Origin of the sequence: Paenibacillus plantarum, assembly GCF_013141695.1 — a bacterium.
Classification (GTDB): domain Bacteria; phylum Bacillota; class Bacilli; order Paenibacillales; family NBRC-103111; genus Paenibacillus_E; species Paenibacillus_E plantarum.
In genome coordinates this window covers 1-44,764 of record NZ_WHNY01000079.1, presented here as the reverse complement: position 1 = coordinate 44,764, position 44,764 = coordinate 1, and the positions used below count along the sequence as shown (strand labels likewise).

The following is a 44,764-nucleotide window of genomic DNA, read 5'->3' as shown; positions in this document are numbered from 1 at the left end:
TAAATACTTCAACAGAGGTGGCTGGAAATCCTTGTTAGCTGATTGGTCAGTCGTAGAAAAAAAAGGAGCTGCCTCGATGCAGTCTCCTCCGCTATAGTTCTCCGATAGCTTAACATAGTTTTCCAAAATAGCAATCATTTATAAATGGGTTGTTTTACTTAAATGTTATAATTTTATTATTCGCTTTCTTTGCACAATTGTTTGGCGGATTGTTTCAATAAATTTAAAACATATCCAAAGAAAAAGATTGTTATGTATGACAGCCATTTTATACGTGGGATACCTTCCATGAATCAATGATTTATGTAGTTCATCTATTTCTCCTTTATCATTCATTAATAAAATAGTATCTTGGTTTTCTTTCACAATCTCATAGATTTTATATGCAGTGAAAATATTTAAATCATTATAGTATACATCTTGCGCTGGTGTCACATAAGACAAGAATCTGCACATCCTTTCTTTTTTCTATTATGAATTATTCGCCTTTCTTAGACGAGCTTATTCGAATTGTAATATACACCTTACTAAAATAGCATGTTTATCTAAAAATGTGTATTAGTTTGAGGAAATAAAATAACATCGAACCCCTACGAGCTCTTGAGTGTCCCACCGCCACAGTTAACTGCCCGTTCGTATTAAGAGGTTAACCAGTTTTTACTGGTTGCCCTCTTTTGTATTTTAGAGGTTTAGTAACGGTAGCCGGGGTCCAACGTTACTGCCCGTGGGACCATGATCCCGTCAACTAAACTGTTCACCACCTGGGGAAAGTCTTTCAAGTTTACCTTCTCCCCAAAGAGCTGCAACATTGGTCATGTTTGCGGAGTAATGGGAATAGAATATCTAAAACGTTAAATGGTTTTCCGAGTAAGAATTGTTTTTCATTTTCGTTCATTTCTCGTTTTAAGACTTTTTGAATCCCGTAATTATAAGCTTCTGTACCCAGTCCTTCTCTCAACTCAACTTTTCCACAATCTAGTACATTTGTTTTCTCGCCATCAATGTTCCTTTAATAATATTAGTAGCGTTTCTTAATTTGAGATAATCCATTCTCCAGGATATTCTTAATAAACTGCAAGGCCTCTGCTCTTGTAAGATTCTCACTGCCGGCATAACCTTCAACCGTAGCGCTATTCTTGCCATTGGAATACCGTTTATCGAGCAAGTACTGAATTGCCTCATTTCCGGATTTGTTTATGCCATCAATACCGGAAATGATCTCCGCGACACTCGTACGATTAATGAATGAATCCCGGGCATCTTCTTTATTGGACGTAGCAAAATTATATTCTTTTGCAAAACTATAATACTTATCAGCCCAATGTGTGGATACAAGATCATCCTGAAGCGAGATTTTATATGCACGTAACAGCATGGTAATAAACTCAGCTTCGGATACTAAATTATTAGGTTTAAAAGAACCATCATCATATCCATCAATAACGCCTTCATTGGTTCCCCATTCAATTGCCAAACTAGCCCAATGATCTTTAATGTCATTAAATACAGGAAACTTATTAATCACCGGTTTATTGGGGCCAATTACTTTGATACTCATGGTGCTAGTTTTATTTTGATAAGTTGCTTTCACAACAATATTGTCATAAGCTAGTTTGCCTACCATGGAACCATTAGTCAGTTCAATCTTGCTTACTGGATCGATGACATACTGAGCTTTGGTCGTAATATCTTCATTCGTGCTGTCTGTGTAGTATGCTGTAAGTTTGAATCTCTTCTGTTCTCCTACAACGATATCAGCATTCTTAAATTCGAACTCTATATGTGACAACTGTGTAGGTTGTGTTGTAAAAGACCAATCATTTGTTACCTTCGTGCCGCCCCCCACTCCTTCGAAGTGAACTGTGTATGTAGTTCCCGACTTAAGTGGTTCTTTGGGAATCAGAATGACATCAGCAGATATACTTTGAGGCATTGTGGATCGATCTGCAAGATAATAAGGAACGTCATTGTTCTTATCATCTCTAATCGATGCGGAAGTGAATGTAAGCTCCCTCATATTACTGGTATGGATAGAGATAGGATACCCCACTTTCGCTCCTTCTTTGTGATATATGGATAATGGGTTTGGCGTTTCGTTTGCATACCAGAAGATGGGCACATCTTTTTGATTGTCATAAGGATAATTGACAGTATACGTATTCCTATAGCCTTCATCTACACCATAAAGGTTTTGGAAACCTAAATTTAATACCATATTGTCAAGTGTCCCGCTAGTGTTTAATCCCACCCCGACATCTTGTGAGTAAGGAGATATCATGATGGCACGATGCAGTGGAGCATTAATAAGCGATTGAATGCCTCGATTGTTCTCGTTATCCGTAGGGGAAATAACCTCGCCATAACCGTTTTTATAACCAAAAACATTAATCCGATTATTAATGCCGCCATTGTTTAGATCCTCATCATGTAGGCTCCCTCCTTTAGCATAAATCTGGTCAATATTCTGTTTGGCTAGATAATCACTGTGATGCTGCGCGGAGTTATTTAAGTACTCATTTTCAATTAGCGGCTTGAGTCCCATTTTCGCTCGAATGTCATTTAAATACTGAATTGCGTTGAGCTTATCTGGACTATGGAAACCTTGGTCTGCTGGTTTGCTCGGCACACCGCCAGAGAGTCCGGGTTTAACAGTGACCGTTATTGTGTCTGAACGTCCTTCAAAATTAGCTGTGATTGTAGTCGTCCCAGTACTCAAGGCGTTAATTTTACCTCCTGAAACGTTTGCGACACCTGGATTACTGCTGACGAAATTTGCTGTAGTACTTAGATCAATGAGATTAAACATATAGTAAGCGGTGATGGACGCAGGTGTATACTGACCCGCAAGCAGTTCAATTTCATCCTTCTCAAAGTTTATTGAACTTGGCCTAATTACGTTAATAGTCCTTGTGTGACTTTTGCCTTCATAGGTGACGGAAATGACCGTTGAACCGTAGGAATGGCCTTCTAGCGTTCCGTCTGTGCTAATTGTAGCGACAGCAGGATTTGATGAAACAGCGGTTCCTGGGAAAATGGAATTGAAACTTTTCTGAGTGAGACTCTCATCCACAATTTTCACTGTATACGGCAGCGGTACATTTGGCGGAATATCATACTGATACTTGTTCCCTTTTTCGTTGTTCGGTTCGAAGTCAACCGCTAACGTTCGAGCTTCTGCAACTGATGCAAGTGTGCAAATAAGAAAAAGCACTAACATGAGCACTATTGTTTTTTTCATTGTGGTTCTCCTTTTTTCGGTGATATACTTATGAGATTCTTAATACAAATTCAACAAAATCGATAAAACTCCTTCCATATTTCGACATTTTCTACGGAATCTAATGTTGTAGACTGACAACAGCGGCAGCCTTGAACTACAGAAAAAAACCACAACTCGAGGGTTAGTCTCATTGTGGTTGAAATTATTAGATATTTGCTACATTATCGTCATACCATACTTCGATTTCAGTGGCTGATACGTAGAATCGAAATCCAAATGGGAGTGCAAGGTACTTAAGCAAATCAGGACGATTGAACGCAACGTGATAGTAATGTACCACCATTAGTGATTGAACATTTCCATCATATAGATCAGTGGTTAAATACCAGCTGGTCATATACTCTTCGGAGGGGTATCTTACTGCATTGACAGCATAGCCGCCTTCATAAACACCTTGGGATATAGCAATCTTCTGACTAAATAAGGGATACCATGGTGTTCTACCCAAATTGTCACATACCTCGTCTTGTGATCGAATAATAGAGACCGCAATATCAAGTCCCTCTGTGTATCCATTCCCTGAATCTTCCGCTTCCCAAAGATCATAATATGGTTCTTGGCTTACAGTAAACTTAAGTATCCAGGAATGATAAGAAATTGTTTGTTCCGCCTTAATCGTAGGCTTCGTAGAATACTGTCCTGATCTCTTTGCCGAGGTATGTAGCAAGTCCCTTAGTATAAAGATGATTCACACCATGGACAAGATCAATATTTCTATGGACTCGTATCATTTCAACCCCCCATTTGTTTTAGGCAACTCTTATAAACCCACCTGGTGATAGCCCCTAGAATACTTTGAATTAACAATTCTTCTGGTAACAACGCACATAATCAATACTGAACTCGCTGGGGTATACTTGCGTTACCCTTGAAGTATTATCGTTTGAAGGAATTTCATAAATGTTAAGCATCAATTGCATGGGGTATCGTGGTGATTGACGAGATGTATGTATCAATTCGTTATCGATATAAAAATCAACGCCATTTTCAGTCCAATCGACAGCGTAAAGGTGAAACTGCGTAGGGTCGAGTTGAAATTCTGTTTCAAAAAATTCATCATGAATCTCCGGATCACCGAACGGATGAATGCCAAATCCAAGTGTACATGTATCGGAAGCCACATTCCACCCCTTCAATTCAAAAGGGCAAATTTCGGCTGATTTATGGGGTTGATCTTCAAAACCAATCATCCAAAATGCACAAACGTTATTGGGGTTTTTGATTCCCTTTGCCCGTATTTCAAAATAGCCATACTGCGGGGTAAACAGTCTTTCAAGCATTTGCTCTTCTCGGACAAGACAGTTATTTGAGAACTTGTGTTGACCAAATTGACTGCCAACGGGCCCAGAATATACCCCCGTCTGGAGATTGCTGACCTTCACATCATCATTGAACTCTTGACACCACGGCAGTTGGTCCTCTTTTATCTGTAAGACGAGAAAGCTATCTTCAATTCTGTACTTTGCTTTGGAGCTTTTACGACTGCTCCATTGAGGTAAATAGTAAGGAAGCCAATTCGCGAGGTTTAAGTCATCGAACTCAAAATCATCTTGGAATACTATTGTATAACCTGATTTTTCAATCTCATTTCTTGGAAAATCCCCATTTGACATTAACTAATCCTCCACTTTTGGTGTACTTTAGAGATGTTACGCGATCGTTTGTGCAGAAAACCAATTTGCCAAAAAGGAACATACGTTCTTTATCTTCAGTGTATCAATTTCCAAGTTGCGTTACTACAACAACTTTAATGGATCTATTTTCCACGCTCTAGCCCGATAGTTGAGAAGGCTGCCGAACATAAATCTTAGGCAGTCTTCTCTTGTTATGTCATTGAACTATAGTTTCCCATGGGTCTCATCATTTTCGCAGTTGGATGCCACTCCAGCCATTTACATCGCATTGGCCATATTCATTGTCACCTACAGCAACCACCGTGCCGTCCGATTTAAGACCGACGGTATGAGCGCAACCCGCCGCAACTGCCACAATATTGTACCAGTCGCTTACATCACATTGGCCATATCTATTATCCCCCATAGTCGCCACAGTACCGTCCGATTTAAGGCCGATGGTATGATGACTACCCGCCGCTATCGCCATAATACCACGCCAGCCGCTTACATCGCATTGGTCATGCTTATTCAAACCCACAGCAACCACCGTTCCGTCCGCTTTAAGTCCGACGGTATGAAGATAACCTGCCGCTACAGACACTATGTCGTGCCAGCCGTTTGCATTGGATTGGCCATACCGATTATTACCCACAATCGTCAACGTTCCGTCCGATTTAAGACCGACGGTATGCCAGTCACCAGCCGATATCGCCACAATATCACGCCAGCCACTTACATTGCATTGACCTTCATTATTTCGACCCACAGCAACCACGGTGCCATCCGATTTAAGCCCAACGGTACGACGCCAACCAGCCGCTACCGCTACAATCTCGCGCCAGCCGCTCACATCACATTGGTCATGCTTATTCCAACCTATAGCCACAACCGTTCCGTCTGATTTAAGACCGATAGTATGAGCATTACCTGTGTTCGTCGCCATATGAACATTACTAGCAGCAACCGCCACAATATTGCGCCAGTCGCTTACATCACATTGGCCATATTTATTATCACCAGTGGCCGTCACCGTGCCGTCCGATTTAAGACCGACTGTATGACGACGACCCGTCGCGATGGAAGGCAGGGGTTTCACAATGTTCAAGAATCTCGCTCCTTAGTTGATGATAGATATTTCCGATTTTAGGTTTCATCTCTATTCCTTTTACAGTTGATTAGTAATTCTAGTTCCATATCACTTTTCCCTTGTCAATAAACTATACTACTGGTTCGTCGTCTGATGATGCCAGGAAAATAGGAGTTATGCTTTGTATTGAATTCTGATGTCCCACAATCAATGGACGTGGTTCAATGGTTGCATTTTGAAATTTATCAATTGGTTCCAACTCTATATCAATGTCAAACCTAGTATTGGGACAATAAAAAGTCATTGAAGGTGTTAAAGGAGTTATTCGCATCTGAGAACCGGCAGCCTGTTTAAACTAGGGAGAGAGTTCAGAGCCACCTGTGGCTCTTTTCGAATTGTGCACAAATGCCTACTCCATTGCATATGGTGGAAGCAATGTATGATCAGTTCACTCTGAGGAGTATAGTCCCAACTTTAATTTCTAACATTTAACAATGTATGAATAAATGGGTGACCATCCAATTAGACGATCGGACTAATTTGCAAGTCAACGTGACCTCTGCCGACTTCAACTATGCAACAGGATTTTTAAGCCGCCAATCTTATAACTCATTAGTTTGCAACGGGACTGCCATTCAAAATTCACAACAGGCAGAGGCTTGCAAGGGTCAATGGATCCAGCTTGTTCTTCCCAATCAAATTTCGCTCTCGTTTTATTTGACACATTATGATGATCAAATGGTCGGGGGCAGTCTCCAATCGACTCAGCTTCTCGGATTATCAAACCGTGTCACTTCAGTTCAATGTTGAATAGAAGCAGGTCTCGCGAGATGAACTGGACCCCAATCAATAGATGGTGTCTAACAATTGGGGTCCAGTTCACAAATACACGGTAGCCTTCATGCTGAATTGATTGAACTCTTGGTTGCAATAGGTAAGCATTTGAAGTGATCTCCAGCTTTTCCCCTGCTCCACACGGAGCGTACGAGTTTCCCAGTACTCCGCGTTCCCTCTAACTGAATTTACTAAATCATTAGTTCCTCGTTACTCATTGATTTGGAATATGTTAAACTGGTTCTAATGCATATTTTTCACGGTATTTGTTGATCTGAACCATCATCAATTCCGTTAAACCAAGTTTAGTCGTGAGTACGTCAATCGTCTCTTTTTGTGTTTGAAGGATTAGTTGCCCGACGTAGCTTCTCAATAGCTGGAAATAGTCGCTGGGCAAGCATGGTTTGATTCATAACCGTTCCTTCTTTCTCCTCGAGATTGTAGACAGAAACTCTCAGACAATAAAAAAAGCCCTTCATCCTCATTCAACAAGGACGTAAGGCATCGCTTCCGTGGTACCACCTTGATTGGGTCAACGGACCCGCTCATAGATGCAGCATTTAACTGCGACATCTCTTCTATAACGGGAAGACCCGCCAGACTTACTCCCTCTTTCAGTCTGATGCTCCGAGGCTTCTTTCTACAAGCTCGAATACCCTCTTACACTACCATGCAGGGCTCTCTGCAATTCGAATACTTGTTTACTCTTCATCATCAATCGCGTTTCTCGAATATATGGTTATCAGTTACAGTAGCATCAAGGCTAATACAGCGTCAAGGTGTGAACGCCCGAATCAGATTTTATATGCAAAGAATGAATGCAATATCATTTGTGTATAATCGATTACAAGGATTAAAATTTGATGGCGATCAGCTTTCATATTTTTATAAGTTCTTGGTCCACAGATCCGTTCTGTATTCATGACCGCGATCTTCTAGGATAAACTCATGCTAAATGTTGATGCCTTTACTCGCAGATTTTGGAACCTTCCCCGTCTCAAATTAATTCTTTCTATAATACGGCAATCTTCCAAGTGGGACTTCAATGTTTACCTTTTGCGGACCCGATACAATTAAACCATCATCCCCAACCCAAGTACCTGCAGGAATTACAACGTCTCTAGCTCTCGCACCTTTGACAACTACAGGAGCGATTAGCAAAGTACTCCCCAACATAAACTGATCTGTAATCGTTTCCATACCATCTTCTGGAAATTCGTAAGCCATATGACGTAAAATGGGTTCTCCAGTAACAGCTGACTCTTTCGCGAGCTTAAGAATTTCCTCCCCAAAGGCAGCATGTAACTGAGCAGCCTCAACACAATAACGCAGATGCTTCTCATCTAGAATTCGCCACGGTGCTGCTGAGAATTGCATCATGGGGAACAATGCGGAGCATTGTGCTGAACGTACAATAAGCTCAGGATCCAACTTCTCCGAGGAAAGGAAACTCTTAAATTCCCCTCCCCCAATCATATCGGGGCATGAATATGCATATCCAAGTAGACCTTGTGCAAGGCCATCGGGAATTAAACAATCAAGTCCATTGCCAGTCCACACATGCTGCTTGTCCTTCAATCTTTGAACCAATGGCTGTCCTGCAAGCTTCCAGCAGGCTCGGTATTCATTTAGTGGATACTTGAGTCCTACTTTGGCCCAAGCCTCACTTTGACCATTTGGCGTTGTCTTCACAAAACTTAAATCATCACCTTCATAGAACTCCAGGTCGCCAGCATCTAACTTAAAGCCATCAATCCCATACTCGTCTTGAAGTACATCAAGTTGATGATGAATCCATTCGACGGCTGTCGGATTGGTACAATCTAGAACTGCGCTATATCCATTCCACCATTTACGAATAGCCGTCTTGCCATGTCGATCCCTCAATAGAATGCCTGTCGTTTCCAGTTTCCGAAATGTAATCGAGTCTGGGCTGATAAACGGACATACCCATACCATTACCTTAAAGCCAAGTGCATGCAGTTCATCTACCATACCTTTTGGATCAGGGAACCTTCCAGTATGAAATGTCCATGTTCCGTATGGCTCGTGCCAATTATCATCAATCATTATGACACCAGGCGGCATACCGCATGCCAATACATCTTTCGCATATTGCATTACTTTTTCTTGCGTCGGTTCATATAACAACTCAATCCACAAATTATACTGAGGGGCTGTAAACAGTAATTCCTCCGGAATTATTGGAACTGGCGGAAAGAAAGTGCGTGAGGCATGCTTGTATGCGCCTTGTAAGTTTCCATGTCCTTCCCCTACGGTTATTCGCGAAGCCCCACGATGAATAGCTAATTGCTCCTGATTTATCTCAAAAGCAAATGGCTCTTCACTCCAAATGTAACGACCTTTATTTGAAACTAGTAGTGGAGCCGCTTGGTTTGCACCACTTGCTTTTGCTAAGTCAGCACTGAACTGTGATCTGCCGAACGGCATGCTTGTTCCATCTGATACCCTTCCGCCCCACCAATATTCATCTGGCAATAGATCAAGTACTATCTCATAATTGGTCATATAACAATCACTCCTTCTTTACAAATGATTGTACATTCAAGAGAATATAGGGACAATCTTAAAGTATTGATTTATAATATAACAAAATTGACTTTAATGAGGTTCAGCTATGCTAAAACAATCTTCTTACGGATTTCGAAATGATGATACATCGATCCTCACCTTAGATTCGATTGGATGGCAGACAATTAACAGCTCTTCTTACTCATTTTCAGGAGAAGATCGTCCTGATTGTGGACATGTCATTTTCCAATACACGCTTAGCGGACAAGGTTATTTTGAGTATGAGCAGCAGATCTATCCTTTGCCGAAAGGCACTGGATTTCTTGCCAAAGTACCTAGTAATCATAAATACTTTTATCGAACTAGCAAAGAACCTTGGGAAGTCATTTGGTTGAATTTACGTGGGAATGAAGCCAATCGAATTTGGGATATGATCATCGACCAAGAAGGGTCAGTCCTAAGAAGAGACTTACAATCACCCCTTATACAGGAATTCTGGAAATTGCTTAACTTAGTAGCCGAAGAAATGGTAACTGATAAGTATCAGCTATCTCTAAGTGTTTATGAATGGCTGCTTTCCCTTATCCAGACAAGTGGCGAGATAACAAAAGAAATTAGCGAAAACTCGAGCAGTTTGATTCAAAAAGCTAAAAGATTTATGAGAGAGCACTACGCTGAACCCATCACCCTAGACATGATTGCTGCTCACTGTGAACTTAATAAATATTACTTTTGCAGGCTTTTTCAACGTTCCGAACAAAGCACACCTCTTAAATATCTACGCGATCGACGAATGGAAGCAGCGATTTCCTTTCTTCGAACTACAGAACTATCCGTTAATGAGATCGGTAAGGTTTGTGGTTTTGAAAGTCCAAGTTACTTCGGTAAAATTTTTCGGCAATATATGAATATGACACCTAAAGAGTATAGAATGAAGAAGTTAGAATTTCCTTACGATGCCATTTATTACGAATGACCTGCTTGTAAATCACCAAGTATATTATACGGTTATGAAACATTTACTATGAAGGGACTGTTGATGAAATGGAACTATATGCAATTAAATTTGGCGAGTCCTCCTTTCGTTTAAGACATATATACCGAGATATGCCTAATTCGGAAGAAACAACGAAAATTGCATGGTCTTATTATATTGCTAAGTTTAACGACATAACGATTGCCATTGACACGGGATTTCGAGATGAAAATGTAGCGAAAAAATGGGGAATTACATTTACTGGGGTTGAGCAAGAGTTATCAAGTATCATAGACAACTTAGCCGTAGTTGATATGGTTATTATTACTCACAGTCACTTTGACCACATTGAAAATCTTGATTTGTATGGTAAGCCGGAAATTATTATTTCAAAAACCGATTACGAGAATGCTCTACAACAATGCTCACATTCCATTATTGATAAACTGAATCAATGCCATGTAGTGACTGTTGAGAATGAATACATATACAACGACTTACTCAGATTCAGAGTCATCGGCGGTCACAGCAAGGGCTCCTCTGTCGTTTATTTCGAAGCAGACAATAAGCACTATGTAATAACTGGCGATGAATGTTACTGGTGCGACAACTTGATTAGCAATCGCCCCATAGGGGTATATGCGAGTACACAAAATAATGAAAGGTTCATTATCGAATCTCAGCGAGATAAATTAATACCCCTTCCATTTCATGATTTGAATATATTTGAACAATACTCGAATATCACAAATAATATAGTTAGAATTCTTTAATTATTTTATTAATTTTCCTGCTTTCCTTTATTCGCTATCGTTCTAAATTCAAATAAACCTTTTCGTCTTACAACATCTAATAAAATCCCGATGTATCCAGGCTTTGAGCCGCATCGGTATTCAATAAGTTGTACCTAGCTTGGCTAGGCGCGCCATGTCAAAAAAGGCTGCCCACAAGATGAACTTATGAGCAGCCTTTTTTATTACACTTTGAATCGGGCAAGCAAATCTAACAGTTCTTGTACTAGTTGGCCTAACGCCTCCGATGAAGCACTGATTTCTTCCATTGTGGCCAATTGTTCTTCGGACGCTGCAGCAACATTATGCGCATTGTGGCTGGAACTTCTTGCAATGCTTGCTAGCTGTTCCACGGTCGCCAAAACCTGCTCGGTGCTTGCCGACATTTGCTCGGATGCCGCTGAAACTTCTTGAATTTGATGATGAACCTGTGCCATATCCTGAGTAATGGATGCGAAAATGGTACCGCTATCGGTTACAACTTGAACCCCCTTGGTTACTTCGGTTGTACCTTGATCCATACTTTTCACGGCCAGCTTCGTATCCTCACTGATTTCACTAATAAGCTCGACGATTTGAAGCGAAGCGGTGTTAGACTGCTCGGCAAGCTTGCGAACTTCCGCCGCTACGACTGCAAAGCCTTTGCCATGCTCACCTGCTCTTGAAGCTTCGATAGCTGCATTTAGGGCCAATAAGTTCGTCTGCTTGCTTAACCCGGAAATCACGCCAATGATACTCCCGATAGCTTCAGAACGCTCTCCAAGACGACGAATGACAATAGAAGTATCTTCAACTTTCTCTTTCAAGAGGCCCATTTGGCGAACAGCCATTTGGATGTTCTCATTTCCTGCCGTTGTTTTGGCTCTTACATCCTCAGTGGAGTCTGTCACAATGGCGGTAGATTCAGCAATTTTCTGTACACCGATAGCCATTTCGGTCATCGCTCGCGCCGTTTCCTGCGCGTCGATTAATTGCGTCTCGGAGCCGCTGGCCATCTCCTGAATAGAAATCGCAATCGTTTCGGCAGCCCGACTTGTTTGTTCTGCGCTTGCATTCAGTTGCTCGGACGTTGCGCCAACCGACATCGCATGCTCCGTCACTGTGTGAATCATCATTCGCAGCTTCTCTACCATGGTATTAAACTGTTCCGACATTAATCCGAACTCATCTCGGCCTTTGACTGTCAACTGCTCGGTAAATTCGCCTTGGGCCAGCTTCGCGGAAAGTCGGCTTACGGATTGAATAGGACTCAGAACGAATCTTCGAATAATAAGGAACAAGATGACAGCCAGAACAATTAAGGATACGATCGCAATGGTCAGAGAGGTTGTCAGTCCTTCAAAATAGGCCATTAAGATCGTTTGCTTGGAAATGACAGATTCCATGTACCAAGCATGATCGGAACCCTCAAGTTGAATGGGCGTAAATAAGTGAAGATCATCTCCGCTGCTTCCCTTCATGTAAGCGGAGCGTTCACCTTTATGAACACCCTCCCACACGGTTGCCGTTTCCGGAGTGTCACTATAAGACTTGCCTACTTTCTCCGGCGATGCTCCATGCGCTACATAGCTTCCGGCTGCAGAGATCATCGATGCGTATCCGCCAAGTGGCTTTAGTTGCTCGATTTGCTTTTGCAAGTCGCTAAGCGCCATATCTGCCCCTACGATGCCAAGGAAGTTGCCCTGTTTATCCACAATCGGCATAACTAATGAAGTGATTAAGACATCTTTGCCGCTGATCGGATAGTAATACGGCTCAATCCACGTATTTTTTTTCGTCTTTTTGGGAATGAGGTAGTAATCCCCTGCGCCTTCTTTTTCATAATCCACTAAGGGCTGGACATCGATTTTATCACCTACTCTTACCACGTAGGGAATAAAGCGCCCCGTGCTGTCGTCATACGGCATTTTTTTACTATTCGCCGCATCTTTCTTATCGAATGCATTAGGTTCCCACAGCGTATAGAAAGCCAATACTTTTTCATGATCAACCAATGTGTTATTTAAAATTCGGACAACTTCCTCGCGCGTCAGTGACTTGGAAGTACTTGCGTCCAGTACCACAGTTCGGAGCGTCGACAAAGCAGTGAGCGTCTCATTCACCTGATCGTGAAAACCATTGGATACGACAGAGGAAGCTTCATTTGCCTTCGATTCTCCTTGACTTAAACTGCTGCTGTAAATTTGTTTGAGATTGACGCCAATCAAGCTTCCAAAAGCTAAGAGAAGCACTAACCCAATGGCGACTCCTAATTTAAAAGATAATCTCTGGTTACGCAGCCACATAATACTTATTAGCTCCCCTTTCTATCCCTTTCTAATAAGTATTTATCGACAATTCGACATTTTTTTTGAATAGCTTGTGCACAAAATAAAATTTCATTTTCAATGTCGAAGCATGAATGATAATTCTATGAAGTAGAGTAGGCATCCAGCGAGTACAATATAGCCTGAGTTAAATCGTCCGAGGAAAACTTATCATCAAATTCATAAACATCTACTAGGCAGTTGTCCCCTCCACTTCCATCAAATCTATAAATAATGATACGGCCCCGCACCCCAAATCAGCACATGCAGGACATATATATTGAGTTCTTCCCATTTGGAAAATCTGGCTTACTCATTAAAATTAACCTTAAGATTTGTTCATTTTGAAACTCCTCAATGCCCCACCCTAAACAAGATACAAAATCGAATTCCTCAGCATATATATCGTATAAAGATTGTCCGTCTACTATAAAATCTGCAAAAGTAATAGGTCCCGGATAACCGTCTCTTAAACGCCTTTTGAATTCTATTTTTGATTTTATCATTTATGAAATTCTCGTTCTTTATATAAGTGGTCATGGTCAATGTGTATTAAAACTAATTATTGAAGAATCCTGCCCGTCCCTCAGTATTTGGGTCTGTGCCCTTATGGATAACGAACTCGGTCCTCCGTGCTTTCTTTGTTTAAAGTCCTGCGAATGAATCAATTCACGTGATTTCGACGATTAGGCAGCCTGATTGTACTGAATGATCGTTTTTTCAGGAGTAAAAGACTCCTCGGAATGCACCATGCCGACTAGGATTCGCGCCAGTTTTCCAAGCAATTTAAATATCGACTTCTGCGTACTCATATGTTTAACTTGCACATTATTCTTATGTAATTGCTTAAATAAAGGGTTTGTTCCCACTAATGTTAAGGTAGCCAGATACATATATTTTCGGAGTTTTGAATCTCCACGTTTGGAAAGTACAATCTGGCCCTTGCGCTTTCCAGACATGCTCTCTGCCAGGTTTAAACCGGCTTTCCGTAGCAGCTGACGACCGTGAGCGAATTGCTTCAGATCACCCGCACAAGCCAGAATTGCTGCGATATAGATAGTGCTTAGACCTTTAATAGTACGAAGTTGGCTAGAAATTGGGATCTCACCAAGTAAAACTGCTATTACTTGTGCTATTTGGTTCAATATACCCTCAATGCCGCTCGTACTCATCAATTCAGCGATGCAGATCCTGTTTAGCCTCATTCAGCGCTACAGTTTCCCTACGTTCTGAACCGCTTTAGAGAGTAGTTCAGCTGCCTTCTGAATACCCATGGAGCCGCCAGCTCGTTTCATATATTTCCGCCAACCAGTAATAACTTCTGATGTAGATTGACCTTTTTAATCCAGCGGGGACGGGAACTCTTTGAGCGTTACTATGGATCGTGGACAGGTCCAATCTTTAAACACAGAAGCGTACTCAGGGAAGCGTATATCCAGCCAGCGGTTGATCCGATTCTGCATCCTAACACTATCCAACGAAGTAATTTCTCAAACCCCTGGATAGTGTTCTTGAATGAAAGATGCTGGTTTGTAAGCACAATTCCACGATAATTTGTTGCTTGAGCTACTTGAGTTTCCTTTGCCATATCAATGCCCACAACAAGATGTGGAGTGGTAATTCGTTCAATACGTTGATTTTGTCCGTCAGATTGCTTAAACTTCATAATAAGAGCGCCTCCTTGATGGTGTTGGGTATCTACCCGTCGACAAACCCATCATACCGAGGCGCTCCTTTTTTGACAAAGCCCATTTCTTAGGCTAGACAGGAATGTTTAGACGAGCGATAATCCTAGTTTTTCAAATGGATGTTCAAATACATCTAGCTCGGTTTCTTTTACTTTTAAAAATGAAGCTACAATGATATATCGAATACCTTTTGAAACAATTATGGTTATCTCTTGATCATTTGATGGTTCACCTATTTTGTTATTTACATAAATGATTTCATCATTAGTTGCATCATCGAGTATAATTTCATCTAGAAAACGTGGTAATTCAATGTAGCTAATATCAAAAAACAAGATATCTATATTTTGGAGGTTTTCCTTACTTTTGGGACTACGAATAAGAAGTTCTCCATGACTCACCCTGTAAAACCAAAATTGAAATTTTCTGTTTTCAAACCAATTTGGTAGCCCAAGCATTGTCCCATCACCCTAGAGCATATTCCCTTCTATTATAACAGATATTGGAAGTATTCTGCCCGTTAGTTGAGCGGCTCATTTTATCTTGTCGGCAATCGGACTATGTTCTTGACACATATCGGCAATCGGATCAAGTTCTTGACATTGCCAATTGACAAGAACTTGATTCGATTAATTAAAAAGTCCACGATTTACGCGGAATTGATTCGGACAATGTTCTTTTCATCCGACATTGAATTGCTATAATGATGATTGGAGCAATAACACAGATAGCGCAATGAACACTGCGTAGTCCGCACTCCAGCCGATTCCCAGCAGGAATATCCCCCCCTATTCCCGCAAGAATTACGAATAGCAGGCCGACAATTCTTCAGTTCGGGCCTTCTGTTTCATGTCTTTCCCTTCCGGTATCCATACCTATAACGTCATACTTTAGGGCTTCACCTCTTGAATCGGATGAATATTTTGCAGGAAATCAGCGATTTCATCCATGTACCCCTTCTCGGTAATGTTTCTCGGCGCAAACAAGCTAATCAATAACGCACGCGTCGGAGAATCGGCCGTCGAAGTGGAAAGCATGGAGTGCTCCGTGTCAGGAAGTACTTTGACTCTCAGCAGTTCGGATGGTGATACACGTTCCCTGTAAACCTTCTCTGTTTCTTTCACATCTACGTTAATATCATGATCACCGAGTAAAAGCAGAACTGGGGAGCTAAAATTTGCAATATCCTTCGTTGCATCGGCGGAGTAGTTCTGGCTTACGAACTTCCAACGTTCCCTAGACATGGCATCTTTTTGGCCCGCAACGCTCATATATTCATCATAAGAGCTGCCAGCCTTTAACAGATCCTTAATTCGGATATCGTCGTTCACCTGTTGCTCTATATCATTCACGGAGCGTCCTTCCTTTGCCATTTGACTACGCGTGTTGTACTCTCCCTGCGTCAGCCAGTTGATTGCCGGAGAGACAAGAATACTAAAGGCTAGCGACTCTTTACCGGCTAGTTTAGAAATAACCCACCCTGCCTGGCTTGCGCCCCATACGCCTATGCGATTCGCATCGATTGCTGGTTGCTGCCTCGCCCAAGCTAATGCCTGCTGCGCTTCCTCCACACGATCATCCATACTTTGGTCCAACCAGTTGCCTTCCGATCCACCGATGCCCCTCTTGTCCAGCGAAAGTGAAGCATAGCCAAGTGCAGCAAGCCGTTCCCAGAGCGGTTTATACCCGTCATCATGTGTCGAATCAATGGGGCCGTCTCCATGAATGAACAACACTAAACCAACCTTGTCGCTATATTTCTCGGGTAACGTTAGTACTCCCGTCAGTTTACCTTGAGGGGTATCGATTTCCACGGTTTGTTCGTCCATGTCGAAGCTGTTTTGTTGTAGAATATACGTCCCGGTCCCTCCCAACAATAGCAGAATAATCAGGACCGAAATTCCCCATTTCTTTTTCACGCTACCTCTACATTCCTTTCTTCGCAAGCATGCCTATCCTTCGTGTATCATGTAATTCCATTCCTGTTCACCAAACAACCACCCCATGAATGTGCTGCGCTGTACTTCTAACGTCCGGAATCCCATGCGTTCATACAGTCGTTTGGCTCCAACATTGCTGCCTGACACATACAAGCTTGCATATCGGATCCCCGGCCTTGTCACTGCTTCGCGGAGAACCCATTCCAGCATCGTTTTGCCCACGCCTGATCCCCGAAACCGTTCATGGACGGATACATCGGCAATGTACATTTCTCCACGTGCCGGACGATGGCTCAAACATGCCAATCGTACAGCGAACCCTAACGTTTTTCCCCACCCAACTCCTTGAATCCCTTTCCATAAGGGAAGCAGGTCCATTACCGTTGTACTTGGACGCGGGATGCCTGAATGAGCCCGAAACTGAAGAGATAGGCTGCCGATGACGGATTCTTCCTGCATGGCAACGATGCGCTGGCCTTCTCCCCGTTGTTCATCTAACACGAGCAACCTTTCTAATAACAATTGTAACTGTGCGTTATTCAGCCCTGTACCAAACTGGATTTTGTTGCAAAAACCTTGTAGCAGCAGTTGGCTGACTGAAGCTCTGTGCTCCTCTTTCATTCGCTCCATGTGAATGACGGGATGGGTGATCATTGATTCTCCTCCCGTTTCGTAGCATCGTTGCCGTTGCGATCAGCACGCTCAAGCAGTTCGTAATATATGCTTTCTTGGGTGAATAGAGACAGGTACGACTTTTCCACAAGAATTCGTGGTCCGGTTAGAATAAGAGAGCTGCGATCGGCGAAGGCCTGAAATTGATTGAAGTGTTGCTCTAAGCCTTCCTCGCCTTGTATCGAGAACCGATAAGATAAATACTCGCCAGCTGGCAAAACCATGTCTCCTTCCATATCATGCACTTCCGTGCAAAGCATTACACGGTGGCCTCCCTCATACACGTAATGAATGTCCGCTTCAATCAACTCTGGCAACGTATCACCCTGTTGAGCCAACATTCGAGCATCCAGTTGGCTCTCGATGTCCTTTTCAAACCATGAAGACAAGACAAGCTGATTGCGTTGAGTAACCTGGAAGGAAGCAGTCTCCTGCCCATAGCGCTCGTTCTCGTCCAGCACCTTACAGATAAAATCGCTTAACGTTCGCAGCCTAGCCATCTCGACTTCTATCTTGTAAACAGACTGTACAAGCAATCCCTTCATGTCGTCGGGTGTCCCTTCTTCGCTCCAATCTCGGACGGCTTGTACGGACAACCCGACTTTACGGAGGAGCAAAATATGTGCCAACCGGTAAATCTCGTTGATGCCATACATCCGATATTGATTTTCATCGATATAGGACGGGAACAATATGCCTTTTTCCTCGAAATAACGAATTTGATGGACCGACACGCCCATCAGTTTCGCAAACTCGCTAATCGTAATTTCCTTTTTCAGCTATTTTCCTCCCCCTATCTCCTTTAATATGAACTAAGTATATACCTTAGGTCTGACCTAAGGTCAAGTCATAAAGGAGAAAAATAGACCTAGTCACCCACATTGGGTAGCCCGACGTTTCGATGAGCTACAGTCGTATTGCCCCTCCTCTCTTACCATCATAGAGTTCTTGCAACTTCATAAAAAACTCCCACTTTTTTAGTTTTTTTGTTTATTAGCAATCATTATCGTGGTAGTATTTCACATAATACTAACGTTCACCGTTTGATTACTGGACTATTCGTCATTGATACGGAATCATAGAAGAATTAATTATAAAATAAAACCACCAAAATAATAGAAAGGGGATACAACAAGTAATTAATATTAATACGACAATAACTTTACTTTTTATTTGTCTCTTCATTTATAACCTCCGCGTTCACTCCGATCAACGGGCCCATTATACGAGCGAGCCCCACCTACCAGAAATTGTTGAAGAGCAAGGGCCTTGGGCAGTCGATGTCACGACGTGGCAACTGCTCTGGGACAACGCCCCGCAAAAGTCTTTCTTTGGACATATGAAAGATCATATTAAGAACCAACAATGTACAAATTTTACCGAGGTTCAACGGGAAATTAACCGCTACATTCGTTACTATAATCATTATCGATAACAGTGGGGATTAAAAAATATGACTCCTGTTCAGTTCAGGAATCATCTCTTAAGTGCAGCTTAACATTCTTTTTTTCAAAGTGTCCAGTACATGGGTACCAGTTTATTCTATTCCTTCTTTTGAAGGTAAAAGAATGGGTGCGGGAATTAGTATTAATGGATCAAATTCCCCCCCTCTTCCTAACGATCAAATTAATGAGTACACTGCCGTAAAGAGTGCGAAAATTAATATAAATCTGAGTGGAGAATGCGTATTATTTGACAGCTACACCATCTATTCACGAGATATTGCCGCTAAAAATATTCATGCTTATCTTTTACTTACACCGATGACTTAATCGTTGTAGACCAATACGGACATATTACAATCCTTTGCGTTGTACTTAAGTCACTTGGGCTTGAACAATAGAGTTAATCGAGTGTGTCCGCGGCAGGAGGAATATACTATGAAGGAATTAAGCGTAAATTACATCAGGGATCATCACGGGTTCGATATCGATACTGGTAAATACTTTAATGGATACTTTGAGTCAGAGGGACAAACATATATTTGGGTCAAACAAGGTAACGATAATTTACCAAGTTTCGTTGAAGGGCAAACCTATAGATTAAGATTCAAGATACTCCGAGAACATATTCCTCAGATTTAGTTATGCATTATTGCAGTTGGCGATTTTGAGCATTATTTCCGCCCGTATCAACTGGGTAGTGATTCGAACTTCACAAGAGACTTCGTGAAGACGGGTCAGAAGTTGAACCGCTGGTTGACCATAATAGTTGTGGGTTGCAGTTCAAATTCAAGGATTTAGACGGAAACAAGTTTAATATATGGCAAGACGTAGCTCAAAATTAAAGAAGCGCCAAGCTCTCCTTCTGTTATGAGAAGAACTTGGCGTTTTCAATTGTCTCGATGAAATTTTATAAGATAAAACTGCTTTCGTGCTTCATTGAATTTTATGATTGTACAATGTAAAATATGTGAAATAACTAAGGAAACGGGATGATTTGGGATGGAAAACAGAATAAAAATTGTAGCTATTTCGGGAAGTCTTCGCCAAAAATCTTCTAATACAGCCCTTATGCACGCCATCATAGCTTTAGCCCCAGATAATATGGATTTTACTGTGTACGGCGGGTTGGGCGATCTACCTCATTTTAACCCCGATATTGACGTCGACGATGGACCTGAATCGGTCACAGAACTGCGTACACAACTTAACGAATCGGATGCCGTTCTAATATGTACACCGGAGTATGGGAATGGAGTACCTGGGGTGTTGAAAAACGCCCTAGACTGGCTAGTATCTTCAGGTGAGTTTATGAATAAACCGACATCAGTAATCAGCGCGTCTCCCACACCTTTGGGAGGTGACAAGGCGCATGCTTCCATTCTGCTTACGCTGAACATGATCAATGCTAAAATTGTTGAGGGGGGAACGATGATGATTTCCCATATTAACTTAAAACTTAATAAAGATGGCAATATCACTGATTCTAGCACAGAGCAGGGTTTACGATCAGTGCTAGAAGGGCTTGCAGTGGCTTGTGCAAACTAAGGGTCACCTTCTTCTTTATCGCAAATCTGTAGCCGGTCTTATTAGACCGGCTGTTTGTTCAACTAGCGTTCTGCGTTTAGCGGAATGATAGTATCTTGGAGCATTATTTTAATGGGTATCTAACTTCCATATCCATTTCTTTTAATCCATCATGAAAGCAATAATTGTGATCTGCTCCTGCAATACATAAAATTCGTTTACCTTGATGTTTATTTATTGTATTTTTGATTCTTTGTACCATAATTTGATTTCTACAAATCCATCTGAAGTTTTGCGAAATTGGGTTCAGCTCGTACAACCATTGATACTTTTGTCTTGTAATTTCGTCATACTGTTTCGAATTAAATGGTATTGGTGTAACATTCCATACTATTTTTTGTTTATCAAACCATTGCTCTAATTCAGCCTGAAGTTCGACTCTATGTTCTCCCTCGAATTTAATAAATGGATCGAAATCATTCCATACATCTAACTCGAACCAATCGACTGGTGAAAATACTACTTTATTTTCTTCACAGTAAGTGAATATCCAATCATAATATATACTTTCTGCTTCGCCCCAAAACAGTCGTTTGAATCTGTCAGATAAATAAGTATTCCATGTGCTCGGATGCACTTCACCACAAATGACATCTGGCTGAAACTCTGTGATTAGATTAGCATAATGATCTAAGGTACAATTATATCCCTCTATCCCGTACATTGTGCCTAGTATACCAACTACTGTCATTTCAACTCTCCTTAAAGACTTATTTCCTTATGCAACAATAGTTCTAGAACTATAGACTTTATCCTTCCTACATTTTCCTAATAAGTAATAGTTGCTCAAAAGTTCTTCCCGTTAAGGTAATAACGGCTACTTCGTGGCAGCCGTTTCAAGTAACGTTATCCGTTAGTTGAGAACTTGGATTGGCTTTATTTGATTCTTGAACATAATTGAAAAACTTGTTAATATGCGTTCTGAGATGGATAAAAGGAGTAAGTTATACAAGATTAAATTAAAAATAGTCTTAATTTTATTATCCTTCGTTTTATTACTCGTTACATTTTATGAATACAGTAAATTTGATGCAAAAAGAGAGCAGTTGTCACGTGGAGATTTACTCCCGGGGTTTAATTAAACTAATCAATCAGACTTGTATATTCAATAACTTTTTTCAATTAGACCATTTTGACTAAACTTTCGTTTCTTGAATGAAAAAAGGAGTTGCTTTCTAATCAGGAATTTCAATTATTTGTTCCTGTTCTTCAGTATTTAACTTTCCATTTTTGAATCGAATTTGCCATTTATCCGCACTTTCATCATACTTAACTTCTTTGATTACAAATATCGTAATATCAGCGTAAGCCTGCGTATTTATTGCCTGTTCGACAACCTGCTCTTCCAATAATGTGGCATTTATAGGTTTTTCACTTGTTATGAAGGATATCTTAGCACTCCTAGCCTGACCAGGATATGAAGTAAGAACCCCACCTTGAAACCAAACTTGCACCTGTTGACCAACTTTAACTTCATTAGGTACATTTGAAACCCATACTGCATCGTAAAATTCTTTAACTCCACCAGTAGAACTATAATTTTTGGGTTTGGAACTTACAACAAGAATTCTATTGTTCTCTACTTTAGTAATGTATCCTTGAATACTAGGAATTCCAATGTCATGATTTTGATCAATAAAGATTGTTTTTGACTGTTCTTGATATCTCACTGTTGCATCCATATTTTCTGCTATAAATCGAACAGGTACATAAGCATGACCTTGGTGGTTCAACGCTGTGTATTCGCTATTGTCTATCTCTTTGTTAACTCCATTAAATACAAATTTAACAGGAAATAAATATGCCTGAATTGAATCGGAAGCATAAACACCAATTGTTGCGGTTAAACCTATACCAAAGATTAAACCAAGAATAAACTTCTTCAGAACTCTTCACTCCTTTTTTAAGTCTTAGTAATTTAGATGTAACAAATAGTGAAAATTTCCATTTTAATTCATACACACGTTTACCTTTCAAATAACAACTCTCTACTGCCCGTTAGCTCAGCGAACAAAAAACGGATGCATTGGCATCCGCTGTTCCACTTATCGTTACCTCATGTTAGTTAAATCTTTCTAGAAATAGCCTGCCTTGGTTGAAGACCATCCATCAAAGTAAAATCTTTGAAATACTTGTGAATATTTCCTTTTATAATAAGCAAAAAATTAAGATCCAAAGAATGCATCCAAGTATAATTTGAACTCCACTTTCTTGAATATGAATGCCATTCCCACTCATCAATATTCCCGTAAACCCAACATAAGACATACAAGTAGCTCAAGTAATTTTGCTGTCATAATTATGCGTTCCTCTTATTTCTCTACGCAACTATTACTTCCTTATTTTGTTGCTTAACTGCCCATTCAACATTCAAAGGGTTGCCACGCGGCATCCCTTTGAATGTTGAACTATCGTTCTGCGTTATCGTAATGAGCTCTTTCGAATCCCCGATGGATCGACAGACTGCTGGCAGCCGGAGATCCCTATTTTAGTATCGTTCGCGTTAGCTTAGTGAGCTACGCCATTAATTCCGATGAGCTTTTACGAAGCTTGTAATAATTGTACTTCTCGTTATCTTCCCAAAAAGCTTCCAAATCGATTGGTGCCGTTAACTCTGGCACATACTGTTTTAACGAATGAATCCGTGCTTCTATTCCGTTCATCCCTACACTCCTTGTTTGAAATTGTCCACTTACACATTTTGCTTATCCTGCGGCATTTGGATTCCCTTCTAAAATTACCTCTAAATTTAGCAATTACTTTCCCTTTTCCATGTTTCTTTTGTACAATTCCATGAATATATATACCATTATTTTACATTAACGATTTACGAACAAATCATGAGGAGGTTATTAGTTAAAACAGGATTATTCATAAATTACACGTTGAAAACTTAATCATATTGTTCATGTTTCTATGACATCATTCATTTAACGGCGAAAACTTTCGTCATATAATAGATCAGGAATGAACGATTTGTATGAAATGAGAGGTGTCTTTTCATGAAGAAAATGGGAATAGGTCTGCAATTGTACACACTTCGAGATGAAATGAACCAAGACGCCACAACGACTTTGCACAAAGTGGCCGAGATGGGTTATGAGGGCGTGGAGTTTGCAGGGTATTACGATTTTAGCCCTGAACAGTTAAAGAAGCTGCTGAACAATCTGTCACTACAAGCCATTGGCAGTCATGTAAACATGGAGCGGCTGCGAAACCATCTAGAAGAAGAGATTGCTATGAATGTCGCTATAGGGAGCCGTTATGTCGTCTGTCCAGGAATCAATCAAGAACAACGACAGGCACTTCCCGATACTGTTGCTTTTTTTAACAAGTGCAGCGAGCAGTTTAGAAGACATGGCATCGAATTTGGCTTTCATAATCACTATGTTGAATTCACCGAAGCTTATGGGGATCAGATTTGGTTTGATGCCTTTTTTGGAAGTACATCCCCAACGTATATAAAGAGTGAGCTCGACGTTTGTTGGGTACATAAAGCTGGCTGCGACCCTATTGCTTACCTCGAAAAATATGCCGGACGTGTACCATTAATTCATTTGAAGGACATTCGCAAGTTCGCCGATGGCACTTATCAAACGTTAGAACTGGGGCACGGCGAAATGAATTTACCCGCCATCATGATGGCGGCAGCAAAGGCGGGAACCGAATGGCTCATCGTCGAACAAGACGATTGTGACTTGCCTGCGTTAGAAAGTGTACAGATCAGTAGGAATTGGCTAAGCCAAAATGATAAGTTTATGGAGGTCACTTAAGATGGCGAAAAAACTTAAAGGGGCAATTATTGGTTGTGGGGGAATTGCGTTCGAGAAATACTTCCCTTCACTTTCCAAGCTGAAGGAACTGGAACTGGTCGCCTTCTGCGATATTATTGTTGAAAAAGCAGAAAAAGCAGCGGCAGCATACGGTTCAACTGATGCAAAGGCTTTTTACGATTATAGAGAAGCCCTTGCAAATGTCGACATCGATGTGGTCTATGTATGTACGCCGAACGACTCGCATGCGGAAATCTCGATTGCGGCCCTTGAGTCAGGCAAGCATGTCATGTGTGAGAAGCCGATGGCAAAAACAGCTGCCGAAGCACAAGCCATGGTGGATGCTGCCAAGCGCACCGGCAAAAAGCTCTCGATTGGCTATCAGAATAATTTTCGGCCAGACAGCCGGTATTTGCAGCAAATTTGCGATAACGGCGAGCTCGGCGAGATCTATTTTGCCAAGGCTCATGCGATTCGCAGACGCGCTGTTCCAACCTGGGGTGTCTTTCTGGATCAAGAGAAACAGGGGGGTGGCCCTCTCATTGATATCGGCAGCCATGCGTTGGATTTAACGCTTCGGATGATGAACAATTATGCACCGAAATGTGTTTTGGGCAAGGCCTACCACAAGCTTAGCCGTAAAGAAAACGCGGCAAATGTCTGGGGACCGTGGGATCCGGAAAAGTTTACGGTGGAGGATTCCGCTTTCGGCTTCATCACGATGCAGAACGGTGCGACCGTTATCCTCGAATCCAGCTGGGCGCTTAACTCACTTGACACGTTAGAGGCCAAAACGACGCTTTGCGGTACGGAAGGCGGTGCGGACATGCGTGACGGACTCCGCATTAACAGCGAAAAGCTGGGCAGAATGACTACGACCACCATCGATTTGAGCGCGGGAGGCGTCGCTTTTTTTGAAGGCAAAGAAGAGAGTTCAAGCGACTTGGAAGCGCGGTTGTGGCTCGAATGCATCCTTCATGATACCGAACCGTTGGTAAAACCGGAGCAAGCGTTGGTTGTCACGCAAATCTTAGAAGCCATCTATGCGTCTTCGCAGACTGGCAAAGCCATTTATTTCGAATAGCCTCATGAAGCGCTAAGCGCAAGCACTAGCCGCCCTGTTGTTCAAGGGCGGCCACAGTTGTTTAAAGAAATTTGTGCGTACAATTGTCAGGAAAGTTTGTATAATTATGAAATATACACAAAGCATGAACGATTTGCGCAGACAAAGGAGAAAGCTGATGATGCATGGGCGCGAGGAAAAATTGCGAACTGAATCGATTGATGTAGCCATGGCACACCATAAGAAGCGCCATAGGAATCCTTGTGAGTTTCTAAATACATACATCATTAGGTTGCAAACTAGCGGTTACTGTGAGGCGCTGATTGATAACGAATATGTTGTAATTGAGCCTGGAGATCTGCTTATGTTTCGTCCTGGTGATAAGTACGAGCTTATTCTGAAAAACAACAGCATCGATTACTATGTGATTTGCAATGGAACATGGATTGACCAATGGTGGGACAATTTCACCCCTCCTCAAAAGTCAACCATACCGCTTGACGATGATCTGCTGAAACTGTGGAAACAGTTGGCGAAGGAAACGTTACGGAGGAATGGCACCATCGATGAATTGACCGATTATTTAATGCGTGTCTTTTGCTTGACTTTACAGCGCTTGCATGAAACCGCTTGCATTGGAAAAACATTAAGTCCGTCCTACATCGCCTATCAAATAAAAAAATTCATCGATCAGCATGCGACAGAGGCTCTCACCTTGGAGCGAATCGCCAAGCATGCGGGAATTAGCGTCTCTAGAGCTGTAAATTTGTTCAAAATCAATTTTGGTCAATCCATTATGAGTTATGCCATTGAAGTCCGCCTTGCTGTTGCGTGCGAACGTATTCGCTTCAGCGCAATGTCGCTTGATTATGTCGCTAAGTCAAGCGGTTTTAATAGCTATACTTACTTCCACCGGCAATTTCGCATGCATTTTGGACTATCCCCCCGGCAATATCGAGAAGAACAACAGAAACGTTCGAACCTCAGCATAGAACAATAGAAAGATCGCTCTACACTTGCCGAAAAGCAACAAGTTAAGAAGCGATCTTTTAAATTTAACTATTTCGTCAAGTTTATTGTGTCAATGCTGTTCACCGTATAGCTTGAGACATCGGATACATTTCCTGCGACATCCGTTCCTCTTGCGTACACCGTTTCATTTACAGAAACTGTCACAGGAGCTACGTAAACAGTCCATGCACCGTTAGCGCCCACTTTGTATTCCTTCGCTTCTGCATCGGTTGGATAAATGATCGTAATTATCGTATTGTTTGGCAATGAAATATCAGCTTCAAACGTTGGAACTATAGGTGCGTAGCGGCTACAACAGACGTTCCCTTCGTTACACTCAAGTTTACTGTAGTGTTTTGATTGACCCAGCCCGCCGGTGCATCATCTGTTGTCGTTGGTGGGATTGGTCACTCCTTGACCGTGCCAGAAGTTGTTTTTAATAAAGCTGAGTGTTCTGGAACCGTCATCGTTAAATGTTCTTTCGAAATATCGGAGATTCGTGTTCGACGCATTGTTATCATTGTTATAAAAAATGTTGTTCTTAAAGAAATTGTTTTTGATCGTGAACACGCCATTTCCGCCAAACAAATAAACAAACATTTCGTTCTCTGCAAATATGTTATTATAAAAGACTGAATTTTGGAACGACATGTTAGCTGCATACGGAGCGCTGCCTAAAGTTCCTCCACTATAATTACGAATGAAACGATTGTAACGGAAAATTGCCCCATCGGCATGGATGGAGTCCCTGGATGATGCATTTCCAGACCCATACCTTTGTTCGGAAAACACATTGCCTTCCAGCAGAATTCTATTGTTGGGGAAGATTTCGAAATTTCGGCTCCACTGGCTGTTTAATACATTGTTTCGTACGACAACATCGCTTACCGTATTATAATTCGTGTCTGCGTAAGAGAAATTCAACACCGTATGCCTTGCTTTACTAAAGTTATTTCCCTCAATTAACAATTTGGAGCTATTGGAGAAGGTAATCAAGTCGTCACCTAAATAAGCTTCTGTAACTATGTTGAATCTCGTGTTAAGCCAAACAGGTCATACGGAAGCGGCTTACAAGCTTTTGTTTCAAACGGATTATCCGTCTTGGCTGTACCAGGTTACCAAAGGAGCTACCTCGATTTGGGAGCATTGGGACGGCATCAAGGAGGACGGAAGCTTCTGGAGCACGGATATGAATTCATTTAATCATTATGCTTATGGCGCTGTTGGCGAATGGTTGTATCGCTGTGTTGCCGGTATTAATGTTGATGAAGATGCGCCAGGGTACAAGCATTTTCACATTAAACCGCTGCCAGGCCAAGGACTGATCTGGGCGGAAGCCTTCCTGGAATGCATGTATGCTGACTTTAGGATCAGGAACATATCGTTTCACCTATTGAAGATAAGGGCACCCTAATTGGGTGCCCTTATTGCTTCTCATCCTTTCAAGTTAAACCGAAACATTTCTTCAAACAACACGAAGTGGCTATCCAAAATCTCATCTGCCGTCAATTTAATGCCAGGAGCATCCAGTCCCATATTGGATTCAAAGGTCATACTCATGCCTCCGCAAACATGGTGGATCGCAGAAGTGAGATTAATCGAAGGATAAGGAAATATCCCTTCATCCACGACCATTTGATTCCGTTCCGCAAACGGAAGCTCTTGCTTCGCATATGCACCAACAAGACTATGGTTGAACGCCTGCTGTTTTTGCATAACGACATAGGGGAGATAGTGAATTTCGTAAAAATGATTTTCATAATTAGCTCCACCATGAAGCAAAATTGTGAAATCAGCAGCCTCTTGGTCAGCCAGACCAAGCAGTGCACTCGTTTCTAGAGCCATAGGGACAAAAAAGTTGTCGTGCATCAGGTTGACACCATCATCATTAAAATAGGAACCCAGATAATCTGCATGATCCTTAATCGGATGAACCGCCTTACAGTCTGGCCACGCGCATAAGGTGCCGTCTTTCCACGTCCCCTGCATATAGTAAACGAATTTCTCATAACTTACATCGATCATCGTATCAACTGGCAGCCGTGCCCTTCCATCAGGATTCATGCAAGGGATGAGGAGAAGCCGGAATCGATGGGCATTTCCATAGATATAATCATGCCGTTTCCCCCGATAATCCGTACCGGTTTCCAGCAGATGAATCAAATTCATGACAGCGACAATACCTTCCAATTCCCCGCCGTGTATCCCTCCGACAAGGAGCAGCACAGGTTTGCTATCTTCACCTTTACGTGCATAATGCTCCGAATTCCCCGCACCAGTAGCTGAACTGTAATTAGCCCTCCGGCCAAAGTCTTCCTTCTCTCCATATTCCACCATATAAATGTCTCTTCCACCCGCCGAGGATGCAAGTACTCGGGTGTTACCCAAGGTGACATTCGTTAGGTATTCCTTGATCTCTGCCAACCTACTTTTCCAAAATGATGCAACCAACCTGAACCCACTCCTACCCTAAGTCTACTTAAATTCATGCTATAGCCAATATCAGACTAGCAACAGCTGCAAGGTCAGCAAAGTTGATGATGCCGTCATTGTTGATATCCGCTTGTTTGTATAGGTGCCAGTTAGGATCAGCAGCCGTGCTTCCATAATGTGCGGCAACGATACCTAGATCACCAATACTGACTTTACCATCGCCATTCAGGTCGCCTGTAATATCTACATTCACTGAAACTGTAAAAGTTTGTACCGCCGTCTGTAACTGCGTGAGGGCTTGATCGACTTGCAATTGGGTAGCTGCAGATTGATTGGCTACTGCTTGCGCGCTATCGATAGCCGCTTGTAGAATGGCTTTCGCACCAGCCGGATACTTGCCTACTCCCGCTCCCTCTACAGCCGAATTATGTAAAGCTTGGCTGCTCATAAGCAGCGCTTGTAAGGCCGCTTTCTCCACAAAGGTAATTTGAACCTGATGAGCGGCAGCGTTGTTCACAATCGTTTCGATACCTTTTCCATCCGAGACAACTACGTTGGTCAAGTAAACGGAGCCTGTCACGGTTTGCGTTACTTCTTTGGCCTTGAAGTGCAGCTTCAGCAGATCAGCCGTACCCATTACCGCATTTGCCGCCCCCGTACTTGCCGCAATGATTCTCACTTGGCCCGGTGTCTTAGTTTGCTCTACAATCGAAAGCCCGCTTTGGAGAGACTCCACGGAAAGGAATTCATATTGAGTGGCATCATACTGCAAGGTTACATCCTGTGCATATACGCTTTGTGTAACCTGGCTCAATCCATAGGTCACATCAAATGACTGACCAGACATGACACTAGTGACTCCGGTTAATGTGGCTGTAGGTGCAGGTACACCTGTACTACCCATATAAGTAAGTGTATAGGTTCCCACAGTTCCGTTAAAGTAGAGGACACCCCCCTCTTCACTTACTGTTCCAACGGTGTCAACGCCATTACGACTTATTTTCCACGTTCCAGACACAAGATCAGTGACCACATATTGCATAGTGGTTTCTGTTCCGTACACCGAAAGCGTTACGCTGCCGTCAAGGCGATTGCCGGTCTTGCTGAAGAATACCGCATTGTCTGCGACTTTCGCGCCAACCATCCGCTCCATATCAAGCTTCTGCGTAACGAGCGGCTGTGTGCCATTGTTGTCCATGACCTGCATAACATTGAGGAAATAATCTGTTTGTGTCGGTGCATTCGGTGAAATCTGTACGCGCCATGCGCCTGCTTCAATGGAATTAGTTGCTGCCGGTCCTGATCTTGATTCAGGATAGTTCGTGCCAAACACTTCAAATTCGTGCCCTGGGCCTCCGACCTTCTCGATGTTGGTATTACCTGCTATAGGCAGAAGTGTTTCATTAACTAATTTAGAGTTATATCCATTTTCACCGCGTATAATGGTTGTTGTATTACCGTTTACTACTGGCTCCTCCATACTGTGCAGCAACCAATATTTTTTGAAATTCGGATTAGAGGCGGCCACTTTGTCATACACGATCATCGCTGCTGGATGCTGACTATTTTTTAAATTCAGGAAAACGAAGGAACGCATAGATTGCTTTACTTTCGCCGTATAAGCAGCTGTTAAATCACCTTTGAGATAACTGAAATTCGGAGTAAGTACATCAGGACCAAATTCGTGACCAAGCACCTTACCCATATAAGCGTCTTTTCCAACTAGTTCCTCCAGCTTCAACGCATCATATCCATTGTTCGCTCTGCGTTGTCCTCCATCGTTAGCTACAACTGCTCCCATCCAAGTTTTTGTTTCATTCGGATCATAGACTAACATCGTATTATTAGCGATTGCTTGTTTATTGTAATTTCTGTCATAATATTTGCCGTAGCCGCTTTCGCTCCCGTTGGCATCCCCTTCGTAAATGCCGCTATGTAGCGCGAGACTACCCTTATAATAAATGTTGAAATTCCCCATATCCTGATGTTGATGATTATTAAACATGTACCCGCCGACCTTCATCTCCGCTATCACCGCAGGTGAAGTTTTATTGATGGTTGCTCCAGTGTCCCAACCTGTACGAGCCATCATAGTGCCAATGGGAAACCCAAAATACTTCGTGAGCGGTAACTGCTGATCAGACTGCGTAGGCAGATTCATATCAACAAATAAAATCTCACTAACAGGATCGATCGTGCCAGGTTGGTATTGACGCAAAAATTCGTTTTGCAGATAAGGATCTCTATAATAAGAGGCCCCCAGCATGATCGTAGGCGCATACTTCCAGTACGTATCTCTAGCTGTATAGGTCGCTGAGAAGGAATCCCCCGAACGCATTAATTGTCCATCTGGACGCCTTTCATAGAGGGCACGATAAAGTCTGGCTCCTCCTTGCTGCTCATTGTAAACATTCTCAATCCCCATTCCCTTGAAAATCGTACGTGCCCACAGCTCCGCTTCCATTCTGGTTTGACCGTAGGAATCACCTTGAGTGTTCATATCGGCCATGGAGATAAAATCATTCGCTGGCACATGCTCCTGGAAAAACCGAAGCGCGGAATGCTGATACATATTCGGTTTCTCATCATAGATGGCCACTCCACCTGCAAGCAAATATTTTAATAGTTGATTGCCGCTACCGTGACTAACAATCGCACCCTGGTTGAAAACTGGATATCCGAGTTCCGTTTGGGATGCAATAAATTCTATTCGGTTAATGATCGTGGTTTTCTCTGCTTCCGTTAACAAATCGAAGCACCAATCATACACCATAGCAGCTGCGTTAATCGTGTCGCCAATTTGTGTATACTGACCAGGATCCGTAAACTGAATTGAGTTCAAATTATTCAGAAGCATCGTGATGGCCCTTCTGCCCCGCTGCGGATCACCTTCCAATAAATAGATCAAGGCGTTCGCATCAATCGCTTTACGAACAGCAATGGAATAGTTCATCGATTTCGTCCCTAGAGGTTCGACTGTCCCCTCTGGTACGGTAAGACCCAATTCGATCTTTGTCCACGAGACATTATCAGAAGATACATAAATGTCAAAGTATGACTTTCTTGTATGACCTGAATACCATGCGAGCCCTACGGATCCAACAGGCTGAATGGAGCCAAGATCATATTTCAGCCACTCCCCTGATCCCTCCGCCGACCATCTCGACTCCGGAGCCATGTTGCCGTCGATCGTCTTATCAGCGTCACCGCTGCTAGCAACCACACTTTGTACGGCCAATTTATTATGTACGCTCCCAGAAACGGTAGGATATATTTCCGTTTCAACGATGGAATTCCAGAGGCTGCCCGAACTGCTGCCATACCCCACGATTTTGACATAGCGCGCATTGTTAACACTCGGGAAGCTGTATGACTCGATCTCATCTGTTGTACCGCTGGATGTGCCTAAATAGGAAGCACTTTCACTCGTCGCAATCACCTTATTCCATACAGCATTCATCGGTCCCCCAACGGCTATTTTCTGCTGCAGGGCAGGAATATCGCCCTGTCTGACATAAAGGCGCGGATGTTCAGGCGGTGGCGTCGGAATTGTCTGCGCTGTTGCTGTGACAGCAGCAGGCATACGAATATCGGCATTCACCGCGTCAGACTCGAACAAAGCCAAGGGGTAATTGGTTGTCATATATCCCCCTAATGTGGCTCGAACGATATATCGGTTACCTACCAAACGGTTATTAATGGTGAAGCTCCCATCCGCTGCCGTAACTGCTGTTCCGAGAGAAACAAGATAAGAGGTATCCCCTTCCGCATAGACATTCAGTACCGCACCAGGAAGAAACTTCACATCAATCTCTGCTGCTTTCACTTTCCCGCTTATTGCGTATAACGGATCTGAAGCATCCACTGCTAGATGAAAATCCGCGTTAGACACATCGTTGTCCGTAACCGTTATGGGTACTACTACGCTCAAGTAACCTGCTTTATTAGCCTTTACGACATAAGCGCCGCTGCTTGGTACAATAAGTGAATAAGTACCATCAGGTAAGGTTGACATGCTTGCAAGCGGCGTAGCAAATGTTGTATCAGCAGCCGCATACAAGCTCACTGGTGTCAAACCAAGTGCCTCACCCGCCGTATTCGTCACTTTGCCCTTCACGCTTAGTAAAGTCTTGACGGTGATATCATCGATATAATAGGAACCAGAATTAGCCCCTGTAGCGAACGAGAATTGATCAATACTCGAAATACCCGCTGTAATTAAACTTTTACCAAGCATCGCAACAGTATTAGGACCCTCTCTCGTAATTCCATTGCTTAAATAGGAAACATGAGTTACATCCAACTGATCACTTGTCATGTGAACGTCATAAGTGCCAGCATTCATATCCAGTACTACTTTCATCGTATACCAACTGTTATCCGTGATAGCTGCAGACGCACTAGGAATAAACTGTCCGACAAAAGGATCCGCTTGAATTGTGTACCGGGTAGCTCCATTGTTCAGTATCGAGAAAGAAACAACCGGCTTCGATGAAGTATTAGTCCCCACCTTTCCATTCAGATTGAAGTTCAACACATTAAATGTATTCGTTGCATCCTTTTTAAATTGATATTTGGTTTCAAATACGAGTTTCCCGCTTGATATGGGAGTGAACGATTTCGTAATCGTGACACCGGCACTGCCCGAATCGGCATCCTTGAGCTCGATGCTTTTGTTCCCATTTCCAGCTGGATCAACAATGAGAGCGCTGCCACTGGAACCAGAAACTAGATATCCTGCAGGTGCTGCACCTGTCTGTTCCGTGTCGAACATATCATTGATAGGTAGCGTGACTACCGCCGCCTCAGCCCGTTGGGGCATGAATCCGATAAGAAAACCGCCGAGCATAGTCAAGCATAATACCATCGAGATCCATCTTAGATTGTTTCTAGTCAAGCAGCTGACCATTCCACTCACCCTTTCTCTTGGAGCATGGCTTCTCTCTTCTTACCGACACAGGATCTAACAGTTATCCGTAGGATACCTCTCTAGGCATCCCAGGATAACCTTTCTTATCTAAATGATTACTTATTTGTAGCCAAATATTGCGCAACCTGTTTGGCCATTTCTTCACGAATTTTTTCCAAACCTGCTTCTTTTAATTTCTGGTTGAGCAACGGTAATGCCGTCTGTGGATCAACTAAACCAAAATTAATCGGTTCTCCATACTGTTTGACAACACTCTGTACAGCAGCCAACTCGGCTTTGAACGGTGAAGTATCAAGTATGAAATTGGTTAGCTTCGCATCGTATAATTTGCCTTCCAACTTCTTCTTGGTGTCGACATATTTGGGCCATACTTGATCGGCTTCTCTTACGAATTGCTTAACTCTCCATCCCCATCCACCCAATGCTTCTGGTGCAAGACCGTTATCCACAGCACTCAGCCCTGCAGGCAATGTTAATCTGCCCTCTGGCGTTAATTCATAGTTTTTACCTTTGATCCCGTACATCGTTAAGTCGTAATACTCCTGATTGTTACGCAGCAATTCAAGAAGCATGAGTGCGCGTTCAGGATTTGCCGCTTTGGCATTAATCGCCATCCCATCGACGATATAAGAGCTTCTTGCAATCGGTTTGTCCATACCTCCATAGATAATCCAATCTAGTTCCCAATCCGGATGCTTATCCATGATCTTCTTATATTCATCTTTCGCATTCATTAGGTTCATGTAGGCAACCACACTTTTACCATTGATGAAAGAGTCCTTTGCATTGGTCTGATTCGACAGCACACTCTTAGACCAATAGCCCTTGGATGACCAATCCTTCATTCGATCCGCAAACTTGTTAAATCCAGGAGTCTCATACAGGGTTAACAGCTTATCGGGATGGTCGTTATCATAGAAAAATGGAATAGTACCTGTTCCGCCGACACCCAGCCAATTCTCCTTGCTTTCCTTAAACGCCCAGTAGGTAATGTTATTTTTGTCGACGCCGCCTATGTTATATGGAATCATATCAGGCTCGTTTTTCTTAACCGCTTCGAGATAGACACCTAGATCGTCCAACGTTTTAATCGGTGGAACATTATACTTCTTTCGTAAGTCTTCACGGATCATAATCCCTTGTCCGCCTGGCACGCTGTCTGTTTGCGGGGTCATATAAATTTTCCCATTAACTTTCGATTGCTCCCACGCCACAGCTGGGGTTTCCTTCAGTGTTTTTGGCGCATACTTAGGTAATAAGTCATCAAGCGCCATAAACGCTCCTTTTGGTGCCTCTTGTTGGAAAAAGGCCCAATTCGACGTATAAATGAGATCAAACTTCTCACCAGAAGCAAGTAAGAGCGGATATTTCGTATTCTGGTCACCCCATGAAATATAGTTGATTTTCAGTGTAGCGTTAATATCGTTTTTTAGCTTTTTGTTCACTTCCTTCATGACCGGTTCTAGATCTTTTGGCGGATCACCAAGCAGGTACATCGTGAGTTCAACTTCCTTCTCAGGCTTTGTCACTACTGTCTCGGTGGCCTTCTGACCTTCCACTGGTTTTGGGCTTTCGGTCGTTTGTTTGCTTGTGGTTGTCGTCGAGCAACCTGTAAACACAGTGATGGCAAGTGTAAGGCTAAGCAGTACTGCGGCCGAGCTGAAGTGCTTTGTTCTTCTCATTGATTATGCCTCCCGTTTAAAATGAATTGAAACTATATGCCAACCGCTTTAGCGGATTTAGCCTTTGATCGCGCCAATCGTCAGCCCTTTTACAAAATATTTCTGAACGAATGGATAGAGGAATACAATGGGCCCTGTCGCCACAACCGCCATAGCCATTTTGAGCGACTCCGTTGGCACTTCTGGCAAGACGATGGACGCTTCGGAAACAACCGTTTCTGCAAACTTTGCTTTATTCAGCATGTTGTACAAGAAATATTGCAGCGGAAAGAGCTTCCGATCTTCGATATATAACATCGCGTGAAACCAATCGTTCCAATAATTAAGCGCAATGAACAGTCCAATTGTAGCTAGTCCCGGAGTTGCTAGCGGCAAAATAAGCCGGATGAATATCTTAAAATCGCCTGCCCCATCCATCTTGGCTGACTCGATAATTGCATCTGGAATCGTCTTTATAAAGTTCCTCATCAGGAAGATCAGCCAAGCGCTGAGCAGCCCCGGCAGTAATAAAGAAAGGAAGTGATCCTTCAACTGCAAATATCGGACGACCAGGATATAAGCTGGAATTAATCCCCCACTGAACAGTGTTGTAAAATAGAAGAAAAAGGCAAAGTGATTCCGATATTTGAAATCATACCGCTGAAGAACGTACGCCGTCATGGATGTGACGAATAAACCGGTAATCGTCCCAAGTAGTGTCAGTTGGATCGTTACGCTGTAAGCTCGAAGCATGTCCATTGGCGCTTTGAAAATGACTTGATACGCCTCCAATGAGAATTTGGATGGAATTAACCTGTAACCATCCTTGAAAATGGACTCATTCTCGGTAATCGAAGCGGATATCAGCAACAAGAAGGGAATCAGGCACAAGATGGCCACCACGCCGATAAACAAATACCCTATCGCTTGAAAAGCAATTCTGTCTTTAGTCATGCGTACTCCCTCCGTTAAAACAACGCATAATCGCTGTTGATTTTTTTAATGATGTAATTGACAGTGACAACGAGCAGGAGTCCGAATACCGACTGATAAAATCCGACTGCCGATCCCATGCCAATATCGAAGCTTCGTGTTAATGCCCGGAAGACGTAAGTGTCAATAATATCCGTAGCTTCAAACAAATTTCCGTTATCACCAATCAATTGATAAAAGAGATCAAATTGCCCTCGTAAAAGCGAACCGATGTTGAACAAGAACAGGATGACTACAGTAGGCATAATAAGTGGCAGCGTAATGTAGCGAATTTCTTGGAAGACTGTTGCTCCGTCCATACGCCCCGCTTCATAATACTCACTATTGATGCTCATGATTGCTGCTAGATATATGATAGATCCGTAGCCGATCCATTTCCATAAATAGAAACAGCTAATGATATATTTCCAAATCCAAGGCGTGCCATAAGCATCCATAGGCGCTAGGTTAAACGTTTTCAACAACGTATTTAGAGAGCCAAATTCGAAGTTGAATATATTGTACACGAAAGCGCCAAGCAATACATAGGAGATAAAGTAAGGCAGGAACATCAGCGATTGGCTCAATTTTTTAAAGTATTTCCCCGTCATTTCACTCAAAAAGACAGCTGCTGCAATCTGAGTTACCGTGCCTAACCCAATGAAAACAAAATTGTATACAATGGTGTTGGTTGTTATCCGATAAATCGCCCCAGAAACGAACAAAAACTTGAAATTATCAAACCCAACCCACGGGCTATTGAAAATACCGTCCGTGTAATTGTAGTTTTTGAAAGCTAGTACAAGTCCTGTCATTGGAAAATAAGCAAAGACGATAAACCAAATGACGGCCGGTAACAGCATCAGAAACAATACTTTGTTTTTTTTCATTTCATATAGAAGTCCTCTATTCTTTGGTTTGGGTGCAATACTTCCCCTTCCGGTTTCAATATCTGGGAGCCTGTTAGAAGCCGGTTCGGTACCAACTGCATTCATATAAGCTGCTTCCTCCTTCATATTCTTTTGTAAGTCAACGGTATATGCCTGCCGTCTTACCTAACAACACTGTAACGGTTTCTTTCTCTCAAAAAAACTGCAAATCGGTGTGTGCCGCTCTATTTTCAATGAAAAAACCACTCTAAAAATCGTACATAACTGTAAATTTGATAAACAGGTAATAAAAAGGTTGTGTGCATCCCGTTCGGTTGCTTATAATGGTTCCACTTAGATCAACTTATTGGATAGGTGGAGGTACGGACATGATAACGGAACAAACAGCTTCCACTAACACTAATCGTTTTTACGCCAAGCTGCTTTTATCACTTGTCGTCTCTATTGTCGTTACTCTTTTTGTTGTTTCATTGATCCTATATATGAATTTTGTTAAGGTCATCTTCTCTCATATTAACGATTCGGAGAAAACGAGCCTGTCCCAAGCGAGCTTCAGCGTTAAGTTTATGAATGACTCTGCCCAGACACTTGCCCTCCTCGTGTATTCCGACCCAGCCATTGCACAGCTGTTGTATTACCCTTCCCGCAATCCGGTTGAGAATAATAGCGCTTTAGACAAATTACACACGTATCGGTACATCACACCATTTATTCACTCTATCTACATTTATAATGATCAATCGGAAACATTTTATATTACTTCCCCGGTTATCGACGAAACTGTTCAAAGCAAAACGACATTCATTGATAAAGAAGCTTTGTCTCTCATCCAAAATTTTCGAAGCTATAAAGAGTTCAGCCCCATTCCTCGCTTAATTCCAGAAAGATCTGCCGGTGGTGAAACAAAGATGGTCAGTGTGTATACCTATTTGTTTCACGATCTACCTGGGAACAGTGAGAAGCTAGACAGTGTCGTAGTTCTAAATATCTCCGAGCAGTGGATGCGCGATACGATTCAGGCGTTGGATGCTGGAGCGCCAAGTAATACTTTCATCATTAATGCGAAGGGTCATTTGATTATCAGCAACCAGCAGATGCCCATGTTTAGCGATATAACCGACCAAACTTATATTCAGCAGATTCGTCAGTCCGATCAGCAATCCGGTTATTTCGTGGACAATGTGGACGGCGTGAAGTCACTGGTCATTTATGTCTCCAACGATGCACTGGACTGGACGTTTATCCGTACGATTCCGTACGAACGCATCATCGCCAAAATTGATCGGATGAAGCAGTTGACTCTGCTGATCGGGATTGTGATTCTCTTGGTGGGGATGGCGATTTCCTATGTACTTTCTCGAAGGCTGTATAGGCCAATTCATACCGCATTAACGAACTTGAATGTGCTTCAAATCGAGAAAAGAGATCGTTTTCATCAGGATAAGCAGGAGTTTTTGCGAAATTTGCTAAGGGACACAGAAGGAAATGCCAACAACCTGTCCAAACATTTTACGAAGCTTCATATTGACCTGCGAATGGATCGGCCCTTGGTACTTCTCTTATTACAAATCGACCATTATGTCTCGTTTTGTTCTGACTATCCTTATACGGACCGCAGGCTACTCAAATTTTCTATGATGAATATCGCTTCTGAACTCATTGCGGAACATTATCCCCCAGAAGCTGTTGATATGGAGAACGATCAGTTAGTCATCGTATTGAATATAGACAATGACGACCGAGAAGCCTGTGATCAAACCCTGTATGAGCTGATCCGTCAGGTGCAAACATCTGTACAGTCTTATCTCCATCTCACCTTGACTGCCACCATCTCTGCCCGTTTCCATTGGAGTGATGGCATCCATGAGGTATACCAAGAAACGGTGCAGGCTTCTCAGTATAGACTTGTGTATGGTCACCAAAGCATCATCGATGTCGAGACGCTAGGCGAAGATACATCCGACCATTTCATGTATCCCTCTCAAAAAGGGCAGGTCTTCTCAGAAGCCTTGCTATCCGGCAAAATAGAGGAAGCGAAGATGCGCTATGCGGACATCATCAACCAAGCCGTATCAACCAATAACTACCCGACCATTCAACTAACCCTTACTCATCTGGCTTTCTCATTCAGTAGATGTCTCGATACCATGAGAATAAATGGCAGCCACATTCCCGACATCAAGAATAGTCCATTTGTTACCCTAATTAATCAATTGGAGACATTGGACGAGATTGAAAAAAACTTTTTCCATCTGTACGAACAGTTGATATCTGATCCGGAAGTCAAGAAAAAATCACGTTATGAAGAGCTTTCATTCAATGTCATCTCACTCGTACAGGAACAATACATGGATCCAAACTTATCCCTTGTAAGTGTGGCCGATACCGTTGGCATGTCTCCAGCCTATTTGGGAAGGCTATTCAAGAAAATGACGGCCAAATCGATTCCGGATTATATCCTTGAGGTACGCATCGACAAAGCCAAGGAATTACTGACCTATTCCAACGCCTCCATCAACGACATTGCGGAGCAAGTCGGCTTTGCCAGCAGCCCTTATTTCTTCAAAGTGTTTAAGAAAACAAATGGGGTAACACCGAACGATTACCGGCAAAAAGCTACTTTGGGATCTAACACTTCTGTTGATAATACCCTCGATTCCTGCAATGACTAGAAGTTGTTCCGATAAAATAAAACAGCCGCCATTTTGGCGGATCGGGGTCTCTACCACTTCAAACATGGTTATTGGATGGCAGTGGGAGAACAGTTTTTTGTCCGGGGTTTTTCTCCTAAAAGCCGCTCGTTCTCCCGGCTATCGCCATCTTATACCGAGCTTAAAAAAGGCCAACCAGAATTTCTGGTTAACCTGATAATACGAAAAGTCCGCGGGTTTACGCGGACTTCATTCGGACAATTTTCTTGACAACCGACACTTAAATCTTTCAGCTAACCGATTATCTTCATAGAGAGACTCCATTACTTTTATGGCTTCCGAATCCGTCAAAGCGGATATGCTCTGGAATGGGGATATCCTTCTTTGAAGAAATAAATAACCAACCTAATAGCTCAACAAAAGTAACATGACATCTATTGGATGGTTTTTCTCTGAGAAATGAATATTATCCATTCTATATAAAAAGTAATCGATATTATAAGTGTTAAGTTAAACATGAGTTCATTCAAATACAGTTTTCTGAATGACAACAAATAAGAAACTAAAATTCCTACTAGAATTAGTATATTAAGAATCCTTAATATATTAATCCACTTCTTACTTTCAATTAAATGAAAAAGGAATTCTTTTCTTCGATCTATTATCGTAAAAATAAAAAAAATGATATGTAGAAATAAATGAATTATTGCAAAGAAAAAACTCACTATTAATGCTCCAGCTATAGGTATGCCAAGACTATCGCCATCTGATGGCAAGTTCAGTGACTCAACATATTCCTCGTCTGTAAACAACTCAAAAAAATATGCACTATAAAAGTAACTAATTAAGATTGAAATAATTAATGAACAAATTAAAAATATATATTTGTTAATTCTCATTATTAACTTAATCCCTTCATGACTAATTCAGTTGAATTTTCCAAACGCAAAGCCTATTGCAAGGGACTCTCTCCATCCTTCACCATTATTAAATTCTTAGTGAACATGTATTTCCGATTTGATATCATTTTGACTTAAAAATTTCGTTAAATCATTACTCAGCTGCACAATCTCATTGTTCGCATTATTCGCATAATCCGGCAACAGCATATCCCTAACCATTTTAGTTCGTAGCCATGTCATAAAGAAAAGATCCAATAATAAGTTTGGAAATTTAAGCACCAATTTAAGCATGGGTGGATCAATTGAAACGCCTGCTTTTTGTATTGCCCTTAGATTCGCTTTTAAAGTGACTGTTATTTTGCGTGCCGTCTTTCTGGTTCTGGCTGTTTTTTTGTCAATTATCTTATTCTCAGCATGCAAAACGCTCAACAAGGCAATGTCTGATACGGAATGTGTGATTAGATACGCTTGTATATCCTTTTTAATAACGTAGGGAAGCTTTGCTGTTTTAAATAATTTTGCGAGGTTTTCTATGCGTTCTGTCACTACACCATTAATTTCTCCAAATGCAGTTGCCGCTATAAACTTTGGTAGAAATCGAGCATGCAATACGCCATCTTTAATCTGTCCGCCGAAGCCGGGAAAAGCTGGTAAAAGTCTATCCCCTACGATATCCAGCCACGAAGAAAATCCAATTGAATTACTAGTCATCGTAACTATATGTTTGCTTTGATTATCTTTTAGCGCTAACAACGCTGATTCGGACCGATCATAACGAACGGTAACGAAAATAAAATCGTATACATCGTCATTTTCGAGCGTATCAATGACATTCACTTGTATCGATCTAACTGTACCTTTTTCTATATATTGCAGGCCATTTTCTCTTAATGATTTAAATCTATTAGAATGTGCAAACAAGCTAACGTCAAACCCTGCTTCAATAAGCTTAATTGCGTACATGCTGCCGATGACACCTGCACCAAAAATTAAAATTCGATCTTGTTTTGCTGACATTAAAACCACCCCTACTTATTAGCATTCCCTTTTGATAATCAGACAACATGTTGTATGATGTGATTATAATTCTTCATTTCCCCTTGATCAACCATCAGTTTATTATGATTTGTCGGATGATATTCTTATTCGCTAGTAGGAGGGAAACATGCAAAAGCAACCCGAGATAACGGAGAAAACAAGACAAAAGTTTGTAGAAATTTTTTGTGAGTTATATAGCCAAAAGCCGATTGAGAAAATTTCGGTTCAGGAAATTGCGAATAAGTCAGGATATAACCGCAGCACCTTTTATCAATACTTTACTGATATTTACGAATTGTTAGACACTGTTGAAAATGACTTATTGAATGACATGAAAAAAGAAATGGCGAATAAAGAGCTATCGATGCATACGGTTCAAGATACGCTCTATTGTCTGGACAAAAGAGAACATCTTCTGGTTCTTAATGCCCTTTTGGGTGATTATGGAAGTGCCCGTTTTTTAAAACGCTTAAAAAATGAAATCACTTTGGATCAATTAGAATTAAACGTTCCACAAAACCATTCCTTAACGCCATACTTCATTGAGTTTTACCTGACAACTTCCCTTTCTCTATTTCGTCTTTGGCTCCAGCGTCAACAGGATGTATCATCAGGAGAATTTTTCAAGTTAGTGGAGAACCTATATTCAAGAGGGATTACGCCCTATTTTAAAGAATGAGTCTGTCATTCAAACCAAATCCATATGTTGTATAACAATAAAAAAGCGCGCATAAGCTTGTTTACACATAAGGAGCAGCTGCCGCGGCAATCTGTTCCTGTTTATTGTGCTTTCTAGTGTTAGCTTAACTTATTTTGACAGCAAACCACACCGTCCAAGAGTCTTTTTCAATTATCGGAAGTTGTGTTCCATCAATTTTACTTTCAATATACAATAATAGCTCATTAAGTTCATGATCAGTTAACTCATGCAAAATTGAACGACCAGTTCTTTCTTGAAGGTCTTGATGTAAAGATTCAACATCATTGTATTTTCGTCTAGTTTCCCATATCTGATTCTCACTAAGTAGTCTAAATCCATTAGATTCGAGTGCATGTCGCACATTATTAGATTCATGTCGGCGATTAATTTCTTTATGAACTAATCTAGGATACTTCTCAAAAAAATAACCTCTAAGATGGCTCTCGTCTCCTGGCATTAAGCAATCCTTAGCTGTCCTATCTTGAACTATTAAAATACCGTTATTTTTCAAAATGCGATTTGCTTCTTTAAAACACCTATTCAAGTCAACTAGATGGTGAATTAATGCTCTCTCTAAAATTATATCGTATCCACCCTCAGGAAGTTTCGTATCATAAGCATCTCCTTGAACAAACAAAACGTTATTGCAATCCATACAGTTCTGTGAAGCACCTTTTAACATCTCTTCAGAAAAGTCTACGCCCGTCACCTGTGATGCACCCATACTTAAAAAGGATTTTGTGTAAATGCCGCCGCCGCAACCGATATCAACAACTTGACTACCAATAACATCAACATTTTTTTCGATTAGAGAAGTCCAGGATTCATCGGCATCTCTTGTTGTATAGGTCATTCTGTTTTTGTCTTCGTGGAAGTTAATAGGCATTTAAATCCCTCCTCAAAGTTTCATTGCGTGAAACTGAGTTTCGAAATAATACACCTATATTTTACCACATAGTTCCATACAAACCAACGATCTTTTCAACTATCCCGTTTACTTCATGGATTCGAGAACATATCTAAATTCATTCACAACTTTACAATAATGTGACTAATGGACTCCCGATTCTGCTTGATACATTACACGTTAAAGAAACTGCTTCTGCTTCATTTGTGATTTTAACTCTGTGGCTCCTGTTCTAAACTGCCTAAGCATAAATTATTGTCACTCGTAACTGTTTTGGTACGTGCCATATCAAATTACATCCATTCGTAAGTAGTTACAGGAAATTATCTAACGCGCGTTTGATTTTACGTATATCTTCTTGTTTACGTAAGTGATGGATAAAATTAAGTATTAGACTAACCCTGAAAATGAAACAACAACTGACTAGGACTCGAAAATATAGTCTTAGATTACACTTTACTATTGAACTAAAGTTCTTACGATAGTTTAATTTAAAATACAGGTTCGTAATTTATTTATGTCTTCAACCTTAGCACACACAATTGCTTACTATTTTATTTGCTTTGTCGTTCTCAGTATTTAAGAATGTAGCCTATTATTTACTCAACTCTAACATTGTTATGAAGTCAAAAAGTAAGTGTACTATAATAACAGGGATAATCCTCATACTCTTCACAAAATATATTGAAAAAGCAAAGAACATTATTCCTGCATACAAGGCAGGGATTAATCCCTGATATAGATGATATGATGTTTGTATCACTGTACTTATTAGCACTGAAATTTCTTCATTTTTAAGCAAATACTTCGCTTCTGTTATGGCATATGCTCTAACAATTAGTTCTTCAAAAAAAGGATTAATAATGATAAATAGTAAGTAGAAAATTGATACATTTGTTTTTAAAAAATCGATATTTTTTGGTGTCTGTCCAAAATTCGGAGAGATTGCAAGTGCAATTATATATATAATATAGATTCCAAAGAAGAGAAGGATTCCATGTAATACATCAGATTTCCGAAATTCAAAACCTATATCTTTATAATCTCTCCCCTGTTTTTTTACTACGACTGACCAATTAACA

Annotated in this window: 37 protein-coding genes, 1 pseudogene and 1 other annotated feature; of the genes and pseudogenes, 12 read left to right on the top strand and 26 right to left on the bottom strand. The window is 41.6% G+C overall.

Annotation, left to right across the window (positions count from 1 at the left end; genetic code table 11):
- Positions 1 to 165: 165 nt before the first annotated feature.
- From GC096_RS32980 to GC096_RS32950, 6 genes are all read right to left on the bottom strand, one after another.
- The gene (locus GC096_RS32980; RefSeq protein ID WP_171636447.1) at positions 166 to 444 is read right to left on the bottom strand and encodes a hypothetical protein; all 279 of its coding nucleotides are present in this window, start codon (positions 442 to 444) and stop codon (positions 166 to 168) included.
- A gap of 574 nt (positions 445 to 1,018) precedes the next feature.
- Entirely contained in the window at positions 1,019 to 3,238 is a 2,220-nt protein-coding gene (locus tag GC096_RS32975; protein ID WP_171636445.1) for a CAP and S-layer homology domain-containing protein, read from the bottom strand.
- Positions 3,239 to 3,425: 187 nt separating this feature from the next.
- A complete protein-coding gene (locus tag GC096_RS39680; RefSeq protein ID WP_446686389.1) occupies positions 3,426 to 3,947 on the bottom strand; it encodes an immunity protein Imm33 domain-containing protein in 522 nt (173 codons plus the stop codon).
- A 133-nt stretch (positions 3,948 to 4,080) separates the two neighbouring features.
- Positions 4,081 to 4,893: a glycoside hydrolase family 16 protein gene (locus tag GC096_RS32965; RefSeq protein ID WP_171636441.1), complete on the bottom strand. Its 813-nt coding sequence runs from the start codon at positions 4,891 to 4,893 to the stop codon at positions 4,081 to 4,083.
- 247 nt (positions 4,894 to 5,140) lie between these two features.
- A complete protein-coding gene (locus tag GC096_RS32960) occupies positions 5,141 to 6,001 on the bottom strand; it encodes an RCC1 domain-containing protein (RefSeq protein ID WP_171636439.1) in 861 nt (286 codons plus the stop codon).
- A gap of 1,303 nt (positions 6,002 to 7,304) precedes the next feature.
- Positions 7,305 to 7,545: a binding site (T-box leader), on the bottom strand.
- Between the two features lie 274 nt (positions 7,546 to 7,819).
- Positions 7,820 to 9,346 (bottom strand): glycoside hydrolase family 31 protein, encoded by a 1,527-nt coding sequence (locus GC096_RS32950; protein WP_171636435.1) that lies wholly within the window; start codon positions 9,344 to 9,346, stop codon positions 7,820 to 7,822.
- A 109-nt stretch (positions 9,347 to 9,455) separates the two neighbouring features.
- Here GC096_RS32950 and GC096_RS32945 point away from each other — a divergent pair, with 109 nt between their 5' ends.
- Together GC096_RS32945 and GC096_RS32940 are read left to right on the top strand one after the other, a co-directional pair.
- On the top strand, positions 9,456 to 10,325 hold the full coding sequence (locus GC096_RS32945; protein ID WP_171636433.1) for an AraC family transcriptional regulator: 870 nt from the start codon (positions 9,456 to 9,458) through the stop codon (positions 10,323 to 10,325).
- 68 nt (positions 10,326 to 10,393) lie between these two features.
- Positions 10,394 to 11,098 carry an MBL fold metallo-hydrolase gene (locus tag GC096_RS32940; protein ID WP_171636431.1) on the top strand — a complete coding sequence of 235 codons (705 nt, stop codon included), beginning with the start codon at positions 10,394 to 10,396 and terminating at the stop codon, positions 11,096 to 11,098.
- A gap of 203 nt (positions 11,099 to 11,301) precedes the next feature.
- Here GC096_RS32940 and GC096_RS32935 read toward each other — a convergent pair whose 3' ends face one another.
- The 7 genes from GC096_RS32935 to GC096_RS32910 form a co-directional block, all read right to left on the bottom strand.
- A complete protein-coding gene (locus GC096_RS32935) occupies positions 11,302 to 13,401 on the bottom strand; it encodes a methyl-accepting chemotaxis protein (RefSeq protein ID WP_171636429.1) in 2,100 nt (699 codons plus the stop codon).
- A gap of 707 nt (positions 13,402 to 14,108) precedes the next feature.
- Positions 14,109 to 14,567, bottom strand: a complete 459-nt coding sequence (locus GC096_RS38935; protein WP_246303138.1) for a transposase — start codon at positions 14,565 to 14,567, stop codon at positions 14,109 to 14,111.
- A gap of 230 nt (positions 14,568 to 14,797) precedes the next feature.
- A complete protein-coding gene (locus GC096_RS38930; RefSeq protein ID WP_246303137.1) occupies positions 14,798 to 15,088 on the bottom strand; it encodes a hypothetical protein in 291 nt (96 codons plus the stop codon).
- A gap of 108 nt (positions 15,089 to 15,196) precedes the next feature.
- Positions 15,197 to 15,568, bottom strand: a complete 372-nt coding sequence (locus GC096_RS32925; protein WP_171636427.1) for a hypothetical protein — start codon at positions 15,566 to 15,568, stop codon at positions 15,197 to 15,199.
- Positions 15,569 to 16,000: 432 nt separating this feature from the next.
- Entirely contained in the window at positions 16,001 to 17,029 is a 1,029-nt protein-coding gene (locus tag GC096_RS32920; protein WP_171636425.1) for an alpha/beta hydrolase family protein, read from the bottom strand.
- 33 nt (positions 17,030 to 17,062) lie between these two features.
- Positions 17,063 to 17,704, bottom strand: coding sequence for a GNAT family N-acetyltransferase (locus GC096_RS32915; protein ID WP_171636423.1), 642 nt, complete (start codon positions 17,702 to 17,704; stop codon positions 17,063 to 17,065).
- Positions 17,701 to 18,483, bottom strand: a complete 783-nt coding sequence (locus GC096_RS32910; RefSeq protein WP_312886393.1) for a helix-turn-helix domain-containing protein — start codon at positions 18,481 to 18,483, stop codon at positions 17,701 to 17,703. Before GC096_RS32910 ends, GC096_RS32915 begins: the two co-directional genes overlap by 4 nt.
- A 437-nt stretch (positions 18,484 to 18,920) precedes the next feature.
- Between GC096_RS32910 and GC096_RS32905 the strand changes: the two are divergent.
- From GC096_RS32905 to GC096_RS32890, 4 genes and pseudogenes are all read left to right on the top strand, one after another.
- Positions 18,921 to 19,220, top strand: a pseudogene (locus GC096_RS32905) (IS3 family transposase); the annotation flags it as partial.
- Positions 19,210 to 19,494 carry a hypothetical protein gene (locus GC096_RS32900; protein ID WP_171636421.1) on the top strand — a complete coding sequence of 95 codons (285 nt, stop codon included), beginning with the start codon at positions 19,210 to 19,212 and terminating at the stop codon, positions 19,492 to 19,494. The pseudogene GC096_RS32905 and the gene GC096_RS32900, both read left to right, overlap by 11 nt.
- Before the next feature lie 108 nt (positions 19,495 to 19,602).
- Positions 19,603 to 19,806, top strand: a complete 204-nt coding sequence (locus GC096_RS32895; protein ID WP_171636419.1) for a hypothetical protein — start codon at positions 19,603 to 19,605, stop codon at positions 19,804 to 19,806.
- 360 nt (positions 19,807 to 20,166) lie between these two features.
- Entirely contained in the window at positions 20,167 to 20,712 is a 546-nt protein-coding gene (locus tag GC096_RS32890) for an NADPH-dependent FMN reductase (protein WP_171636417.1), read from the top strand.
- A 103-nt stretch (positions 20,713 to 20,815) separates the two neighbouring features.
- On the opposite strand, the gene GC096_RS32885 is transcribed toward GC096_RS32890, so the two are convergent.
- The 3 genes from GC096_RS32885 to GC096_RS32875 all read right to left on the bottom strand — a co-directional run bounded on the left by GC096_RS32885 (position 20,816) and on the right by GC096_RS32875 (position 23,414).
- Positions 20,816 to 21,442 carry a hypothetical protein gene (locus tag GC096_RS32885; protein WP_171636415.1) on the bottom strand — a complete coding sequence of 209 codons (627 nt, stop codon included), beginning with the start codon at positions 21,440 to 21,442 and terminating at the stop codon, positions 20,816 to 20,818.
- 484 nt (positions 21,443 to 21,926) lie between these two features.
- Complete coding sequence (locus tag GC096_RS32880; protein ID WP_376769544.1) at positions 21,927 to 22,562, bottom strand: DUF3221 domain-containing protein; 636 nt, start codon at positions 22,560 to 22,562, stop codon at positions 21,927 to 21,929.
- Between the two features lie 705 nt (positions 22,563 to 23,267).
- Positions 23,268 to 23,414: a hypothetical protein gene (locus GC096_RS32875; RefSeq protein ID WP_171636411.1), complete on the bottom strand. Its 147-nt coding sequence runs from the start codon at positions 23,412 to 23,414 to the stop codon at positions 23,268 to 23,270.
- A gap of 339 nt (positions 23,415 to 23,753) precedes the next feature.
- Between GC096_RS32875 and GC096_RS32870 the strand changes: the two genes are divergently transcribed.
- From GC096_RS32870 to GC096_RS32860, 3 genes are all read left to right on the top strand, one after another.
- On the top strand, positions 23,754 to 24,524 hold the full coding sequence (locus GC096_RS32870; RefSeq protein WP_171636409.1) for a sugar phosphate isomerase/epimerase family protein: 771 nt from the start codon (positions 23,754 to 23,756) through the stop codon (positions 24,522 to 24,524).
- Position 24,525: 1 nt separating this feature from the next.
- A complete protein-coding gene (locus tag GC096_RS32865) occupies positions 24,526 to 25,608 on the top strand; it encodes a Gfo/Idh/MocA family protein (RefSeq protein ID WP_171636449.1) in 1,083 nt (360 codons plus the stop codon).
- Positions 25,609 to 25,765: 157 nt separating this feature from the next.
- The gene (locus GC096_RS32860) at positions 25,766 to 26,587 is read left to right on the top strand and encodes an AraC family transcriptional regulator (protein WP_171636407.1); all 822 of its coding nucleotides are present in this window, start codon (positions 25,766 to 25,768) and stop codon (positions 26,585 to 26,587) included.
- A 59-nt stretch (positions 26,588 to 26,646) separates the two neighbouring features.
- Here GC096_RS32860 and GC096_RS32855 read toward each other — a convergent pair whose 3' ends face one another.
- Both GC096_RS32855 and GC096_RS32850 read right to left on the bottom strand, forming a co-directional pair.
- Positions 26,647 to 26,865 (bottom strand): hypothetical protein, encoded by a 219-nt coding sequence (locus GC096_RS32855; RefSeq protein WP_171636405.1) that lies wholly within the window; start codon positions 26,863 to 26,865, stop codon positions 26,647 to 26,649.
- 114 nt (positions 26,866 to 26,979) lie between these two features.
- Positions 26,980 to 27,594: a hypothetical protein gene (locus GC096_RS32850; protein ID WP_171636403.1), complete on the bottom strand. Its 615-nt coding sequence runs from the start codon at positions 27,592 to 27,594 to the stop codon at positions 26,980 to 26,982.
- A gap of 28 nt (positions 27,595 to 27,622) precedes the next feature.
- On the opposite strand from GC096_RS32850, the gene GC096_RS32845 reads away from it, so the two are divergent.
- Entirely contained in the window at positions 27,623 to 28,012 is a 390-nt protein-coding gene (locus tag GC096_RS32845) for an alpha-L-rhamnosidase-related protein (RefSeq protein WP_171636401.1), read from the top strand.
- 20 nt (positions 28,013 to 28,032) lie between these two features.
- Here GC096_RS32845 and GC096_RS32840 read toward each other — a convergent pair whose 3' ends face one another.
- The 5 genes from GC096_RS32840 to GC096_RS32820 all read right to left on the bottom strand — a co-directional run bounded on the left by GC096_RS32840 (position 28,033) and on the right by GC096_RS32820 (position 37,589).
- A complete protein-coding gene (locus tag GC096_RS32840; RefSeq protein WP_171636399.1) occupies positions 28,033 to 29,049 on the bottom strand; it encodes a M14 family zinc carboxypeptidase in 1,017 nt (338 codons plus the stop codon).
- Positions 29,050 to 29,083: 34 nt separating this feature from the next.
- The gene (gene hepB, locus GC096_RS32835) at positions 29,084 to 33,898 is read right to left on the bottom strand and encodes a heparin/heparin-sulfate lyase HepB (RefSeq protein WP_171636397.1); all 4,815 of its coding nucleotides are present in this window, start codon (positions 33,896 to 33,898) and stop codon (positions 29,084 to 29,086) included.
- A gap of 158 nt (positions 33,899 to 34,056) precedes the next feature.
- Positions 34,057 to 35,643, bottom strand: a complete 1,587-nt coding sequence (locus GC096_RS32830; RefSeq protein ID WP_171636395.1) for an ABC transporter substrate-binding protein — start codon at positions 35,641 to 35,643, stop codon at positions 34,057 to 34,059.
- Positions 35,644 to 35,700: 57 nt separating this feature from the next.
- Positions 35,701 to 36,576, bottom strand: a complete 876-nt coding sequence (locus tag GC096_RS32825; RefSeq protein ID WP_171636393.1) for a carbohydrate ABC transporter permease — start codon at positions 36,574 to 36,576, stop codon at positions 35,701 to 35,703.
- Positions 36,577 to 36,590: 14 nt separating this feature from the next.
- On the bottom strand, positions 36,591 to 37,589 hold the full coding sequence (locus GC096_RS32820; RefSeq protein ID WP_171636391.1) for an ABC transporter permease: 999 nt from the start codon (positions 37,587 to 37,589) through the stop codon (positions 36,591 to 36,593).
- Between the two features lie 263 nt (positions 37,590 to 37,852).
- Here GC096_RS32820 and GC096_RS32815 point away from each other — a divergent pair, with 263 nt between their 5' ends.
- Positions 37,853 to 40,156, top strand: a complete 2,304-nt coding sequence (locus GC096_RS32815) for a helix-turn-helix domain-containing protein (protein ID WP_171636389.1) — start codon at positions 37,853 to 37,855, stop codon at positions 40,154 to 40,156.
- A gap of 974 nt (positions 40,157 to 41,130) precedes the next feature.
- Here GC096_RS32815 and GC096_RS32810 read toward each other — a convergent pair.
- Complete coding sequence (locus tag GC096_RS32810) at positions 41,131 to 42,054, bottom strand: ketopantoate reductase family protein (RefSeq protein ID WP_171636387.1); 924 nt, start codon at positions 42,052 to 42,054, stop codon at positions 41,131 to 41,133.
- 148 nt (positions 42,055 to 42,202) lie between these two features.
- Between GC096_RS32810 and GC096_RS32805 the strand changes: the two genes are divergently transcribed.
- Positions 42,203 to 42,754, top strand: a complete 552-nt coding sequence (locus GC096_RS32805) for a TetR/AcrR family transcriptional regulator (RefSeq protein ID WP_171636385.1) — start codon at positions 42,203 to 42,205, stop codon at positions 42,752 to 42,754.
- Positions 42,755 to 42,878: 124 nt separating this feature from the next.
- Here the strand turns inward: GC096_RS32805 and GC096_RS32800 are convergent, their stop codons facing one another.
- Entirely contained in the window at positions 42,879 to 43,661 is a 783-nt protein-coding gene (locus tag GC096_RS32800; RefSeq protein ID WP_171636383.1) for a class I SAM-dependent methyltransferase, read from the bottom strand.
- A 616-nt stretch (positions 43,662 to 44,277) separates the two neighbouring features.
- On the bottom strand, positions 44,278 to 44,764 hold a 487-nt coding region (locus tag GC096_RS32795), incomplete at its 5' end, for a CPBP family intramembrane glutamic endopeptidase (protein ID WP_171636381.1).

Excerpts from the sequence above, each read along its gene's own strand:
- GC096_RS32965 (WP_171636441.1), bottom strand. The coding sequence starts at position 4,893 with ATGTCAAATGGGGATTTTCCAAGAAATGAGATTGAAAAATCAGGTTAT.
- GC096_RS32860 (WP_171636407.1), top strand. The coding sequence starts at position 25,766 with ATGATGCATGGGCGCGAGGAAAAATTGCGAACTGAATCGATTGATGTA.
- GC096_RS38930 (WP_246303137.1), bottom strand. The coding sequence starts at position 15,088 with ATGAAGTTTAAGCAATCTGACGGACAAAATCAACGTATTGAACGAATT.
- GC096_RS32925 (WP_171636427.1), bottom strand. The coding sequence starts at position 15,568 with ATGCTTGGGCTACCAAATTGGTTTGAAAACAGAAAATTTCAATTTTGG.
- GC096_RS32810 (WP_171636387.1), bottom strand. The coding sequence starts at position 42,054 with ATGTCAGCAAAACAAGATCGAATTTTAATTTTTGGTGCAGGTGTCATC.
- GC096_RS32800 (WP_171636383.1), bottom strand. The coding sequence starts at position 43,661 with ATGCCTATTAACTTCCACGAAGACAAAAACAGAATGACCTATACAACA.
- GC096_RS32945 (WP_171636433.1), top strand. The coding sequence starts at position 9,456 with ATGCTAAAACAATCTTCTTACGGATTTCGAAATGATGATACATCGATC.
- GC096_RS32890 (WP_171636417.1), top strand. The coding sequence starts at position 20,167 with ATGGAAAACAGAATAAAAATTGTAGCTATTTCGGGAAGTCTTCGCCAA.
- GC096_RS32940 (WP_171636431.1), top strand. The coding sequence starts at position 10,394 with ATGGAACTATATGCAATTAAATTTGGCGAGTCCTCCTTTCGTTTAAGA.
- GC096_RS32820 (WP_171636391.1), bottom strand. The coding sequence starts at position 37,589 with ATGAATGCAGTTGGTACCGAACCGGCTTCTAACAGGCTCCCAGATATT.
- GC096_RS32935 (WP_171636429.1), bottom strand. The coding sequence starts at position 13,401 with ATGTGGCTGCGTAACCAGAGATTATCTTTTAAATTAGGAGTCGCCATT.
- GC096_RS32870 (WP_171636409.1), top strand. The coding sequence starts at position 23,754 with ATGAAGAAAATGGGAATAGGTCTGCAATTGTACACACTTCGAGATGAA.
- GC096_RS32915 (WP_171636423.1), bottom strand. The coding sequence starts at position 17,704 with ATGATCACCCATCCCGTCATTCACATGGAGCGAATGAAAGAGGAGCAC.
- GC096_RS32845 (WP_171636401.1), top strand. The coding sequence starts at position 27,623 with ATGTTGAATCTCGTGTTAAGCCAAACAGGTCATACGGAAGCGGCTTAC.
- GC096_RS32830 (WP_171636395.1), bottom strand. The coding sequence starts at position 35,643 with ATGAGAAGAACAAAGCACTTCAGCTCGGCCGCAGTACTGCTTAGCCTT.
- hepB (WP_171636397.1), bottom strand. The coding sequence starts at position 33,898 with ATGGTATTATGCTTGACTATGCTCGGCGGTTTTCTTATCGGATTCATG.
- GC096_RS32975 (WP_171636445.1), bottom strand. The coding sequence starts at position 3,238 with ATGAAAAAAACAATAGTGCTCATGTTAGTGCTTTTTCTTATTTGCACA.
- GC096_RS32815 (WP_171636389.1), top strand. The coding sequence starts at position 37,853 with ATGATAACGGAACAAACAGCTTCCACTAACACTAATCGTTTTTACGCC.
- GC096_RS32825 (WP_171636393.1), bottom strand. The coding sequence starts at position 36,576 with ATGACTAAAGACAGAATTGCTTTTCAAGCGATAGGGTATTTGTTTATC.
- GC096_RS32895 (WP_171636419.1), top strand. The coding sequence starts at position 19,603 with ATGAAGGAATTAAGCGTAAATTACATCAGGGATCATCACGGGTTCGAT.
- GC096_RS32950 (WP_171636435.1), bottom strand. The coding sequence starts at position 9,346 with ATGACCAATTATGAGATAGTACTTGATCTATTGCCAGATGAATATTGG.
- GC096_RS32865 (WP_171636449.1), top strand. The coding sequence starts at position 24,526 with ATGGCGAAAAAACTTAAAGGGGCAATTATTGGTTGTGGGGGAATTGCG.
- GC096_RS32805 (WP_171636385.1), top strand. The coding sequence starts at position 42,203 with ATGCAAAAGCAACCCGAGATAACGGAGAAAACAAGACAAAAGTTTGTA.
- GC096_RS32875 (WP_171636411.1), bottom strand. The coding sequence starts at position 23,414 with ATGAACGGAATAGAAGCACGGATTCATTCGTTAAAACAGTATGTGCCA.
- GC096_RS32885 (WP_171636415.1), bottom strand. The coding sequence starts at position 21,442 with ATGACAGTAGTTGGTATACTAGGCACAATGTACGGGATAGAGGGATAT.